A 57,671-nucleotide genomic window follows, 5' to 3' on the forward strand; every position below is an offset into this window, starting at 1 on the left:
TCAGTCATATTATCTGCCTTCAATCGCGTCTCTACATTGTTTAGCAGCTTCAACTGGATCGTCTGCGTTAGCAATACCGCCACCAACTACAACTAAATCTGGTCCTTCTGCTACAACTTCTTTAATTGTATCTGGCTTAATACCACCAATAACAGCTACTTTAGAATTAGTAATAACTGATTTAACTTTACGTAAACTTTCTAAAGGAGATTGACCTTCGGCCTGTAAGTCATAACCCGTATGAACGGCGATATAGTCTGCGCCTAAATCATCTAACTCTTTAGCGCGTTTTTCTAAATCTTGTACTGCAATCATATCTACTAATAATTCTTTGCCACTTTTATGTGCTTCTTCAACTGCTGCTTTAATAGATGCATCTTCTGCAACACCTAGAATTGTTATTACGTCTGCACCAAATTTAACTGCTTGGCTTACTTCGTAGTCAGCAGCGTCCATAATTTTTAAATCTGCAAGTACTTTTACGCCTTCTATATTATCATTTAAATGTTGAACCGCTGGTAAACCTTCATTAATAACGATTGGTGTCCCAATTTCTACGATATCTACATAATCTTTAACTTTATTCGCAAGTTTTGTCGCGTCCTCTTTATTCAATAAATCAATTGCTAGTTGTAATTCCATAAGTTATTACCTCCTAAGTATTGTATCGCTAGTATGATACAATGTCATAATTAATACAATACTGACATATTTGTCACTAAGGAGTAATCTATGCTAATAGAATATAATAATAAATTGTTTTACACTTCTAAAGATTTGGCTTTATCAGTAATTGGCGGCAGATGGAAAATTCCTATTATTTACCACTTATTACAATCAGAAGTACTTAGGTTAAATGAATTAGAAAAAAAATTACCTGATATTAATCAAAGAATGCTGATTAGACAGCTAAGAGAACTTGAAAAAGATATGATAATTACAAGATCTGTGTATCCAATAGTCCCTCCGAAAGTTGAATATCGTTTAACTGATATTGGCTTGTCTCTCGAGAACATAGTCTATGGTATTTGCGAATGGGGAGATGAATATTTGAGCTTACTTAAAAGTTAAAATATATTATAATAAATAACGTAGTGCTACAAACGACATGTTTCTTAATTTCTTTACCATATTCGTCTAATTTTTCTCAACTTAAAATGTAGCAAGAACTCCCTTGGTTTTTTGCTGTATATTATTTAAATACCTGATAACGTAAAATATATTATTTTATTAGAGATTAAGTATTATATATTAACCATTACGTTTAATCCTATTTCATTAAATTATTCTTCAATTCTTTTCTAATATATTCAAGAGAATAGGGATCATTATACCAGTAAGTTTCTGCTTTAACGTTAATCACATTATCATTTTTAACTGCTGGGATATTTTCCCACATATGACTTTTTTCAAATTCTGGTATAGACTTTCCTTCACTCATTGTAATAATATAATCACCTGAATATTGTGGTAATTTTTCCATTGACAATTCTTTATAGCCCTCTTTATCAACTGCCTTTTCTAAAGCTGACGGCATGTCTAAACCAAATGCTTGGTATACGACTTCTCCACCTCGCCCCCATGATTTACCAAATGCATAAATTGTCTTACTAAAATCATCAAAAATAGACACAGTGCTGTTTCCACCAATGTGTTGCTTGATTTCTTTTGAATCTTTTGCTGTTTGGGTTTTCCATTTTTCCACCCATGTTTCAGCTTCTTTTTTCTTACCTAGTATTTCTCCTAATGCTACCTGAGTCTCTAAATAATCTTTTTTACCGTATTCGATTGGTATTGTATCAGCAATTTTTTTGTACTTTTTAATATTTTTATCAGTTGTATCAACTATAATTAAATCTGGTTTAAGTTTCGCAACTTTTTCCACATCATTTTCGCTGAGTTTCGTAGTATCTTTAAATTTATCTTTTAATACGTTACTTTTTTCAATATCTTTAGTAACCCCAACAATGTTACCATCTAGATATTTTAAGCCACCTGCATATGTATTTGCCACTACTGCGATACGTTTAGGATGTTTAGGAATATCAATCTTCTTACCATCATCTAATGTATAACGCCTTGTGCTCTCGTTAACCTTCTTTTTTGAATCATTACTGCAGGCCCCTGCTAACAATACTATTAAAATAATAAAAATTATAATTTTTTTCATTCAAACTCTCCTTTGAAAATGATTATCATTATCATAATTTTATTACTTTTATTATTATTATTCAATTACTTTTAAAATTAATTTTAAACAATAATTTATGTGCAAGAGAGAAAAATGTTCCTACAAAGATCGAAAAACAAATAAAACAGTTTGAGTTACTAGAAATATAAAAATATAATTGATGATTATCAATGGATAAACTAAAAGACACTTCTTTTCAAAAGGAAGTGTCTTAATTACGATTAATTTATAGATATTAATAATGATACTTTTTTAACGAGATTTTAGTTCATCAGTTGTCATCCATTTATGATCTTTAACTATCTTATCGTTTTCTGTTGATTTATAATCCACCATATAAACTGTTGTTTTTTCTACATCATCAATTTGAGCTTCTGCACCTTTCATGCCAGGCATATGGGCAGCTTCTAATTTAACTGTAGCACCTTTCTTGAATCCATTTTTAGTGGCATCCGCAACTTCTTCATTAACAACCCATTTATGATTATTTACTTTCTTATCGCCATTTGTAGGTGTATAACTCACTACATAAGCATAGGTTTTATAAGCACCTTTAACTGTAGCTTCAGCATTTTTCATACCGGGCATATGTCCTGCTGTAATAGTAACTTCATCACCTTTTTTAAATTTACTATCGTCTGTATGCTTCATACCATCTGGATCCTTGCTTTCACTTTTGTGTTCCATTTGTTCTTCTTCTTTACTACCCGTTGAGCAAGCTGATAATACTAGTCCTGATGCCAATATAATAAAGACTAATTTTTTAATCATATTTGTAACCTCCTGTCTTTATTTAGTGTAAATGTATTAATTGCTACATAAATATTTAAATTAACTAAAAAGTTTAATCATCTGTTTAATATTTATAGAATCTATTTATCCTACGTATTAAGCAGCTGGAATCTATGTAAGTATCTTTAATTAAAATGACCATTTATTCTCTTAGTTTAATGAATTATAAATTTCTAAAATAAACCTGACAATATCATCAAAATGACTCAATGATATTGCCAGGTTTATTGTGTGCTAAGCATTTTAAAGTACAATCACTTATGATTGTTTCTTTTGCTCTGCGTCTCTTAATTCGATACGTCTAATTTTACCTGAGTTTGTCTTAGGTAAGTCTTCCACAAACTCGATAGCTCTTGGATATTTATACGGTGCAACGTCGTGTTTGACGTAGTTTTGTAATTCTTTGATTGTGTCTTCATTCCCAGTTACGTCATCTTGTAAAATAATAAATGCTTTTACAATGTTCCCTCTAATTTCATGTGGACTCGCAACAACAGCACATTCTTTTACGTAAGGATGTTTCGTAAGTGAATCTTCAACTTCGAACGGCCCTATTGTATAGCCAGAACTAATAATGATGTCATCTTTACGACCCTCAAACCAGAAATAGCCATCTTCGTCTAACTTAGCTAAATCTCCCGTTATAAAATAGTCACCTTTTTGCGGTTCTCTTGTGCGTTCTGGGTCTTTATAATAACCTTTAAACAATGCAGGTAAGTCTAACGGCACTGCGATATTACCAACTTCGCCTACTTCAGCAAGTTCGCCATCATCATTAATAACAGTTACATGACTACCAGGGATTGCTTTACCCATTGAACCAGGACGACTCTCTGTGTCTTTTAAGAATCCAATCAACAATGTACTTTCTGTTTGGCCATAACCATCTCTTACTGTGAGATTAAAGTTCTCTTGGAATTTTTCAACGACTTCTCTATTTAATGGTTCACCTGCAGACACTGCACTATGCAAATGTTCTAAATTATAATCCGTTAAATTAGAACATTTTGCCATCAAGCGATATTCAGTCGGTGTACAACAAAGCACGTTAATTTTATTATCTTGTAGTAACTGTAAATACTTTTCAGCATTAAATTTCCCATTATATACAAAGGCAGTTGCACCTGACCCCATAATTGATAAGAATGGGCTCCACACCCATTTTTGCCAACCTGGTGCAGCAGTTGCCCAAACAACATCGTATTCTTTAATACTTAACCAATGTTTCGGCGCCATCTGCATATGTGCATAGCCCCATCCATGTGAATGGACAACAGCTTTAGGATTACCAGTTGTACCAGACGTATAAGATAATAAAGCAATATCTTCACTAGAAGTTTCAACGATTTCTAATTGATTTGTTGAATTTTCTTTTTCATCTTCAACTGACATCCAGCCATCTTCTTGACCACCAACGATAAATTTAGTTAAAGTGTCGTATTCTTTGACTGCTTTAAACTCATCAAGAGCATCTGAAATAACTACAATTCCTTTTACTTCACCATGCGTGATTCTATATTGTAAATCTTTCGTACGTAACATTTCAGAACTAGGAATGATAATGATACCTAATTTTAAGGCAGCAAGATAAACCTCATATGTTTCAATGCAACGTGGCATCATGATGAGAACTTTGTCACCTTTTTTCAAACCATATTTTAAAAACATATTACCAACTTTATTCGCATTCTTGATAAGGTTAGTATATGTAATTTCTCTAGTTTTTCCTGCTTCATTTTCAAAAATTACAGCTTTTTTAGATTGATCTGCTGTAAATTTTTCGATTTCTCTCACAATATTATAACTTTCTGGAGCGATTAAATCTTGTTTATTCATTATTTATTCTCCTTTAATTCGAACATCTACAATCTGTACAATTGTACTTTAAATGTATAGATTACTGATTGCTTATCCAAATACTATCCAATAATTTAATGATAATTTTAAACGTATTACATGTAAATAGATATGATTATGCTTTCAATTGTTTATTATATCAAAAGTATTTATTAGATAGATACTGTTAAGGTTAAAATCACGCACTATTTTCAGGATATTTAAAATTCAAAATAAGACTTTAGTAAAAAGTGAATTTAACCGATCAAGCTGTATATACAAAAGTTGCTGAATTAAAAAATATTTCAATAATTTAGAACTATATTATTGAAATATTCATAAAACCTCGCATCAACCTTTTTACGGTTTTTAAATACGAGAACTTCCTATTATAATATATAGTTATAAAATTATTAGTGAAGGCTGTTATGAATTAGATTGTCGATTTCCAAATAATAAGCATTTAAACAACTTCTTGTAAGAACTTAAAATCTTTGCTAATTATCAAATTTCTACTGTTATATAACTTTTAACAGCACAATAACGAACAAACATCTTCCCTTGAAAATCGAAATAACCGTTTCGTTATAGAAGCATTTTTTTAGTCCAAAATACATTTTCTATTACAATCTATAGAAATATATCTTCATTTTAATATTATTTATTTCCTACGAATTTTCATATAACTAGAGTTTATTTTGACATCCCCTATAATAAAAGTGTATTATTTCATACGTAGCATTATAAATGTGTGAATTACTGCGAAAATTATACGTACCATTTCAAAAATAATAAAACTAATGGAGAAATGGTCCCTTTTTATCAATTATTAAATGTAATTTTTATTTTTAAGTCTCATCACTAGAGTGAAAATGATCTTAGTGTTAAAATATTTAGATGTGCAATTTTTATGAAAGAAGTGAATCTATTGACTGAAACAGGAACATTCCATGTAGAAAAAAGAATCCCCTTATTTATCGTATTACTATCAGGGGCCTTTATTACAATTTTAAACCAAACATTACTTGGTACAGCTTTACCCCCTATTATGAAAGACCTACAAGTATCTGAAAGTACGGTACAGTGGTTACAATCTATATTTATGTTAGTAAACGGTATTATGATACCTATTACAGCATTTTTAATTGAACGTTTTACATCAAGACAGTTATTCTTAACCGCCATGAGTATTTTTGCAGCAGGTACTTTACTCTGTGCAGTCGGACTAGATTTTTCAATGTTATTAATCGGACGTGTCTTACAAGCAGCAGGCGCAGGTATCATGATGCCACTTATGCAAACAATCTTATTCTTACTTTTCCCTAAAGAAAAACGTGGTACAGCAATGGGCTTATTCGGTTTAGTTATCGCATTCGCGCCAGCTATTGGACCTACGCTATCTGGTATTTTAGTTGAGCATCTCTCATGGAGAAGTGTCTTCTATGTCGTATTCCCAATCGCAATTGTTATCATCGTTGCTTCAATTTTCCTATTAAAAAACGTTACAGAAACATCAAATCCAAAACTAGATACCGCATCAGTCATTTTATCTACATTAGGGTTTGGTGGACTCTTATATAGTTTCAGTTCTGTTGGAGAAGCAGGATGGGCTAGTGTACAATTCATCTTACCACTTATCGTTGGTATCATTGCATTGGTTACATTCATTCGTCGCCAATTAAAACTCAAAGAACCTATGCTTGAATTTAGAGTGTTTAGTTACAGCGTTTACACTTTAGGCACAGCATTAAGTATGTTCGTATTTGGTGTATTAATCGCTTCAAATATTATCTTACCGTTGTATATGCAAAATATGCTTGGATTTTCTCCAATGGAATCTGGTTTAGTATTACTACCAGGTGCAATTGTGATGGGACTTATGAACCCAGTTACAGGTGTATTATTTGATAAATTTGGCGGTAAATGGCTCGCTCGTATTGGCTTACTCATCTTAGTCGCTTCATCGATACCATTTACAATGCTCACAGCGCATACAACCTTTACTTACCTTGCCATAGCCAACGCAGTGCGTATGGTGTCACTAGCAATGGTTATGATGCCTATGACGACGCTAGCGATTAACCAATTACCAAACAGTCTTATTGCACATGGTACTGCCATGAACAATACGTTTAGACAAATGGCCGGCGCAATTGGTACAGCATTATTTATTACATTAATGTCTGTTTCAGCCATCCCTAGTGAAGGTTTAGAAGGTACGATTCATGGTGTGAACGTGACATTTATGGTTGCTACTGGTATATCAGTTATCGCACTATTATTATCAGCAAAACTTACAGATGAAACAAAACCATCTCGTAGAACATTATAATCAGTCACCTAATGAAAAGTTCGTAAACATAAAAAAACACTTTCGTTACATTCATTTAAGTATGAATGTTTTCGAAAGTGTTTTTTTATGTTTTAAATTCACTTTGCTTAGTAAAATGAATTATTCTGGAGCTGAAAGTCTGTTAATCGCAATTTCACCTACTGCTTTTGCTGCAACTAATAGTGCATCTTCATTCACTTCAAACTTAGGATGGTGATTCATGTAGGGCGTTTCAATATGCTCTGGTTTGCAGCCGACGATGAAAAATGTTCCCGGTATTTCTTTTAAATAATACGCAAAATCTTCAGAACCTGAAACTGCTGGTATTTCTACAAGTTGTTCAAAATAATCACCCTTACTGGCTTTTAGAATATCTACAACTTGTTCTGTTTGTTCTGGATGATTGTAAAGCACCGGATAACCAAATTGGTAATCTAAATCATACGTAATATCAAAACCTACTGCTACGCTTTTGGCTACTTTCTCAATCTCTTCATACATAAATTGTTGTAAGTCATCATTAAGATAACGTGCCGTTCCCTTGATTGTCACTTTGTCTTGTATAACATTAGCTCCACCGGGTGCATCAAATGCACCAACAGTAATCACACCCATCTCTGAAGGATCGATACGTCTAGACACAATTGTTTGGAGTGTGTTTACAAAATTAGTTCCTGCAATCAAAGCATCGTGTGTTTTATGAGGACTTGCAGCATGTCCCCCTAATCCCTTAATTGTTAATGTGAACGTAGAACTTCCAGCAAAAGCATTACCTTTATTATATCCAATCATTTCTGGACCTGCTACAGGGACAACGTGGACACCATATATTTCATCTAAATCATTTAGCACACCAGATTGCATCACTTGTTGTGCGCCACCAGGAGGCATTTCTTCAGCATGTTGATGAATAATTTTAATCGTGCCTGGCAATTGATCTTTCATTTCGATTAATGCATCTGCCAATCCTAATATATATGCCGTATGCGCATCATGACCACATGCGTGCATTATCCCTTCATTTATTGATTTAAAAGGTACATCTGTCTCTTCTTGTATAGGTAAAGCATCGAAATCAGCTCGTAACCCTATAGTTTTACCAGGCTGTTGTCCTTTGATTTCTACAACAATTGCATTACTTTCGGCAATAGGCTGTGTAATTATTACGTCCTTATTTTTATAAAAATCTTTTATATATTGTGCTGTTCCATTCTCTTGAAAAGATAACTCTGGATGCTGATGTAAATAACGACGGTGCTTAACCATTTCAGATTCTTTACTTTCCAACTTTTCAAATAATGCTTCTTTTACATTCATGAACATTCACTTCTTCCAATTTAAATTTAAATCATTTAAAAAGTTTAAATCTTATATAAGATTAATTCAAAAATTAATTACTATTTTCGAAAAGTTTAAATATTCAAAAAAATAATACGCGATAAGAATTTCTTGAATATTGCTAATTTTCGAAGTCTATAATATGCTCAGTTGTTCAGATGTTTCATTTCGATAAACGATATACATCATGACGCTAGCAATCATCACCATAACAAAACCAAAATATGGTGTCATTGCAAGAGAAAAATGATTGAGCACATATCCTCCGATGACCGCTCCCAATGTGATGCCGATATTGAAAGCAGCAATATTTAAACTCGAAGCAAAGTTAGTCGTTGCCCTATTTTTACGTTCTGCAAAGAGTACAACGATTAATTGCAGTCCCGGAACATTCATAAATGCGAACAAACCCATAATAAGTATGGCTATCGTACCTAAGAAATAATGTGTCACAGTTACGCCTAGAAGTAATAAAGTAATTGCTTGTATTAAAAATATCCATATAAGTACTTTCGTTGGCTTTTTGTTTGTTAATTTACCACCAAGTGTATTGCCAATAGCAACCATTACACCATATATCACAAGCAGTATCACCACCGCTTCATCGCTATAATTCAAAATATCTGTAAGTATACTAGTCAGGTACGTATAAACTACAAAAGTGCCACCGTAACCGAGTGCTGTAATGATATAAACCATCATTAATGATTTGTTTTTAAAAACTTTTAATTGTTCCTTTATCGATGCCTGAGCATATTCTTTCAAATTACTTGGCACTGCAAATATATTAATGATTAAACTGATCAGTCCAATCACGGCAATCGTAATAAACGATGCTTCCCAACCAAAGTGCTGACCAATCCATGTCCCTAATGGTACGCCTGTAATCGTAGCAACGGTTAAACCTGTAAACATCATTGCAATCGCGCTTGCACGCTTATCAGGCGTTACCAAATCACTTGCGATTGCTGTAGCGATAGACATAAACACTCCGTGCATTAACGCCGATAGTACACGCATAGCTAACAACATACTAAACGTGGTCGCAAAGGCAGCAAGTGTATTCGCAACAATGAAAATAATCATAATCATTAATAGTAAATGCTTTCGTTTTATTTTATTTGTCAGTGGGGTTAATAAAGGGGCTCCTATTGTTACCCCCACAGCATACAAAGATACAGTTAATCCTGCTAATGATATCGTAGTATCAAACGCATCTTTAATAAGTGGTAATAGACCTACGCTGATAAATTCAGTCATTCCAATTGCAAAGGCAGACATTGCTAACGCTAATATAGCAAATTTATTTTTTCTCATAATGTATTTTGACTCCTTCTTGTTTTGTGTATATGTTAATATAAACTACACATATCAAAAGCGGAAGTACGCACTTTAAAGTACTATAGGTACCTTTGAGTACCTATCAGGAGGTAATTAAATGAGCAAAACTTATAATATTGGCGTCGAAGCAACCATTGATGTCATCGGTGGAAAATGGAAACCTGTCATCTTATGTCATTTACAAAATAACGGGTTGATGCGTACATCTGCGTTAAAACGTGCGATTCCAACGATTACTCAAAAGATGTTAACACAGCAATTACGTGAACTAGAAAAAGACGGTATCATCAACCGTATTGTATATGACCAAATCCCGCCTAAAGTTGAATACGAATTATCAAATTATGGTCAAACATTAGGAAAATTACTTTCTTCACTTTGTTATTGGGGAGAGTTCCATATTGAAAAAATGTATCAACAAGGTGAAACTGTCTCATTAGCCCAACAAGATTTTGTCGATATACCCAAACCGAGTTAATAACATACAACATTCCTGGTATTTTAGCTATCAGAGGGTGCAGAAGTATTCATGGACTGAAGAGGTGTTGTGATGAATAAATAAACTTTTAACATGACGTTAAAAAGGATAACTATGTGAAAATTAGATTTAATTACAGTTTTTATACTGCTCAAGAAATAATGACAATACTTTATAATCTCAGTTGTTAATAGGACAGCGTTTGGAACTGTTTATTTAAAAAAGCTTCAGTCTTTCCAACATCTGTGGTAACGAGTGTCCCATGCATAATAATCGAATCAAAGGAGAATACAACCATGAAACTAGATGAATTTCACATTGGCGAAGAATTTACGACTAAACCATATAAAATAAGCGAAGAAGCAATTACAGATTTTGCTAGTGAATTTGATCCACAATATATGCACCTAGATAAAGAAAAAGCGCAACAAGGTAGATTTAATGGTGTCATCGCTTCTGGCATCCAGACACTAGCCATTTCTTTCAAACTATGGATTGAAACAGGCAAATACGGAGAAGATGTCATTGCAGGTACACATATGAATAATATTAAGTTTATCAAACCAGTATTTCCGGACGACAAATTACATACTGTGATAAAAGTAATTGATAAAGTGGCTGGTAAAAGAGACCAAGGTTTACTTACGGTACTAATGACAACATTTAATCATGAAAAAATTAAAGTATTTGAAGGCGAACTCACAGCACTTATTAAACGTTAAAACTTCAGAATATTAAAGAGAGCAGGACAGAAATCAATATTTAAAATTTGATTTTTGTCTCGCTCTCTTTAATAAATTATTTTATTTCAGCTTACTTGATACACAGCTGCTTCGTTCTCCTTTTAATATAATTAGTATAATTTAATACTACCGCCATCTACCATAACTGTTTGTCCTGTGATATATTGCGCGTCTTCGCTTCCTAAAAATACTGCTACTGGACCAATATCTTTTTCAACATCTCCAAATTTTTGCAACGGAATGCCTTGGACTACTTTGTCATAATATTCAGGGTTTTCTTTTCGCCATTGATCTACGCCTTCAGAATAGGCGATTGGAGATATGATATTGGCATTAATGCCAAATGCTCCAAATTCATTAGCTATCACACGTGTAATACCACGAATCGCCTCTTTTGCTACAACATATGCGCCTTGGTTTTTATCCCCTTTTACAGCTGCGCCTGAACCAAAGTTTATAATATTACCTTGCGTTTCTTTTAAATAAGGTATAACCATTTGGCATAAATAAAATGTCGCATAAAATCCTGTATTAAGTGATAAGTTCAAATCTTCTTCTGTAATATCTAAAAAAGAATTCATGCGAGATGCGTGTGCATTATTAACTAATACGTCAATTTTTCCATAGTTTTCTATTGTAGTATCTACACAAGCATGCAATGAGCCTTTATCTGTTAAATCTGTCTTAATAAATAACGTTTCATAGCCTTGACTGTTTAGTGTTTCACTCAATAACCTCCCTTTTTCTTCAGCAATATCAGCAATAACCACTTTAGCATTTTCTTTAACATATGCCTTCACAATACCTAAGCCAATACCTCCTGCACCACCAGTCACAATTGCCACTTTTCCACCTAGTCTAGCCATTAAAATCACCTTTTCATTTTTTAGTACGTATAAAATATTATTTATTTAATTGTTTTACATGGCTATAAAGTTTCTTCTGGATGTTAAGTAGTTGTGTTACTTCATCATCATTTAACACTGAATAAATTTCATTCCTCATTTTTTGACCTTGTTTTTGAGCTGTTTCTAACAAATCCATTCCTTTTGCAGTAATAGTAATTAAAATGGAGCGTCTATCGTCTTCTTGATGCGCCCTTATTACGTAGCCTTCTTTAACAAGTCTGTTTGTTAAACCGGTAATAGCACCTGAAGTATAACCAAGGGATTGTGCGAGCATTGATGGCTTCTGTGCACCATGCTCTTTAAGTTTAGATAAGGTAATAATTTGGGAAATATTAATATTCATATTGAATTGTTTCATAAAAAGTGTCATTGTCGCATCATTAAATAACTCAGCATTATGAATGAGTTCGAAAAAATTATTCTTTTCCATGATATGCCTCCTTAAATACGTTTATATAATAATAGTATATACAAAATTAGTTTATCAGTAAAATACTTAGTACTAAATATTTAACTTTTAATGTGTTTACTGTTAAATTATATAATAATCGTTAATTGATAATGGGAGGAAGTTAATTATGAAAAGGTTAGACAATAAAGTTGTTATTATTACTGGTGCAGCACAAGGTATGGGAAAAATGCACGCTGAAAAGGTGTTGCATGAAGGTGCAAAAGTTGTTATTACTGACATCAATGAAACACTCGGTCAAGAAGTTGCCCAAGAATTTGGTCAAAATGCACTTTTTATTAAACATGATGTTTCTAATGAAGCAGATTGGAAAAATGTAGTAGATACAGTAATCAAAAAATGGGGCAAAATAGACGTCTTAGTAAATAATGCTGGCATTACTTATAACACGCCTTTAGAAGAGCTCAGTTTAGAAAGCTACATGAAAATTGTAAACATCAATCAAGTGTCTGTGTTTTTAGGTATGAAATCAGTTGCTTCAACTATGAAAGCTCAACAGTACGGTTCAATTATTAACATTTCTTCTATGAATGGACTTGTTGGTGGTGCAATTGGATACACAGATACGAAATTTGCAGTTCGCGGTATGACTAAAGCTGCTTCAAGTGACCTTTCACCATATAATATACGTGTGAATTCAGTACATCCCGGTGTAATTCACACGCCTATGATTGAACAAGAAGGTGTTAAAGAAGCAGTGGAACAATTCGCGAAGAGCATTCCAATGCGTCGTATCGCTCTGACTGAAGAAGTATCTAATATGGTCATCTTTCTAGCTTCAGATGATGCGAGTTACTCTACTGGTTCTGAATTCGTAATCGATGGTGGCCTCACTGCGTTATAAGCGACTTAAAAAAAACAAATATTTTAAACAGCAAAACCCCCTTCGCAATACCACATAAATGGTTGCGAAGGGGGTTTTATAATAATTCATGCGATCTATTATAATGAAATTAATAATTATATTTTTTTAGGTTCTACGTAAGCAACAAAATGTTCAGCATCTTCTTTATTTAAATCTGTTAAAGAAAATGTGCCAATGCTAAAGCGCATAGTTAATGAATTATCCTCTAATTCAATATTTTCAATTTCGTCATATCTAATGTTTCTATAGTAAAACTGTCCATCCATATCAACATTTAATATAAGACGTTCATTTGTTGCGACATAAGCCGCTTCGTATACTTTTATTTCTCCTTGAACAGGGTATTCCATATTTCCTAAGACGGAAGGGCCTTTTTTCTCAGTTGGAAATAAATCTTCTGGATTAATATTATCTAATATCATTCGATTACCTACCTTTTCAATTAGTCTGCAACTTCTAAGTCTACAGTGTTAATATCCATACCCATAGCATCTGCTACACCTTGACCGTATGCTGAATCAGCTTTATAACAATGTCTAATATGACGATGTTTAAGCGCATCAGTAACTGTGCTCATTTCATTAGCTGTATTATTAAATAATATTTGTTGCTCATCAGCTGACATTCGACGGAATAATTCACCTGGTTGTTCAAAATAATTATCATCATCTTCACGATAATCATATTCGAATGCTTGACCTTGAATATCTAAGCCTGGTTTTTTGTATTGTGGTTGGTCTTCAAGTGCACCGTTACTATTTGGATAGTAGTGTGTTTTCGAACCTTGGTTATCATCTAAAATACGCATTTGTCCATCTCTACTAAACGGACAGATATTTTCTACACCTACACCTTTAGGTTGGTTAACAGGAATCTGCCAATGGTTTACACCTAAACGATATCTTTGTGTATCCCCATATGAGAATAGACGGCCTTGTAACATTTTATCTGGTGAAAAGTCTAGTCCTGGAACGATATTTGTGGGCGCAAATGCAGCTTGCTCAACATCTTGGAAATAATTTTCAGGGTTTCTATTTAATTCAAACTCTCCTACTTCGATTAATGGATATTCGTCTTTATACCAAACTTTTGTTAAATCAAATGGATTATCTTTATGATTGCGTGCTTGCTCTTCAGTCATTACTTGGATGTACATTTTCCATTTAGGGAAATCACCTTCTTCAATGTTTCCAAATAAATCTCTTTGAGAAGACTCTCTATCATTCGCTATAACTTGTGCCGCTTCTTCAGGTGAATAGTTTTCTATACCTTGTTGTGTTCTGTGGTGGAATTTAACCCAAACACGCTCACCTTTATCATTGTACATAGAATATGTGTGCGAACCAAATCCGTGCATATTTCTAAAACCTTTAGGAATGCCACGATCTGACATCAATATCGTAATTTGATGTAACGCTTCTGGTAATAATGTCCAGAAATCCCAATTTGCTTGTGGATCTCTCATATTTGTTTTTGGATTGCGTTTAACAACATGGTTTAAACTTGCGAATAATTTAGGGTCTCTGAAGAAGAATACCGGTGTATTGTTACCAACTAGATCCCAGTTACCTTCGTCTGTATAAAATTTCAATGCAAATCCACGGATATCACGTTCTGCATCAGCTGCACCACGTTCACCTGCTACTGTTGAAAAACGAGCGAACATTTCTGTCTCTTTTCCAACTTCAGAAAAAATACTTGCACAAGTGTACTGTGTAATATCATTTGTTACTTTAAATGTACCAAATGCGCCAGAACCTTTTGCATGCATACGACGTTCTGGAATAACTTCTCTATCGAAGTGTGCCATTTGTTCTAAAAAGTATATATCTTGCATTAATAGCGGACCTCTAGGACCTGCTGTCATACTGTTTTCTCTATCTCCTACTGGTGCACCAAACAATCCTGTTAATTTTTTACTCATTATATTATCTCCTTTATGTTACCGCAGTTAAGTGATTTTTTTCTTGATAATTATTGATAACTGCATTTGCAATACTTTCAATAATCAGTTGATTTGAGCCAGACATTTCAGCTCTATAATAATTGCACCTTAAATCATCGCAAATTTCTTTACATTCATAAGCGTTATCATATAAGACTTCTAAGTGTTCACATGTAAAAGCTGAATGAACATATATGTTTCAAATCTATGTATGGTTCGTGTCCATGTCTGATATGTCATAAGATATTCATAATAACGCTATACGTTTCATGTTAAGTGTACCTTCACTATTCCACTCTTCTTTAAAATAATTATCTTTTTATAATTATTACAATCTATTATAACGTAAAAATCATTAAAGTCTATATTTAAATATTCAACGAATCATTTGAATTGATAATATATCCTCATAAGTGATAATTAATTATACATTTTCATTATTTTTTATTGCTATTAAATTGAAAAAACGTATTCATTTCTAGAAACAATCTATATTTTATATGTAGGTAGTAAAAATAGCAGCTGCCTGCCTCGCACCAAATCATTTAACACGAGTCGAATACAAACTGTGGCTGTGCCTTTGGCAATCGAGTATGAAATAGTATTTGATATAGCAAAAAGAGCTACCAAAATTTGGCAACTTTTTTAGTATATATTTAATTCACATCACGATGCTTACATTATACAAAATGATTTTTTGTATAATTATATATCTTTTCTGTTAAATCCGACCGTACCTATGACACACAATATAAGGAAAATAAGCATAAGGATCACAATCGGTCCACTTGTAAAATCATCTATAGGTAGACTTGGAATATGTTCAAATGGTGTGATATCTTTCATCCAATCTTTCACATTCAGTAAAGTACCTAAATAATTCACCAAAAAAGTATAAGCGAGATAAGCATAGACTAAAGTCGTTAACTTTATGCCCCACCCAATTACGACAGTTCCTATACCAACAAAACTAAGTATAGCTGGTATATAGACAATAGCCGATTGAATAACCATGTCAAAGTCGAGTGGCGTATCCATTGAATAGAGTTGGCCAACATACAAACCAAACCCAGCGACAAAAATCATCACTACCGCATTCACCACACTGATAATTAGAAAACTCAATAAGTACTTGATACGCGAAATCGGATTCGCTAATACAAGCATCGTGTATCCTTTATCTATCGCTTTCTTTATTTTAAATAAAGCTAACAGTGTAGGCACCGTACTGATTATTGCCATTACCAACATCAGTTGCGGTAAAAATTGTTTGACGTAATCTCCATTTGGATTTTCTAACATAGACAGTAATAGTGGATTATCTTTAAAAAAGTCGTCTAAATTTCCAAAAATAGAGCCATAAGACAATCCAAGTATAAATAATCCAATAGCAAAATATATAAAACTCATTTTTTGTAATCTGATTTGTAAACCTAGTGGAGACTTCATGTACCATGTCGCATGTTGTCTTCCTTTTTTCTGCGGTAATAATTTAGCCTCGATATCACGCAAACCATTCAACACAAAGGCAAATATAGCAATGATAACTGTAATGCCTAAAATGCACCACACCGGCCACCAATGATCTTCCGAAAAAGCATGAGTTCTAGACAACCAGCCCATTGGTGAAAACATAGATAGCATCTCATTGGCTACATCTCCAAACGCCCTAACCAGATACATGATGAGCAATAGCGCGATACTCACACCAGTCGTCTCACTACTTGATGATACAAATTGGGCAACTAACATAGTCAACGTAGCAAACATAATACCAAATACGCCTAAAGCCAAACTATATAAAGATGCGCCTGCTAAATCTAGACCATCAACATTTAATGACGCTAGACCTAAAGTGAGTAATATCATTAAAGTGACATTAAGTAATACAGTTTGAAGTAGATGTCCCATCAATGGTGCTTGTTCACCTATTGGCAATGCAGTTAAAATGATTGTTCTACCATCTTCTTCATCACCACGCGTGTCTCGAGATACAATTAAAATATTCATAATTGCTACCATTATTGCTGTGAATAAAGTCATTTCATGCGTAAAAAGTACGCCAATATTTACATGTTCAAAATCAGCTAATCCCAGCATCGCTTGCATCGCAGGATTTTTTGACATCTCGATAATAGGACTCATCTTAGCTTGACTCGGGTACATCGACTCAAAAGCAGGTGGAATCATTAACGTTAAAGCGGTTAATAAAACCACCCATAAAACCATTTTTTTGCTATTTCTTTTTACATAAAAATTAAATAACTTTAAGGTTTGGTAAAATGATTGTTTCATATCATTCACCTAATTCATCTGTGGCTTCATAATATCGTTTAAATATTGCTTCTAGTGTTGGTGGCATAGATTCCAATTTTTTAATTTCAAATCGGCTTAGATATTCAATTACAGCAGAAATTTTATCTGAATCTACTTCAAAATAATATGCATTGTCTTCTTGTCTCACATTATGCACACCCGTAACTTGTATTAATGCTCCTAATTGCTGTGCACTTTCTACCTTAAATTGCATACGTGTAAGATGGCGCATCTCGTCTAAAGTCCCAGAAGTGATCATTTTTCCTTTACGGATAATACCTACTCGATCACACAATTTTTCTACTTCACTTAAAATATGACTCGAGAGTAGTACACTTTTGTTATTATTTTTAATGTCTCTTATGCATTCTTGAAAAACCTCTTCCATTAAAGGATCAAGACCAGAAGTAGGTTCATCTAAGATATATAATTTTGCATCAATACTAAACGCAGTAATTAACGCTACTTTCTGACGGTTTCCCGTCGAATAAGTACTACATTTTTTAGTAGTATCTAATTCAAAGCGTTTAATTAATTCATTTTTTCTATCGTAATTTGCTTTAGGATGAAGACTAAGAAAAAAATCAATAATTTCTCCACCAGTCAAATTTAGCCAAAAATTAACATCACCAGGTACAAAAGCGAGATCTTTATGCACATCGACTGCATCTTTCAACGCATTTTTGCCAAAAATTTCAATGCTGCCTTTCGTTGGTTTCAACATACCTAATATCGCTTTAATTGTCGTCGATTTTCCAGCCCCATTTGGTCCAATAAAGCCATAAACTTCACCCCCATTAAGTTCTAAATCCACACCATCTAAGGCATAGAATTTACCAAAGCGTTTTGTTAAATTATGAATTTTAAGTAGGGTCATACGCGCCACCCTTTACATGTTTTATAACAGTCCTTTAACTCTAAAATCAGTAACGATTAAAATTATCTTGGCTTCTTTCATATCTGCATCACAAGTATCCGCATCACTAGAAGACACACCTAATATGCTAAGCTTTTCTTTTAATTCTTCAGCCTTCGAATCAAAATCTTCATCTATATCTACTTTATTATAATCAACTGCTGTAACTTTTAGATTTTCAGTAACCTCTACAGTTCGATCTTTATCATCTGATAGCACATATATATCTTGGCTACCAATACCTCGATCTTTTAAAGCCTTCACATCCGCTACTAAAGCCGAGTCATTTGTATAAGGTTTCACAACAGGTGCCATAAGAATCATCCCTTTCCAATACTCCTACTTATTAATATACTAATTTTTTGTCTTAATCATTAAACTGTCATATCTATTTTCAGTTATATAAAAATAAGTATCCTCTAACATTAAATCGAACAATTCATCTCTGACCATGTCATCTGTCATTTTGAATTGAGTTTCAACCTTTTCTTGTTCTTTATCTTCAACAAAAATAACTTGATCTTTTCTTACATCTACTGTCTTACGTTTATAAATGAGTTCGAGATGCGCACGTCCTTGATGTATCGCTTCTAAATTATCTATCTTATAGGCACTTTGTACAAAATCTTCAATTCGTCTTTCTCTCTGACGCTTATCTTTTGAAGCTTTAAAATCCTTTGTATACTTTAGCTTAACAAGTAAGTAAATGACTAATATGAAAAGTATTGTTACAAGAAATAATAACGTAGCCATACATACCCCCCCTTATTCGTGTTAATTTTCAATTAAAATTATCATTTTCCAATATTATAGTTAATTTTCCCTTTGAAAATGCTTTTAAACACCTTTAAAACTTAAAGTTAATTTTTATTGTTGTGAAATATTACTATTAATAAATTATACCTATTGACCAATAAAATTTGATAATATATAAAGTTTAACTTCTATAAAAAGGGTAAAATATGTAGTATGTAAGAATAATGAAGGGTGATATATAATGCGTTTACAAGAAGAAATTAATAACTTGGAACAATTCGATGGTAAATCACGAAATCAGAAAGTATTCTCAATTTATTTAGATACTAGTCCCGAACAAGGAACAAAGTGGAAAATTGAATTAAAAAATGCCCTGAAAGACTTATCCGACAAAACAAAAAACAGTGACAATCACGAAGAAAAAAACCAAGCAAAAGACATTATCAATAAAGTAGAAATTGAAATACAGGGCGCTGAACCAAATTTAAAAAGAGGTCTTATTTTATTTATAACTGCCGATGAGACATTAAGGTTCGAAAAACACGTTAATATTTCTATAAAAACTGAATTCAAATGGGACGCAAAACCCAAATTAGATCAGCTAAAATCATTACAACAACGCTACCCTTACACTGGTATTTTAGTTTTACAACAAGACAAAGCACGTGTGATTGAAACTGAAATTGGTACAATTGTAGACGAAGATTATTACACTCTAGATTTAGATACTGATGATTGGAGAGAACATTCCGGACCACAAGGCGATGATTTAACTCAAGGTGGCGCGCAAAGAGATGAATATAAAGAACGTGTGAAAGCTAATCAAGATCGTTGGTTCAAAAGTTTAGTAGCTAATATTGAGAAAAATGCTAAGAAAAAAGATTGGCAACAGCTTTATTTAGCTGGCGAAAAAGAAGAAGTAGAAAAATTAAAAACGATGTTCAATCGTAATATTGACCAAGTCACACCAAGTAATATATTAAATTTAAATGCGACAGAAATTATAAATAAAGTAATGGAAGTATAAATTTCAAGTCATGCTAGTCACAATATATAAAAACAGTTTAATATGTACTAACCTTTAAAAACTGTACTTTGCTTTAGCATATATTTTCAAAGGTTTGTTTCCTAATTTTCATAGGAGGCAAGCCTTTCAATTTTGTTTTGATTCATTCATTGTTATAAAAATGAATATATTAATATTATGCTATCGATTATTTTAATTCATTATGGTAGTACTTCAACATAAAAATGCCCCTAAAATTTTAGCTTTTTAAGTTCAAATTTGGGGGCATATCCATAACAATTTATTTTTTGTATATTTATTAAATAAAAAAACGTCAGTGATTTGAGCTGAATCCTGTGGAAAATCACTAGCCAAAGTCTACAGGTTGAGGCTACGTCCGCGAAAAGCATACACAAAAGAACTGTTAGCAACTATGTCCATTCTGATATGGTTTTTATACATAGATTTTAATGTCACCTATTGTTTTGAGTTGAAGTTGCATTACCCAATTTCAAAGCTTGAAGCATAGTCCCTATAATGAGTAAGCTACCTATTGTATCTGTAAAAAAGTGTGCGCGTAGATAAATCCTAGAAATGATAATCGAAATGACCAATAATGTGCATATGAGCGTGAACCATTTATTATTTTTCAACAATAATATGAGACTCACTAGTAAACAGACACTTAAAACGTGCATGCTTGGAAAACTATAGCCATCTATACTGATATCAGGTCTTGGTCGTTGAATAATATATTTAAAAAATGTCCCTATAAATAATACACTGAAACACCAAAATCCATACCACCAAAACTTAAATTGATTATAAAAAAATACGAATATTAAGATCATCAATATCATGAGTAAACAATGCAATGGCTTAAATATATTAGAAATGATTTCAAGATACACAACGACACAGTTAGAGTTAATCGTTCCATGTAACCATTCATAAATAAAATTATCTAAAGGCTCAGTTAAATCTATATGTATACATATCATGAGTATCAATAAGCACAAACTCATTAAAATTATTTTTAAATCGTCTCTCACTTAGTTTAATGTCCTTTCATTATTAATTCTTCTAGCTACCGCTAATAATGTTCCATAGGCGATGCTAATGCTCAATACAGATGATCCACCATAGCTTAATAGCGGCAACGTCACCCCCGTTAAAGGAATGATGCCAGAGACTCCTGCTAAATTAATGAATACTTGCATAAACAAATAACTCACGACACCGACGCAAATTAATTTATAAAATTGATTTGTAGTTTTATTTGCATAAATGAGTCCTTTAACTAAAATAAAGCCATAAATCAGTAATATAAATAATACACCCAGTAAACCTAATTCTTCTGAAATAACCGTAAAAATAAAATCAGTATGCGGTTCTGGTAAGTAACCTAGTTTAGAAATGCCATTACCTAGACCTTTTCCAGTAAATCCACCATTCCCAATTGCTGTTAAAGCACTCGTCAGTTGATATCCATCATCCCTTTCATATTTAAATGGATTGAGCATTACTTGAATACGTCTTAATCTATAAAGGTTTTTAGCATCAAAAATTAAAGTATAGATACTATAAAATACAATTGGAATCACTGCGATTGCCATGATTTGAATTTTCACCTTATTTTTTAAATCTGAATAAATCAGTATGCAAGCAATAATCGCTACTGTTAATAGCGTACCGCCCAAGTCCCCTTGCATTAAAACAAGTAATAAGCCCATCCCAATGATGCCTAGTGGTGGAATGAGATGTTTCAACTTATAATCCCTTCGGCTTGATACACGTTGGTTAATCACATAAGAAAGATAAAAAATTGAGGTTAGTTTTAAAAATTCTGAAGATTGAATACTAAATAATCCTAAATTAATCCAGTTTTTAGAACCGTTGATTTCCTTACCAATTAACACAGTAATCAGTAATAGCAACAATGTACCTAACACCATTATTTTCTGTACATTGTTCTCTTTAAAAGCATTAATATTAACAAAACTACCAATAAATATAATAATAACTATACCTAAAATCAAAAAGAGCAATTGTCTTTTCATAAAATAATTACTTTCGATAGGCACCCCGCCTGTTAATGCCCCTTTAGATGCAGATACCATGCTAGCACTGTAAACCATCATTACACCTATAATACCGAGTATGATAAAACAGAGAATCATACTAAAATCCAAATCTTCTAAACGCTTACGCGCTAGTGTTAAAAATCGCTTCATGACTTCACCTCATTATGACTGATAGACTCCAGTAAAACATATTTTTAACATATCCTCAATCATACTTTAGGCTCACCTAATTTTATTTAAATATATGTATTCTCATATTGTTAAATATACTGTCTTAAATACTATGCATTGTACTACTTTTCATCTTGTGATAAACTCTATTAAAGACTTAATATATCTATAATAGATGTTATAGAAACACGTACTTTTTTATAATAAATTTCACTCAACAAAGGAGTTTTCATTTGAATAAAGACCGTTTTGAGCAAATTGCCCAAAAGTACGATGGCCCTAGTAGAATACATCTTGCCGATACAATTGCACAAGAAGTGAATAAAATATTCGAAAACACTTCATATCAGTCACTATTAGATTATGGTGGCGGTACTGGTTTAGTTACATTAAGCATAGAGCGCCATTTTGATGAAATCACAATGATGGATGCTGCACCTCAAATGATTGAGGTGTTTGAGAATAAAATTTCTGAACTCGGCAAAACACATATTCACGCATATGTAGGTGACATTCTTTCAGATGATACACAGATCAACACTACCTATGATGTGATTTTCCTTTCATTAGTATTACTACACAGCGGTGACTACACAGCATTGCTAACAGCGTTACGTGCGAAATTAAATTCTGCTGGTCTGCTCGTTCTTGTTGATTTTGATAAGAATGAAAATGTATATCATCCAAAGGTCTATAATGGCTTTGAACAAACAGATATCCAACAACTATTTACTGAATTAGGCTTAACACATGTCCAATCATACACATTTTATGAAGGTAAAAATATATTTATGAATAAAGATGCAAGTTTATTTATTGCATCTGGCCGTTCATAATCTATTATACAAAAAAGAGAACTTCCAGCTATTGGAAGTTCTCTTTTTTATGATTGCATCACTGCTTTTAAATTTTCTTTTTCAATATCTGATAAAAAGGCATATTCAATCGCTCTTAAATTGATAAATTCAATCTGTTCGACAGAAATCAATTGATGTTTCATCAGTAACGTATACTCTTCATTTAGTGAAGTTTGTGTGACCGTACGATTGTCCGTGTTAATAATAAAAGGTATATCCTGTTCTAGCAAATAAGGTATGTTCAATTCGGTTAAATCCTCTATCGCTTTCGTTTGAACATTACTTTTCGGACACATTTCTAACATCACATCATTATGCTTTATTTCTTGTAACGCAGCTTCATTTTCATTAATGGCAACACCATGGCCCACACGTTTCGCGCCTAATTTAATAGACTCCATAACATTATGCATACAACCACATTCGCCAGCGTGTAAAGTGAGATTAAACCCTTTATCTAAACCGTATTGAATTGTAGTACGAATATCTTCTGGTGGAAATGCTGCTTCTGGACCCGCAAAATCAATCCCGCGCACCACATCACTATCTCTCTGCTCAAGATAATCGAAGAGCGCTTCATTCACTGTAGCTTCATGTTGTCTCATTGCGCAAACCAATAAATTAATTTTGATATCCAATGTTTCTGTTGCAAATTGGACGCCCGCTTCGACTGCTTCCAATACATCTGCTAACAACAAGTCTTGTTCCATATGCAATAACGGTGCAAAGCGAATTTCTATATACTTTATATTATCATGACTCGCTTGTTGCGCAACATCTACGACAGCTCTTTTGAGGCTATCTTTTGTTTGCAACACTTTTAATATTTCATCAAAACACTGCAAATATTCATTTAAGCTTTCACAATTTTCACTTACAAGCAAATGGGGCTCTTTTAAAACTATATTTTGTTCAGAAGCAAGTTGCTTTATTAACTCTATACTTGTAGAACCATCGAGATGACAATGAAGTTCTATTTTAGATATATCTTGTATGGATTTATTCATGTCTGAAACCTTCCTTACTTCCGATATGTCACTATGGTTACATTTTACTATAGACACAAAGAAAGATTTTATTAGAAATTAATTCATATACTATAACATGATTATTTTAACATGACCATAAAACCATCTACATTAAAGACAAATACTAATCAATTACAAGTCATTTAATTTATCATAGTTGTCCAAAATACCCCAAAATTGTTAATGTTATGCCTAAGCCTATAAAGCATGTGAACAATATAAGTACAATCACTTTTAACTCTAGCATAAAATAACTTCTATTCTGTCCCTTATTCACTATAAAAACACCACAAAACACTACTAAGATAAATATAATAAGCAAACTATAAGCAATTATATTTAATATTTCCATCTATATTCCCCTTTCGTGTTTTATCTTCATTAAATACTTTAATCAACGCACCACAAGATTTAACACATCTATTAAATATATTGATACAGTTTCAAATAGTTAACAATTTTGTTTACAGATTGCTCGATGCTATCTTTTTCTGTATCTATGACTATTTCTGGTTTTTCTGGCGTTTCATAAGGCGCACTAATACCAGTAAATCCAGCAATTTCACCACTTCTAGCTTTCTGATATAGTCCCTTAGGATCTCTCGCTTCACATTCCTCGAGGCTGCATAATGTATGCACTTCTATAAATTCATCCTCTTGTAATAAACTGCGTACCGTGTCACGATCCACTTGATAAGGTGAAATAAATGCAGAAACAGTGATTAATCCTGCATCTACCATTAACTTTCCTACTTCACCAATCCGTCTAATATTTTCTGTACGGTCTTCTGGACTAAACCCTAGATTATTGTTAAGTCCATGTCTGACATTATCTCCATCTAATCTATACGTATGTATCTGACGTTGAAATAATGCTTTTTCTAACGCAACAGAAACAGTCGATTTACCAGACCCTGATAATCCAGTAAACCAAATCAATACACTTTTATGGTCGTTACGGCGTTGTCTTTCTTCTTTTTTAACTTCTGATTCATGCCATGTAATATGTTGAGATGTGTTCATTCACTTCACTCCTTTAAACTATTGCTCTTGCAAGCCTTTAATCAATACTTCTGCTACTTCTGGTCTTGAAAATTCTTTAGGTAGTGATTCTCCATTTTTAAGCTTTTCACGAACTTTTGTACCACTCAAATGTAAATGTGATGAAACATCATGTGGACATGTTTTCGCAGTCGCCATATTTTCACAAGTTTTACAATAAAAGGCATGTTCGAATTTCAAAATTTGTATTCCTAACTCTGCTTCATAGTTAGAAATAAGCTCTTGGGCCTCATAAGTACCATAGTAGTTACCCACGCCGGCATGATCACGTCCAACAATAAAATGTGTGCAGCCATAATTTTTTCTTACTGTCGCATGTAATATCGCCTCTCGTGGACCCGCATAGCGCATTGCCGCAGGATAAATGACTAAGCGTGCTTTATTTTCCGGGTAATAATTATCAAGAATAACTTCATAACTCTTCATGCGTACAGCTGCTGGAATATCGTCAGATTTTGTCTCTCCAACTAACGGGTTCAACAATAGCCCATCAACAGATTCTAAAGCTGCTTTTTGTATGTACTCGTGTGCTCTATGTACTGGGTTTCTTGTTTGGAATCCTACAACAGTCTTCCAATTCAGGTCATTAAATAATTGTCTTGTTTCAGAGGGATCTAAATGATAATCTACAAAATCGTCATGCTTTGGTCGATCTAGTAAATATATTGGTCCAGCCAGATAGACATTCCCTTTTTCATATACTTTCTTCACGCCAGGGTGGTCAATGTCTGTAGTACCATATACACGTTGTGCTTCTTTCTCTTTATCGTATGTATATTTTTCCTCTAATTCAAGTACGCCATATAAATGGTCGTCTTCACCATATAATGCGACACGTGTTCCTATCTCTAGCTGCTTTGCTTCATCTTCAGTTACAGGTAAAGTGATGGGAATACTCCACACCAAGCCATTACTTAAATGTAAATCTTCTACTACATTTGTATAGTCCGCTTCATTCATAAATCCTGTTAACGGACTGAATCCACCAATACCAATAAGTTCTAAATCTGACAAACTCCATGGATTTAGTGTAATAGCAGATAACGATTTCGCCTCGGCTAATAATTCCTTTTTAAGTAAGTCACTCACTTCTCTGTTAATGAGTTCTCCGCCATGTGCTTCAATAGTGTTTGTGATCGTTTCTGTTGATAATGTCATGCTTATACACTCCCTTTATGATTTAATCTAGTTCATTCGTGTTTGCTTTGTTTTTAGAAATTGAAAATGATAATTTTTTATTTTGATATAACGCATAAGTAATTAAAATAATCCAAATAACAATAAGTGATACTTTAATTGTTATGGATACTACTGGTTTTGGGTCAAAAACGCTGATTAAGGAGCTACTATTGGTAAAGATAATTAAACCACTTACGCAAACTGCCAAAATATTCACTGGTAAAATTTTAACAAGCCAAGCTGCGAAAGGTGCTGCAATTAAACCGCCAATACTCAATGAAACCACTAAACCTAAATTAATCTGACTCCAGCCTAAAAAGATAATAAAGCTAATTGATGCTGAAAGTGCCACGAAAAATTCACTCGCAGACACAGTACCAATTGCATATCTTGGTTCTAACTTTTTCTGAGCTAGTAACAACGGTGTGTTGACTGGCCCCCAACCCCCGCCGCCAACTGAATCGAGGAAACCTGCAATTGCGCCTTGTGGAATCATAGCGTAACGACCTATTTTACTTGCATCTTTCTGTATTTGGTTGTCTTTTTTAAATAAAAACTGGTATAAAACGTAAAATCCCATAGTTAATAAAAACAAAGCAATAAATGGCTTAATTAAATTACTATGTATATGACTTAAAAACGCTGCTCCAATAAATGCTGCAATTGCGCCTGGAATCGCTAATTTAATCATTGTCGGCTTGTGTACATTTTCAAACTTCCAGTGTGCTGTGCCAGAAGCAGCAGTTGTTGCAACTTCAGCAAAATGAATCGTTGCAGATGCGATTGCTGGCGCTATACCAAAAGTTAATAATATTGAGGAAGAAGATGCACCGAATCCCATACCTAGGGAACCATCTATCAATTGTGCGAGAAATCCTGCAAGTGCGAAGATAAATAACTTATACATGTGTCATACTCCTTCCGAATTGTATTTAGTCCAGTGAATCGAGCCATTTAACCACATCTCTTTGTTTATCCTTTTCCAAATAACGATCTGCTAAAATTGATTTCAAAAATCTTTGCTTTTCTAATGAAGATAACGAACTTTTTTTAACGCGTTGTCTACATTCATATAAGAAATCAACATACACTTCATAACGGCTAGTAAACTTTTGTTGAAATTCAGCGAGAATTTGTGCCGTAAGCGCTGGGCTTGCACCGTTTGTAGAAACACTTAATGTCAGCTTGCCACGTCGTAATATGCTCGGAAATACCACATCACCTGAGGTCGCTGCTCCAGCCATATTTATCATTGCGTGACTCGGTTTATGTTGCAGTACCCATTGATTTGTAGATGCGCTATCTGTCGCAACAACAATGAAGTCTGCCTGATGGATATCGTTAATCTCAAATGATTTTTCACTCCATTTTATTACTGAGCATCGAACCAAGTCTTTCAATTTTTCAGTAATATTAGGACTAATAATATGAATGTCTTTGGCATAATTGACTAAAGTATTTACTCTTCGTTCTGCAACATTACCGCCGCCAATTACAAAAACCTTCTTCTTTGAAATATCAATCATGAGTGGAATCAAAGGCATTATGTCACTCCTTACTATCTTAAATAATTAAGACTGTTACTGGTTTACAGATTCAAATGTTTCTTCTACACGTTCTTTCAATGCAGTTTGCAAATGACTATGGTTTCCAAGTCGGGAACACAGTACAATGTCATTCTCAACGTGATAGCTATCTATAGTTGCGGCAATATGACGTTCTAAAATACCTGTAAACCATAAATAAGGAACTACAAATATTTGTGAATGACCTTTGTTGACTGTATCTTGAAGTGCCTCTTCAAATGAGGGCCCACATGCAGCCAAATAACACACGTCAATATCTAAATTGATATTTATATCTTGTAACTGTGCTTTGATTGTCGAAAAGTCTTTTTGTGTTTGAGTATTATAACTCCCCCTACCTATAATCAATACTTTTGCATCTATGTTTGGTGTCATATGTGTTTCTTCAATTCTTTGCTGTAGTATTCCAGTTAATCGGCGTTGTACCCCTAACGGTCTTCCATAAGATACTGTGACGTGTGGGTACTTTTGCTGATTCCGTTGAATTTCTTTCGGTATATCTTTGAAATAATGTCCTGCACTTAGTAAAAGTACTGGTATCACAGAAATTTCAGTTGCGCCTTTATTGACTAATCGTTGAAATCCTTGTGACAAATTAGGCTCTGTTAATTCTAAAAAGCATGTTTCTTGTAATGGCACATCGATTTGCTTTTCAACTAATTCAATAAAATTCACAGCTTCTGTCACAGCTTCATCTACTCTACTACCGTGGCTGACATATAAGACGCCTCGCATACAAAGACCTCCCTCTATTGATATGTTAAATTTGCAAGTGACGCTTGTGATTGTCCCGCTTCAAACCAACTGATACGTTCTCTTAATTTAACCACTTCTCCTACGACAATCATTGCTGGGTTTTCAATATCTTTTGCAACTTCAACAATATTCATCAAGTTACCAACCACTGTCTTTTGATTCTCAGATGTACCAAGCTGAACCAAAGCAACCGGCGTATCAATAGGACGTCCGTGTTTAATCAATAGTTCACTAATTTCTGGTAATTTTTTGACACCCATATAAATGCACAGCGTTTCTGGACCGAGTGCAAGATGTTTCCAATACGAATCTTTATCTATATTCTTATTTATTACACCTGTGACAAAGGCAACAGATGAACTATAATCACGATGTGTAACAGGGATACCTGCATATGCAGGTGCTGCAATACCTGATGTAATACCTGGAACAATTTCAAACGGAATTTGATGTGCTGCTAAAATTTCTGCTTCTTCTCCACCTCTTCCAAAAATAAAAGGGTCTCCACCTTTTAATCTTGTAATGGTTTGACCTTTTTTAGCTAAATTCACTAACAATTTATTCGTATCTTCTTGTGGTAAAGAATGACGATGGGGGTCTTTGCCACAATACATAAACTTTGCATTCGGCGATGCATGACTTAATAATTTTTTGTTTACTAGTCGATCATATAAAATGATGTCTGCTTGTTGAATCGCTTTTAATCCTTTTACTGTGATTAAATCAGGATCCCCTGGACCCGCTCCTACTAAAAATACTTTGCCCATCTTGCCACCACCTTCTCAATTTATTAGCTATGGAATGCTTGACCATCTTTAACTTCAGCTACGATGCCTGCACGTATGACGAAATCACCAAAATGTTCACCCTCGGTTCTTTCTTTGGCATATTGTATTAATATCGGTCTTAAGCTTTCTAAAATCTCAGCTTCTGCTATATTTTCTTTAAAAATTTTATTTAATCGATCGCCTGTAAAGCCGCCACCCAAGTACATATTATATTTTCCTGGTCCCTTACCTATAAATGCAATTTCTGCTAATGCAGGTCTGGCACATCCGTTAGGGCAACCTGTCATTCGAATCGTAATTTCTTCGTCATTTAAGCCTGCTTCATCTAATAATTCTTCAATTTTTCCAATAAGTGATGGCAAATAACGTTCGGACTCCGCCATCGCTAAACCACAAGTGGGAAAAGCAACACATGCCATAGAATTTCGTCTTAACCCTGTATAATGTTCGCCATCTGTCAGACCATATTCTGAGATGATTTTTTCTATTTTTGGCTTTTCACTGTCAGAAACATGCGCAATAACTAAATTTTGATTAGGCGTCAATCTAAAATCACCTTTATGAATTTGGGCAATTTCTCTTAACGAAGTCTTTAATTTATAATCATCCGTATCTTTGACACGTCCATTTTGTACAAATAGCGTGAAGTGCCATTTACCGCTGCCTTTTGTCCAACCATAGCGATCTCCATTATGGTCAAAATGATATGGTCGCTCATTTTCTAATTGCCATCCAAGACGTTCATTTAGTTCTTTTTTAACCCACTCTACGCCTTTACGATCTACTGTATATTTAAAGCGTGCATTCGTTCGGTCTTCACGATTACCGTAGTCTCGTTGAATCGTTAATATTGTTTCACAAACGTCTACAACTTCTGATTTGGGGAAATAGCCAATCAAGCGCCCTACTTGAGGATAGGTAGCTGTGTCGCCATGTTTCATTCCCATGCCCCCGCCAATCGTTACATTGAAACCGACGAGTTCGTCTTGCTCTATAATGGCAATCAAACCAACATCCTGTGAGTAAACATCAATATCATTTGAAGGTGGCACTGCGATACCAATCTTGAATTTACGCGGAAGGTACGTTTTTCCGTATATTGGCTCTGGTTCTGCGTCACTCGTATCTAATACTTTCTCACCATCTAACCAAATTTCGTGATAAGCCTGCGTCTTAGGCGACAAGTGTCGACTGATGTCATTCGCAATTTGGTTAATTTCACTATGTATATGAGATTGATAAGGGTTCGGATTACACATCACATTACGATTCACGTCACCACAAGCTGCTAAAGAGTCTAGTAATGCCTGATTTATACTTTGCATAGAATTTTTTAAATTTTTCTTTAAAATGCCATGAAATTGAAATGCTTGTCTTGTCGTAAGTTTGATTGTTCCATTGGCATAAGTATTCGCAATATCATCCATCGCAATCCACTGTTCAGCAGTTGAAGCACCACCAGGCGCACGTACTCTAATCATGAAACTGTATGCCGGTTCTAATTTTTGCTTACGACGTTCGTCTCTAATATCTCGGTCATCCTGCATATAACTACCATGAAACTTTAAAAGTTTTGTATCATCTTCAGTAATAGAACCAGTAATTCTATCTGCTAAACCTTCAACAATCGTGCCACGAAGATAATTGCTATCCGCTTTAATACGTTCTAATTCATCGAGTTTGTCAGAAAAACTTACATTCGTTTCAGCCATACATAACCCCTGCCTCTCTTTTAATAAACATCTCTTTGATAACGTTTTTCTTTTTTCATTTGTGTAAGATAAGCTTCGGCATCCGTTTCAGACATGCCACCTTCTTGTTCCAATACGTAGCGAATCGTTTCATGCACATCTTTAGCCATTTGTTTTTCATCACCGCATATATATAATGCAGCACCATTCATTATCCATTCATAAAATGTTGTACTTTGTTCCGCAATACGATGTTGCACATATACTTTTTCTTCTGTATCACGTGAAAATGCTACATCTAATTTGCTTAATACATTATCTTTTAACCAAGTTTGCCATTCCGTTTGATATAAAAAATCTGTAGTAAAGTACTGTTCTCCGAAAAACAACCATGTATTGCCCGTTAATCCTAGTTCTTCTCTTTCTTGAAGATATGACCTAAACGGTGCAACTCCGGTACCTGGACCGATCATTATGACGGGTATATCTTCGCTAAATGGAAATTTAAAATTAGGATTCTTTTTCAAATAAATAGGTATACTGTCTCCGGGTTGTAAGCGTTCGGCTAATTGTACGGAACAAACACCGTCACGCTCACGTTCGTGCGCCTCATATCTTACTGCACCGACAGTAATATGCACTTCATCTGGATTTGCTTGAAAACTACTTGCTATAGAATATTCGCGCGGTGGTAACTTTCTTAACAATTGAGGCAATGACTGTGAATCAAATTGACTCGGCGGAAAATCTCTTAATAAATCGATTAAGTCTCGACCTTCTATGTAACTTTGTATCCATAACGCATCTTCCACTTGCTTGGTTAATTTCGTATTTTCAAATAACGTTGAGGCTTTTAGCATTAAGTTCTTTGTTAGTTTAGTAATTTCGAAATATTCCTGTAAAGCCCGCTCTAGTGTTAACGTGTCATCATTTGAATTAATAGGAATTTCGTCTTGAGCATTCCACCCTAAAGTTTCAATAAGTACAGCCACGATATTTGGATTATTTTGTGGCACTACGACCAAACAATCACCCGGCTCATATTCCTCACCATAGTTATCCATTAAAAACTCGATATGTCTCACTTCTTTGTTAGAACCTCGGCCGTTCAAATTAATGTTTTCCAAGACTTCTGCTTCAAATGGATTTGACTTGGAGTAGCGCTTTTCTTTTGTAGCCTGTACTGTTTCTGCGAGTATCACTGATTCTTTATGATTGGATGATTGGTTGAGTTGCTGAATATTTTCATTCATCCAAGCTTCTGCTTGCTCATCAAAATCTAAATCACAGTCATGTCTTGCTACTAAACGTTCGCCGCCTAATTCTAAAAATCTAGCATCAAAGTCTTTCCCTGTTTGGCAAAAGAACTCATATGATTCATCTCCAAGCGCAAGCACTGAATAACGCACACCTTCTAATTTAGGCGCTTTTCTGCCATGTAAAAATTCGTGAAATGTAAGTGCATTATCAGGTGGGTCTCCTTCACCATGAGTTGCTGAAATCACAAATAAATCCTCTACTTTTTTCAAGTCTTTAGGCTTAAACTCGTCCATTGCGCTCAATTTCACAGTATAATTATGTTCGACCAATCGATCTGCAAAAATTTCTGCCAAACTTTGCGCATTACCAGTTTCTGAGCCATAAAGTATTGTAATATTTCTATCGACATTGTCTTCTGACTCACTATTTAATACATATTCTGCTACTTGCTGTGGGGCTTCAGCATCACTAACTGAAGTATTTTGATATGCTGATAGATAACCACTCAACCAAATTTTTTGCTCTGTAGTTAAAATGCTAACGACCTGATTGAGTTGGTCTGCTTGATGCTCATTAAATGGACTATTTGATACAGATAAATTCACCGCAAGTTCACCTCATTTTTTATTTTTAAACCATTTGTAAAAGTATTAATTAATCTTTTTAGTGCTATTCGTATGTCTTAAAACATCATATATTACAAATAATATATTCCTTGAATAAATAGTGTTTCTAATCTTTATATATCCGATGTGCATACTAAGGATTATTCGTAAAAAAAAGAATCTTAAGCTATATCATGGTTTTTCAGTCGTATGGAGACCACATTCTGTCTTGTTAGAATTACTCCATCTACCTTCCCTTGTGTCTCCAGAAGCTGAAACAGCTGATGTACAAGGTATGCAGCCAATACTCGGAAAATTAAAATCATGTAGTTCGTTATAATGTAAATCATGCTTTTTAATATAGTGCCATACATCATCCCACGTCCAATGAATAAGCGGGCACACTTTTACTGATTTAAACCTTTCATCTTTGTTTACATAATTTGTAAATTGACGACTTGGTGATTGTTCTCTACGTAATCCTGAAACCCAAGCTGTAGCACCTGCTAACACTTCTTCTAGCGGTTTAATTTTACGTATATAGCAACATTGATTAGGATCATTCTTCCAAAGTGCTGAATTGAATTGGTCTGACTGTTCATCTAGCGTTAATTTTGGCTTTTTAAGTTTGATATTCAATTCTGGATAACGAGATTTTACTCTATCGATTAAATCATAGGTTTGTTGAAAATGAAGATCCGTATCCAAAAATACGATTTCAGCATTTTTTCTAACACTATAAATCAAATCAATTAAAATCATGCCTTCCGCACCAAAGCTACATGCATAAACAATGGAATCACCATAGGTTTCATATGCCCATGCGATCACTTGACGTGCGCCTTTTGTTTCATCTGAAATATCTAATGCCTGAAATGCGTCGGTTTTAAAATGCTCATATGTTATTTTTTCCTCTGACATTAATGGGTTCATCCCCTTTTCTTTAATGTTCTATATTTAAAATTCATATAATTTTTAGTCTTTAGAATTATTAGAAAATAATTATGATACATACTTTACTCATTGTAAATTTTTATGTCAAGCGTACTTTTAAACTATAACTTCCTCTGAATACAGTATAATTTTACTAAATGTAAGCGCTTTATATAGCGTGTTTAAAATGTTTTCGATAATTATTTTTAAATAATAATTATAATAATGTAATTTCCGTTAACAACGTTGTAAAATGCGTTATATAAGCATTTCTTATTTTTTAAAAAAATATTTTCTTATTTTAATTATTATAAGATCGTAATTTATTTTTTAATCAAATGACAAAAGCGCCAATAACAATTAAATGTCATTGGCGCTACTTCATGAATAAATTCAATTTTCATTTAATAATTATGCTGAAAAGCTAAGTCTTGGAATAAATGTTTCGAAATGAATGTTATCCATTGGTATACCGATTGTTTGTAATTCAGAAATCATTGCTTTTAAGAATGAATTACCACCACAAATATAAATTTCTGTTTCATTATCCACATATTGTTGTAGTTGTGCTACTTCAATAAAGCCGTCTTCATCACGGAAATGTGTGTCAAAACGTGCAAGTGAAGACTGATTAGAAATATCGTTTAATTTGTTTTCAAAAGCGACATTTTGCGCATTAGATGTTGATTGTAAGAAAGTTGATTGTAAACCTGCATCAACTGCTTCTTTATACATAGAAACAAGTGGTGTAACGCCGACACCTGAACCTAAGAACAATTGCTTGTTTTCTTTATTCGCTAAAGCAAAACCACCTACTGGCGCAGATAAGCTTAATGTATCTCCAACTGACACTGCATCGTGTAGTATTGTTGATACTTCACCTTCATGCTCTTCAGTAACGTCTTTTCTAACTCCAAATGTTAAGAAGTCTTTACCACCATCAACGATAGAGTAATGTCTCTTAGCTTGGTAAGGTAGTTTTTCACTCGTAATATCTACAGTAATATATTGACCAGGAACAAATTGGCTTAAATCAATATCCTCTGATTTAATTGTAAATGCTTTAATAATCTCAGTTTCTTCAGTGATCTCTGTAACTTCAAATGATTTGAAGCCATCCCAAGCCATATTGCTGTATACTTCTTTTTCTAAACCGATAAACGCATCAGCAATTTCTCCATAAGCTTTAATCCATGTTTGGATAATTGGATCTTCATCTTCAAGACCAGTCACTTCTTCAATCGCCCATATTAAATTTTCACCAACAATTGGGTAATGTTCGGGTTTGACTTGTAATGCACAATGTTTATAGACAACAGGCATAATCGCTGGAACAATCGGTGACAAATCTTGGATATTTTCAGCTGCTGCTAATACAGCCATTGCAAGTGCTGAAGATTGTAATCCTCGTTTTTGGTTAGTTTGATTAAATACATTTTTTAATTCTGGATGTTGTTCAAAGAGTCTCTTATAAAAAATTGAGGTAATTGTTTGTCCTTTATCTTTTAGTAATGGCACTGTTTCTTTAACTGTTTTTATCTCTTCTTGAGTTAACATATCGTACCTCCTAATTTATTGTATATCCACATTATCATATGAACTTCTCTTACTTACAATGAATTCAAACTTATTTCACAGAACATTCACATTCTACATTCATAAACTTGTAACTATTTTTCGTTTTTTAAAAATAAAAAATGTATATAACATGAATTCAAGAGTTATCATACTTAAAAACTTATATTTCAAACTAATAAATTCTCTCTAAAAAATATGTTATCAATTGAAATTACTTTTCTTCAAGAATAGTATGTGTAAGGGATACAAAAGACACGTAGGAGGCTTTACTTTGAAAATTTCAAAAATAGTAAATGCAATGATTTTGGACATGGAAGATAACAAACCATTTTTAGGGACGCTAATATTAAATGACGGTGTCATCTCTGACATTGTGCCACAAGTAGATATTGTAGAAGATGACAATGCACTAGACTTGGAACAACACTGGATTACACCTGGATTTATAGATACGCACAGTCACCCAACAGGTTATGGATCAACAAAATTAATGGTAGATTGTGCTGATTCTGACATTCTAAACATCACGGACTTAATTAATAAATTTAATGACAATAAGCGTAGCTTAACTCACAATGGTTGGTTGATAGGTTACGGTTATAATGAAAAAGCTTTAACCGAACAACGTCATCCAAATCGCTTTGATTTAGACCAAATTTCTCAGGATACTGCGATTGTTATTATGCATTACTCTGGTCATATGGCTACTGTAAATACCAAAGCACTTGAAGTTATGGGGATTGAGTTAACAGACGATAATCCAGAAGGTGGTTATTACGAACGAGATTCTGAGGGCAATGTCAACGGTGTGCTTATTGAATTGCCAGCTATGGTTAAATTAAGAGCAGCACTACCTAAAGCTACAGCAGATAGTTTCACTTATAGTATGAATCTAGCAATTGATGATTATGTAAAAAATGGTATAACGAACACCTCTGATTTACTCATCGGCGGTAATGGATACACAGACTACGAAGGCATACTAACATTCTTAAACGCACCTCAACGTATCCGTACACGATGGATGATTACACATGAATTATTGGAAAAACATCCTGAATTTAAAAACGTTCATGCTGAAACACTTGATCATACTTTTCAACAACATAGTGACGGTATGAGTCATTTAGGTGGCGTAAAATTCTTTAATGATGGATCTATTCAGTTACAAACTGCTTCTATAAGAGGGCGTTACTTAGATGGGGCAACACCACCTAAACCTTTAATGTCACTAGAAGTGATGACAGAAAAATTCAAACATTTTCAGCAATTAGGTTTTAATATTATTACGCATGCAAATGGTGATGATGCAGCTCAATCTGTAATTGAAGCTTATAAAGGTACAGCAGATTATAAAACAAACCCTTTACGCAATAGAGTCGAACATTTACAAACAGTAACGCGTTCAGATATTAAAGCAATGGCAGAGCATCATATTGGAGGCTCTTTCTTTATTAATCATATTTATTATTTTGGTGACTTACACCGTGACGTCTTTTTAGGCAATGACAAAGCGCAAAATTTAGATCCGGTTAAATGGGCAGAAGATGAAAACATGGTGTTTACTTTGCATACTGATGCGCCAGTGACACCAATTTCTCCTTTAGAATCTATTCAAATTGCTGTTGATAGAAAAACTAAAAACGGTGAGATACTTGGTGCCCACCAGCGTTTATCTCGCAGCTCTGCATACAAAAAGATGACTGCAGATGCAGCGCGTTTAAATCATACAGAAGACTATGAGGGCACAATTAAAGTTGGTCATGTTGCGGATTTTGTCATACTGAATCGTAATCCTCTCGAGGAAGATGTAACACTCGATAACAACTTAATTGAAGCAACGATTTGTGACGGTAAATTAGTCTATAAAAAATAATAGGATCATATGGATTATGTATATTGTTTGAAAGACTTCTATGGGAAACATGCACTACAATACGAAATATTGATAGAAAAAGGACAGGTTGAATTCAAAATTCAACCTGTCCTTTTTTAGTGTTTTAATTCCTTACATATGAAGTAAGTTATTCATTATTATATTTTTCATTTAATTGATGAATTAACCTTTTAAATTCAGCTTCTGATTTAAACTCAAAAGTGATGTTTCCTTTTTTATTATGCGCAGAAATAGAAACACTTGAACCATATTGTTCTTTAAGTTGTCTTTCTTGTTGTTGAATAAACTTAGGTTTTGTAGCTACTTGCTGTGTTTTAGTCTTTGTACTTTTTTTATTATAATTTTCATTTAAGTATTGCTCTAAATAACGCACGCTCCAAGACTCCCCGGAGACTTTCTTAGCGATTTGACGCATTTTTTGTATATCTTTTACAATTAATAAGGTACGCCCATGGGCACCAGATAATGTACCTTCTCTTATCATATTCGATACATCTTTAGGTAATTGTAGTAAGCGTAGCATGTTCGCAATATAAGGTCTAGATTTACTTAAACGTTGCGCAACTTCTTGTTGTGTTAGCTTTAAATCATCCATTAATTGACGATAGCTTTCTGCTTCTTCAATGACATTGAGATCTTCTCGTTGCAAGTTCTCAATAATGGCAAGTTCCATCATATCTTCATCAGTTAATGCTTTAACAATTGCGGGAACTTCTGTTAACCCTGCTATTTTTGCCGCTCGGTAACGTCGTTCACCTACAACAATGTGATAACCAGTAATAGCCTTTCTTAATACGATAGGTTGTAAAATGCCGTGAAGTTTAATCGATTTTGCTAAGTCATTTAAACGCTCTTCATCAAACGTTTTACGCGGTTGATAAGGATTGGCTTTAATAGTCGTGAGTTTAACTTGTTGAATTTGAGCATCTTCTTCTAATTGCAATCTATGATCTTTTGAATTTTCGATTGTCATACACCTACTTTCATCATCCAATATCTCTTTATGCATTTAATATATTCACAGTATATCATCACTCTCATGACAGTAAATATACGTAGAAAATAATTTGTTTAATCTAAATTTTCAGATAAGTTGTTGACAAAAAGTATTTTGGTGTGTAATCTAAGGTATATCAAATACGAATTGCACATACGAAACACAGTAATAGGGAAAGTAAAACTTACACTGCTGACACAGAGAGTCTTTGTTCGCTGAAAGAAGACACGGAAAGAAAGTTTGAAAATGGCCTTTGAGTGTTGATACCAATATGAGGTGTCAACGGGATCGCCCGTTATAGCGATACAGTATTAACATTTTGTTAAATGGCGTACTGGATTAAATCCACGCGTCGTATATTTCGTTAATACTCATTTTATTCATATAAGATGAGTTTTTTAATTTCAACGAAGATACGATGTCACTATTCAGTCTATGTTGCCTATTCAACAACTTGGCGTACTGGTTAAGGTTACTTTAGTGATAAAGTAACAAACAGAGGTGGTACCGCGAGCTAAGCTTTCGTCCTTTACATCCGATTATTCGGGTTTAAAGGACGGAAGCTTTTTTTATTTTTAAAAGGAGGTTATCTATTATGAAAAATACTGAACTAGCACAAATTGCTTTGTCACAAGATCATACAGGCGCAGTTGCAAACCCAATCTATTTATCAACAGCATACCAACATCCTCACTTAGGTGAATCAACTGGTTACGACTATACAAGAACAAAAAACCCAACCCGCTCAGCATTTGAGGAAGCCTTTGCAAAGCTAGAACGAGGTACTGCTTCATTTGCAACTTCAAGTGGTATGTCAGCAATTCAACTTATTTGTAACTTATTTAAAACTGGTGATGAAATATTGGTATCTTTTGATTTATATGGTGGCACATTTAGACTTTTTGATTTTTACGAGCAACAGTATGGTATTCATTTCAAATATGTAGATTTCCTTAATTATGAAGAAGTAGAACAAAGTATTACCGAAAATACAAAAGCACTATTTATAGAACCGATTTCTAACCCACAAATGATAGAAGTAGATATCGATCCTTACTATATCTTAAGTAAAAAATTCAATTTATTAACAATTATAGATAATACATTTTTAACACCTTATCTTTCAACACCACTCGAAGATGGTGCAGACATCGTCTTACATTCTGCTACAAAATATATAGGCGGTCATAACGATGTACTTGCTGGTGTTGTCACAGTGAATAATGATGCGCTAGCAGAACATTTAGCACAGTTACACAATATGATTGGTGCTACATTATCACCTTTCGATAGTTATTTGCTACAGCGTGGCTTAAAAACACTGCACATCAGAATGGATCGTTCAGAATATAACGCTAAACTACTCGCAGAACGATGTAGTAACTTAGATGCAGTTGATAAAGTACTTTATAGCGGACGTACTGGTATGTTGAGCTTACGTTTAAACAAAGCCTATAAAGCTGATAAATTCTTAGAACATTTAGAAGTTTGTTTATTCGCCGAAAGTCTCGGTGGTACTGAAACATTCATAACATTCCCATATACACAAACACATATAGATATGCCAGATGAAGAAAAAGACAAACGCGGCATTGACGAACATTTACTTAGACTATCTATTGGAATTGAAAATTATGAAGATATTGAAAAAGACATCGTACAAGCATTACAAAAATCTAACCAAGGAGTGATTTCATGAGTTTATCAAAAGAAACAGAAGTAATATTCGATGCACATAGAGGTACAGATTATGATTCGGCGAACCCTCCGTTATATGATTCTTCTACATTTCATCAAAAAGTGTTAGGTGGCAATGCAAAATACGACTACGCACGAAGTGGTAATCCTAACAGAGCATTATTAGAAGAAAAATTAGCCAAACTTGAAGGCGGTAGTCACGCATTTGCTTATGCTTCAGGTATCGCCGCAATTTCAGCAGTATTACTTACGTTAAATGCTGGCGATCACGTTATCCTACCTGATGATGTTTATGGTGGCACATTCAGACTAACTGAGCAGATATTAACACGTTTTAACATTCAATTTTCAACAGTAGATACGACAAACTTAAATGAGATAGAAGATGCGATACAAGACAATACGAAATTGATTTACGTGGAAACACCATCTAATCCATTATTCAAAATTACAGATATTAAAGGTACAGCTAACATCGCCAAACAATATCAACTCTTACTTGCAGTCGATAACACATTTATGACACCACTTGGTCAATCGCCATTAGCACTTGGTGCAGATATCGTTGTTCATAGTGCAACGAAGTTCTTAAGTGGTCATAGCGACATTATTGCCGGTGTAGCAATTACTAATAATCAAAGCGTAGCTGACGCACTATATTTACTACAAAATGGCACAGGCACAGCATTATCTGCCCACGATAGCTGGACTTTAGCCAAACATTTAAAAACATTGCCAGTGAGATTCAATCAATCTGTGGAAAACGCTCAACAACTTTATGAATTCTTAGCTCAACGCGATGAAATTGCTGAAGTATATTACCCGGGAAATGATGCCTTACATTTATCACAAGCACGTCATGGCGGTGCAGTACTAGGCTTTAGATTAAAAGACGAAACTAAAGCACAAGCATTTGTAGACGCATTATCATTACCACTTGTATCTGTAAGTTTAGGTGGCGTAGAAACAATCCTTTCGCACCCAGCTACAATGTCACACGCAGCAGTACCTAAAGAAGTACGTGAAGAACGTAACATTACATTTGGATTATTTAGATTAAGTGTTGGTTTAGAATCTGCAGATGAATTAATTTCAGATTTAAATTACGCAATTAAGGAGGCTTTCAATGAGTCAACTCATCGACAAACTGAAGAACAACATATTAGTAGCTGACGGCGCTATTGGAACCATTCTTTACTCTGAAGGTCTTGACACTTGTCCCGAAGCATACAATTTAACATATCCTGAGAAAGTAGCGCATATTCATCGTTCTTATATTGAAGCTGGCGCAGATATTATACAGACTAATACGTATGGCGCAAATTTTGAAAAATTAAAAGACTTTGGCTTAGAACATAAAGTGAAAGAAATTCATCAATCTGCTGTAAAAATCGCCAAGGAAGCTGCAAAAGATGACACATTCATATTAGGTACTGTAGGTGGCTTTAGAGGCGTTAAACAAGAAGATTTAGGGTTATCTGCAATTCAATATCATACAGAACTTCAAGTGGATACTTTAGTAGAATCTGGCGTAGATGGTTTACTCTTTGAAACTTATTACGACTTAGAAGAGCTTACAAATATTATAAAAGCGACAAAACGTAAACACGATATACCGATTATTGCGCAACTCACTGCTCTGAATACAAATTATTTAAGAGATGGTACAGAAATTAATACCGCATTACAACAAGTCTCGGCAAGCGGCGCGGATATTGTGGGATTAAATTGTCATCATGGCCCCCACCATATGCAACAGTCATTCTCACATATTGAATTACCCGAAGGCGCATACTTGTCATGCTATCCCAATGCAAGTTTGCTTGATATAGAAAACAGCCAATTCAAATATAGCGACAACGCCGAGTATTTTGGCAATGTAGCACAGAAACTTATTAATGAAGGTGTTCGTCTCATTGGTGGTTGTTGTGGTACAACACCTGAACACATTCAATTCATTAAATCATCCATAACTGATTTGAAACCTGTAGCAAATAAAAATGTAATACCGATTACAAAATATACGAGTACTTCATCTAAATCAACACAATCTCAGAGCCTAACATCGAAAGTAAAGCAACGTCCGACGATTATAGTTGAATTAGATACACCGAAGCACTTAGACACAGATACATTTTTCAGAAATATCAAAAAACTTGATGATGCCAATATAGATGCCGTCACATTAGCAGACAATTCTTTAGCAACCGTAAGGATTAGCAATGTTGCTGCCGCAAGCATTATTAAACGACAATACGATATCGAACCGTTAGTGCATATCACTTGTCGCGACCGTAACCTTATCGGATTGCAATCACACTTATTAGGATTATCACTACTAGACATCAATGAAATATTAACTATTACAGGTGACCCTTCTAAGATAGGCAACTTACCCGGTGCGACGAACGTATACGATGTAAATTCCAAAGGTTTAACCGAAATTGCGTTACGTTTCAACCAAGGAATCAACACAGATGGTGATGCGCTGAAGACGAAGACAAACTTCAACATCGCAGGTGCCTTTGATCCAAATGTAAGAAAGTTAGACGGTGCAGTAAAACGCTTAGAGAAAAAATTAGAAAGCGGTATGCACTACTTTATTACACAACCGGTTTATAGCACTGAAAAAATTAAAGAAGTCTATGAAACAACCAAACATTTAGATGTCCCCTTCTTTATCGGTATTATGCCAGTAACAAGTTATAATAACGCAATATTTTTACATAACGAAGTACCTGGCATTAAATTATCAGAAGAAGTGTTAGAACAATTTGAAGCTGTTAAAGATGATAAAACCAAAACAAAAGAACTGAGTTTGAAACTATCCAAAGAACTGATTGACACAGTACATGAATATTTTAATGGTTTGTATTTAATTACACCATTCCAAAAAGTAGATTACACATTAGAACTTGCAGCTTATTCAAAATCAATTACTTCAACTAAACAGGAGGCAATATTATGACTATTAAAACATCAAACTTAGGTTTTCCAAGATTAGGTAGAAAAAGAGAGTGGAAAAAAGCAATCGAAGGTTACTGGTCTAAAAAAATAGATTTAGATACATTACATCAGCAATTAACAGATTTGCATAAAGAAAATTTATTACTACAAAAAAACTACAATCTATCAAGTATTCCTGTCGGTGATTTTTCACTTTATGATCATATTCTTGATACATCTTTACTCTTTAATATTATTCCGGAACGTTTCCAAGGTAGAGACATAGATGATGATTTATTATTCGATATTGCTAGAGGTAATAAAGAACATGTTGCAAGTGCCCTAATTAAATGGTTCAACACAAACTATCACTATATCGTTCCAGAATGGGATCATGCTGAACCGAGACTTAATCACAATGTTTTATTAGAACGCTTTAACTATGCTAAATCATTAAATGTAAACGCACATCCTGTCATTGTAGGTCCAATTACATTTGTTAAATTATCTAAAGGCGGCGACCAATCTTTCGAAGAAAAAGTAAACACACTGTTACCTTTATATAAAGAAGTTCTACAATCATTAAAAGATGCTGGTGCTGAATATATTCAAATCGACGAACCTGCTTTAGTGACAGATGACAGCGCAGATTATGAAAGTATTACACAAGCAGCATATGAGTATTTCGCTGATGCTGGTTTAGACAAACATATTGTGATACAAACTTATTTCGAACGCGTTAATTTACAATTTTTAAACAGCTTGCCTGTTAAAGGGCTTGGGTTAGATTTCATTCATGACCATAACTTTAACCTTGAACAAATTAAAGCTGGCGATTTTGATAAAAACAAAACACTTTATGCAGGTATTATCGATGGCCGTAACGTTTGGGCTGCTGACATTGAGGCTAAAAAAGAACTCATCGACACCTTACAAAATTATACAAATGACCTTGTTATTCAACCATCGTCATCATTATTGCACGTTCCTGTATCATTAGATGATGAAACACTTGAAGATTCAATTGCCGAAGGTTTAAGCTTCGCTACTGAAAAATTAGAAGAATTAGATGCCTTGAGACGCCTATTTAATGACAATGATGCTGAAAAATATAATGAATTAAAAGCACGCTATGAACGTTTCCAAAATCAATCATTTAAAAACCTTGAATATGATTTTGAGAGCGTACGTACTTCAAGACAATCTGCTTTTAAAGTGCGTAAACAAGCACAAGACAAACGTCTTAATTTACCAGATTTACCAACGACAACAATTGGGTCTTTCCCACAATCCCAAGAAGTACGTAAATACCGTGCTGATTGGAAAAATGATCGCATCTCAGATGAAAATTATCAATCATTCTTAAAAAATGAAATTGCACGTTGGATTAAAATTCAAGAAGATATTGGTCTAGACGTCTTAGTCCATGGTGAATTTGAACGTAATGATATGGTCGAATTCTTTGGTGAAAAACTACAAGGTTTCTTAGTAACTAAATTCGGCTGGGTGCAGTCATACGGTTCTCGTGCGGTGAAACCACCTATCATTTATGGCGATGTGAAATGGGCTGAACCACTTACAGTGAAAGAGACGCTTTATGCACAAAGTTTAACAGACAAGCCTGTAAAAGGTATGCTCACTGGACCTGTCACAATTCAGAACTGGTCATTTGAACGTGTAGACTTACCGCGTGAAGAAGTACAAGATCAAATTGCACTCGCTATTAATGAAGAAGTATTGGCACTTGAAAATGAAGGTATTCAAATTATTCAAGTAGACGAACCCGCTTTAAGAGAAGGTTTACCGCTTCGCTCAGAATATCACGAAGACTACTTAAATAAATCTGTGCAATCGTTTAAACTTGCAACATCTTCAGTGGCTGATGAAACGCAAATTCACACGCATATGTGCTATTCGCAATTTGGACAAATCATACATGCAATCTACGACTTAGATGCAGACGTGATTTCTATTGAAACATCTCGTAGTCACGGTGACTTGATTAAAGACTTCGAAGATATTACTTACGATTTAGGTATTGGTTTAGGGGTATATGATATTCATAGTCCACGTATTCCGACTGAATCAGAAGTTACAGAAGCAATTCATCGTGCCTTACAAGAAATTGACCGTTCGCTATTCTGGGTCAATCCAGATTGCGGATTGAAGACACGTAAAGAAGATGAAGTAAAAGAAGCATTAAGTGTCTTAGTGAATGCCGTTGATAAGTTACGTAAATCAACAAACACAGCAACAGTGTAACGATTAAAAATGGTGGTGATACACATGAGTTATCCGTTATGGGAGCAATTAGAACAATTAAAATCATCAAAGTGGGTCGATTTGACCCACACATTTGATGAAACTATTCCATGTTTCAGTGAATTTGAACGTGCTAAAGTTTCTACCCTATATAACGTAGCAGACGATGGCTTTTATGTTCAAAATTGGAATATAGTAAGCCAGTATGGCACACATATTGATGCACCTATTCATTTTGTAGAAAACACACGCTATTTACATGAATTAGATTTAAAAGAACTTGCCCTACCACTTGTTGTTTTAAATTTTTCAGAAGAAGTAGCAGATAATGCAGATTTTATTTTAACTCGCACAAATATCGAACAATGGGAAGCAACCCATGGCATAATTGAACCTGGTACGTTTGTCGCCTTACGCAGTGATTGGTCCAAACGTTGGCAAGACATCGAACAATTCGAGAATAAAGACAGCAATGGCAACCTTCATTTACCCGGTTGGGGCCTCGATGCTTTAAAATACTTACTCGAAGAACGACAAGTGAAAGCCATTGGCCACGAAACATTTGATACCGATGCTTCAATAGATGTAGCTAAAAATGGCGATATCATTGGTGAACGTTTCGTCCTAGGTCAAGATACATTCCAAGTTGAATTGTTGACGAACTTAGACCAACTACCCACGCGAGGCGCTATTATTTACACGATTAGTCCTAAACCTAAAGACGCGCCAGGATTTCCGGTACGCGTATTCGCTATTACGCCATAATGGCTATTATTCGATATACACGAGTATCTTCAAACTTAAAAGCCTAGCTATTATAATATGAAAAGATATTAAGAAATTGAGCCCTTCTCATATCTCAACATCTCCTTTTTAAAATATATAAATTACGCCCCAAATCATTTCCTACCAAGAATGATTTGGGGTGTTTATATGTGCATTTTTAGTGTTCACATACCGCCTCTCAATTTTTAAAAAGACAGCGATTCACTTTAGTGTCATGTTGATAGTCATGTTTCCTTTAACCATATTAGCAGGTTGGTTTCCACTCCGTATCTCGATCATTATCGTATTCATCATTATATATACAATCACTTATTTTATTATTTGGTTTATTGAAAGTAGAAGCGCACAAAGAGATGTAAATGAAATAAACAAAATCATTTCAGAGAATCAAAAACATTAATTCTATTTCAATTAATTAATAAAGTAATTCAATGATGTTATGATTTAAGGACATGATGTTTACGCAAACCTCATACAATAAAAAAACGAGGTGAATGATTTGCAATTAAATGAAACCAATATCCCTTTCAACCAAGAACAAGATAATAGAACAACAACCGAACCTTTAGAAGTGCATATTCTATTCGGTACTGAAACAGGAAATGCTGAAGAAGTAGCCGATCAATTTGAAGCAAAATTAAAGGAACATAATTTAAACGTTCATTTATCGGAGATGGATGATTTCCCTCTAGATGAACTGACAAATGTAGATTACCTTTTTGTCATATGCTCTACACAGGGCGTGGGTGAACCTCCAATTAGTGCCATAGATTTTCATGAGTTTATGCACAGTGATAAAGCTCCACAATTAGACGCTTTAAACTTCTCAGTGCTCGCACTTGGAGATCAAAATTACCCAGATTTTTGTCAGGCAGGTAAAGATTTTGATGAAATCTTTGGTAAACTTGGTGGTCATCGATTAGCTGAGAGAGTAGATTGTGATTTTGATTTTGAAGAAACTTCAGAACAATGGATCGCAGATATGCTAGAGCTATTGACCAATATTTCCCCAAACACTGATTCAAATGATGTGATAGACGATGAAGTCACAATTGAAGAACCTCATGGCCAGTATTCTAAATCAAACCCATTTCAAGCTGAAGTGATAAAAAATAATGTACTGACAGAAGCCAATGCATCACGTGAAGTCAGACATCTTGAATTATCTCTTGAAGGTTATAACGAAACATACGAGCCCGGTGATAGTTTAGTAGTGATTCCTGAAAATGACCCTGCTCTTGTTGAACGCTTTATCGATAGTTTAGGCTGGGATGCTGAAACGCTTGTTCATGTTAATAAAGATGAACAACAATTAACATTAAAAGATGCATTGACACATTACTATGAAATTTCAAAAATAACACCTGCATTAATGAACAGTGCCGCTGAATTATTCAGCAATCCAATGTTGAACGCAAATGTTCAAAAAAGTGATTGGATTCAAGATTATATTTATGGTCGAGATGTCATCGATTTAATTAAAGACTTTTCACCTGTATCACTTCAACCAAAAATGTTACCGCAATTATTAAGAAAGTTACCACCAAGAGAGTACTCAATCGCAAGCAGTAACAACGTTAATCCAAACCGTGTACAAATCACAGTTCGTGTCGTGAAATATGAAGCGCATCGCCGTGAACGTCTAGGCGTTTGTTCCGTTCAACTTGCTGAACGTACACAACCTGGTGATTATATACCTGTTTATCTTAAAAAGAATCCAAACTTCAAATTTCCTTATGAAGAAACAACACCGGTTATTATGATTGGTGCTGGAACAGGAATTGCACCATACAGAGCCTATCTACAAGAACGTTCACACTTAGATCTTAAAGGCTCACAATGGCTTATTTTTGGCAACCAAAATTATCATACAGATTTCCTTTATCAGAGTGATTTAGAGGGTTGGCTGAGTGACGGAGTACTCAGTAAATTAGATTTAGCTTTTTCAAGAGATACTGAAACTAAAATTTATGTTCAACATCGTATTGAAGATAATAGTGCTGAATTTTATAAATGGATGATAGGGGGCGCTACGATTTATCTATGTGGAAATAAAGATGAAATGGCTTCAGGCGTCCATCAAGCATTAGTGAATGTATTGATTAAACATGGTGATTACAGTCAAGATACTGCAGAAGACTATTTAAGAGATTTAATTAAAAATCAACGTTATCAACGAGATGTTTATTAGTATGTATAAAGTATAACTAAGCACAGAACAATTATTTAACTCATATCAAAACCCCTTAAACATTTATATTATGCTTAAGGGGTTATTTATTACATATTAACTACTTTTATCTGACATATTCAAAGATGCCAGCAGCACCCATGCCAACGCCAATACACATCGTAACCATGCCATATTTCGTATCTGGCTGTTTCTTCATTTCAGAAAGTAATCTTCCTACTAACATCGCGCCTGTTGCTCCAAGCGGATGTCCTAGCGAAATTGCACCACCGTTAACATTGGTTTTCTCAATATCTAAACCGGTTTCTCTAATAGAGGCTAATGTTTGAGATGCAAATGCTTCGTTTAACTCAACTAAATCAATATCTTTGATATCCAAGTTTGCTAATTTCAACGCTTCTGGAATCGCATATGCTGGACCAATTCCCATTAATTTAGGGTCTACGCCCACCGCTTTAAAACCAACAAAGCGTGCGATTGGTTTCACGCCTAATTCTTTCACTTTTTCACCAGACATAACTACCACAAACCCTGAACCATCTGTTAAGGGGGCCGAGGATCCTGCGGTCACTGTACCGTCAGCCTTAAACACTGTAGGTAATTTAGCTAAAGCTTTCTTATTTGTATCTGGTCTGATTAATTCATCGTCTTTAAATACTTCTTTCGAAACGACTGGGCCATTTTGATCATAAGAGACTTTATTCACTTCAATCGGTATAATTTCGTCCTCAAATTTACCTTCTTGTTGTGCTTTTGTAGCACGTTGATGACTCTGTACTGCATATGCATCTTGGTCTTCTCTTGATACATTGTAAGTTTCTGCTACCATCTCTGCAGTCAGTCCCATTGGATAAGAAACGCCTGAATCTTCATCTTGTAGAATTGGGTTGTTGGTTGGTTCATTACCACCCATTGGTACTGCACTCATTAATTCAACACCCCCAGCTACAAGGATGTCTGCTTGATTCGCGTTAATCTGGTTTGCTGCATGCGCAATCGTTTGAAGACCTGATGAACAATAACGGTTGACCGTTTGTCCTGGTACTTCGTTTGGCATGCCTGCAAGTAATGCAATCGTTCTTGCAATATTCTGTCCTTGCAAGCCTTCTGGAAATGAATTGCCGACGATAACGTCTTCTACCATGCTAGGATCAAATGAACCTCCAACTCTTTCTAATACGCCTTTTAATACTTTTGCTGCCACTTCATCTGGTCTTTCGTGAGCCATTGCCCCATTCTTTGCCTTACCAGCTGCTGAACGTCCATAAGCTACAATATATGCATCTCGCATTTAAGTTCACCCTTTCTTTTTACTCTCAATTATTAATTGCGTAGTGGTTTTCCTTTTGCTAACATGTGTGAAATTCTGTCATACGTTTTTTTATTTTGTAAAAGCTCTAAAAATCTTTCTTTTTCAAGTGTCTGTATATATCTTTGATTCACGTATGTGTTACGTGGAATGTCACCGCCCGCTAATACTTCTGCCACTTTTAACGTAATTTCATAATCGTAGTCACTGATAAAGTTACCCATACGTTGTGCATCTAACTGACCTTCAGCTAATGCCTTAAAGTCTTTGCCTAAAGCAATGTATTGTGATTTTGGTGTAGGCACGTAATTTGTTTCTGATTCATAACGTGCTCTATTTAATGCAACTTCAACACGTCTTTCAGTATTCAAGATCACAGTATCTGTTTCTCTCAAATAACCATATTTCACTGCTTCATATGCATTTGTTGAAACTTTTGCGAAACCAACTTGCATTAATATTCTAGTAATTGAATCTTGTTTATCATTCTTTTTATGATTTGTACGCAATACTCTATCCGTTAATTCTGCGAGTCCACCACCAGCTGGTAGTATGCCTACGCCTGTCTCGACAAGCCCGATATAAGTTTCACTTGCAGCTACCGCAAACGGGGAATGAAGTACAAGTTCACAGCCACCACCTAACGCCCTGCCTTGAACTGCAGTAACAACTGGTTTCAATGCATGTTTCAGTCTAGTGAAAATATAATGTAGCTTTTCGACCATGACACCTACTTCGGATACAACGCGATTTTCTTCGTGTGCTTTTTTCATTTGATACAAATTCGCACCGACACTAAAGTTTTTTCCGCCTGCATAAATGACCATGCTACTATAATCTTCATCTTCTAATTTGTTAATAGATTCTAATAAATCATCAAGAAATCCATCAGTAATCACGTTGTTTTTACTTTGTAATTTTAAAAGCAATTGATCTTTATTTGCTACCGATAAGTTAGAATCTGCTCTTTCCCAAATCTCTTGGTCAATATACTCTGCTACTGGTGTAACACGTTCAATAGATTCACCTTCACTGTAGAATGGTTCATTGCGTTGTTCTATCCAATCTGGAAGTAAGCCTAATTCTTCTTTCATGCGTGACTTCACACGCTCAAAGCCCATTAAGTCCCACAATTGGAATGGTCCTTGCTTCCAGTTAAAGCCCCATACTATGGCACGATCAATATCTTTAAAATCTATTGCTGCTTTAGGCACATTAATTGCTGAATAATAGAAATTATTTCTCAATGTTTCCCATAAAAAGATCCCAGCATCATCTTGTGCATTAAAGATAACATCTAAGTTCGAAGCCAAGTCTTTACTAAATTTACCCAAAATCTCTAATTGTGGTGTTTGTGGTGGCACATAGTCATTTTGTTCTGAATCAAAAACAAAACGTTTTTTATCTACTTTTTTATAAAATCCTTGTTTCGTTTTATTACCTAACGCACCTTTTGCCGCTAATTTTTCCGATAGTGTTACATCGTGGAAAAATGGTTGTTCATCTGGCACGTTTTGCATGCCTTTAATTACTGTCATAGCAATATCAAGACCAACTAAATCTGATAAACCATATGTTCCCATTTTTGGTCGTCCAATACTAAGACCAGTTAAAGCATCCACCTCTGTAATAGAAAATGCCTGGTTTTCTGCTCTGTACATAATGTCATTCATCGTTTGTGTACCGACACGGTTAGCCACAAAGCCTGGCACATCATTTGCGACGATGACACCTTTACCTAATACGTCTTCTGCAAATGTTTGCACACGTGCCACTACTGTTTTAGACGTTTTTTCATTTGGAATTACTTCGACTAACTTCATAATGCGTGGTGGATTAAAGAAATGCATTCCGAAAAATCGGGCTTTATCTTTTGGTTCAAATACATCTGCAATCGATTCTATTGGAATACCTGATGTGTTCGTCGCAAATATAGCATCTTCTTTTGCTACACCTTTCACTTTATCCCAAACTTGATGTTTAATATCCACTTCTTCTTTTACTGCTTCAATATAAATGTCAGCGTCATCTTGCTCCACCAAATCTTCATTAAAATTGCCATAAGTTAAATTTGAGGCAAAGGCTAAATCAAATAGTTGTGGACGCTTTGGATTTGTTATGATTTCATATGCTTTTTTGGAAATTTTATTAGGTTCATTCTCATCAATCACAATATCTAATAATTTTACTTTTAAACCTGCGTTGACAAGGAGCGCAGCGATTTGACTACCCATCGTACCTGCACCTAACACAGTTGCTTTTCTTATCGTCATACTAAAACCTCCAACTTTTTTTCTATATCTTCAATTGTTCATGCTTTATATTAAATAAATGCTGAATCTCCTGTGATTGCTCTGCCAATTACGAGTGCATTGATTTCATGTGTACCTTCATATGTGTAAATCGCTTCGGCGTCCGCAAAGAATCTTGCAATGTCATACTCTCCAGCTAAAATACCGTTCCCACCATGCACGCCACGGCCCATTGATACAGTTTCTCTTAATCTCAAAGCGTTCATCATTTTAGCTGTTGATGTTGCAACTTCATCATATTCACCTTTGGATTGCATACGTGCAAGTTGTGCACATGTTGCCATAGCCTGCGCTAAGTTACCTTGCATCATGGCTAGTTTTTCTTGAATCAATTGGAATTTACTAATTTCTTTACCAAACTGTTTACGTTGCGTTACGTAGTCTGTCGTAGCTTTTAATGCGCCTGCCATCGCTCCTGTTGCCATGTATGCAACACCAGCACGAGTAGAATATAATACTTTCGCAATATCCTTAAAGCTGTTAATATTTTGCAGTCTTTGTTCTTCTTTGACTACAACATTTTTCAAACGAATTTTTGCGTTAGGAACGATACGGAGTGCAATTTTATTTTCAATAAGTTCGATTTCTACGCCTTCTTGGCTAGGTTCGATAATGAAGCCTTTAGGTTTACCAGTGTCTACATCTACTGCATATACTGGAATCACATCGGCTACATTTGCACCACCGATCCATTTTTTCTCCCCATTAATAACCCATTGATCACCTTCACGTTTTGCAGTAGTTTCTAATCCACCTGCGACATCAGAGCCATGTTCTGGTTCTGTTAATGCAAAGCACGTACGTAATTCATGTGATTGTAATTTTGGTAAATAATAAGCTTGTTGTTCTTTACTACCACCAAACCAAAACGAATTATGACCTAAGCCTTGATGCACACCTAGTAAAGTCGCTAAAGATACATCAAATTTAGCTATTGTGTAAGACATAAAGAATTGGAATAATTGGCTGGGTGTTTTTTCACCTTCACGACCTTCAAATAGTAACGGATTTTGGAAATAGTTTAGTTTGCCCAATTCTTCAAAATAGTCTTCTGGTTCAGTGGCATTTAACCAATGCTCATTAACTGAATCTCTATATTTTTCTTCTAACATATCATTAAGCTGTTTTAATAATTTAACTTCTCCTTCAGTTAAATCTTTCGCAATACTTAAAATATCCTCTGGATATAGTGCTTTGATTACTTCTTCTTTTGTTGGCATAATTAAAACCTCCACTTTAATGTTAACGTTTACAAAATTTGTCAAAAAATTTATAAAACATAAGTTATTTAAACTAATTCATCACCTTGTTGACGCGCTTTGTCAGCTTTACTATTCATCTTCTTCTGTAACTCTAACTTATCTGGTTTTGAAGTTGAGTTCAGTGGAATATTTGTTAATTTTAAATACATTCTCGGAATCTTATATCCAGCTATGTGTTCTCTCATGTGCTCGTCTAATTTTTGTTCAAAGTCTGGATCATCTTCAGCCAATACTACTGCTGCTGAAACAGATTCTCCATATTTTGGACTTTCATAGCTCACTACTACACCTTGCGCGACTAATGGATGTGTTGCTAAGACCGCTTCTACTTCAGAAGGCAGTACATTTTCACCACCAGTGATAATCATTTCTTTACGTCGATCAACGATATAAATATCGCCATCTTCGTCTATTTTTGCTAAATCTCCTGTTAAGAAATAGTCATCCATAAAATTTTTAGCTGTTTCTTCAGGTTTTTTCCAATAACCGGGTGTAACATTATTACCCCTTATAGCTAATTCACCAATTTCTCCAGTTTGTACATCTTCAAATTCGTCATTTAAAATGCGGTAGTCCACGAACATGACGGGCTGTCCAATACTCCCAGGCTTTGTAGTACCATTTTCTGGTGTATTAACCATCGTGAGTGGTGCTTCCGTTAAACCGTAACCATTAATGATAGATAAACCCATGCTGTTAAATTTCTTTTGCACAGCTGGTAGTGGCGCAGATCCACCTTGAAGTAAGAATTCAATATTATTGAAATTTTTAACATCAAAATTTTCAGCAACTAACATTGCATAATACATCGTTGGGATCTGTATTAAATAATCGGGTTTGTAATGTGCCATGAGATCATTCAGTGCTTCACCATTGAAATAACGTTGTATAATCAGCGTGCCACCTGCCATTAACAATGGTAACGTCAAATCATTAAAGCCTAATATATGAAACATTGGTGTCGAAACAATTGTTTTATACGTAGAATTTATTTTATAAGTGAGCGCCGTGTTTATTGGATTACTGACGAAAGTTTCATACGTAAACATAACGCCTTTAGGTAATCCTGTTGTACCACTCGTGTACATTAACGCTGCTAAATCATCTTTTTCTACATTTACCGTTTTGAACGGACGGTGATTGTTGGGATCCACTATATCATCATATTGCTCGGAATCAACATCCATATGAATAAGTTCGTCTGCAATGCCTTCTAAACTTGATAAATGTTTTGCTGAATAGAAGATCAATTTTACATCGGAATCTTTAATCACACTTTCAATTTCCTGTGTTTTTAAGCGCCAATTCATTGGTAAATATACTGCACCTATTTTGAATGTAGCGAATAGTAAATCTAGTATAGCGACATCGTTTGGTGAGAAAATACCAACGACATCCCCACGTTCTATGCCTTGATCTTGTAAATGATTTGCTAAATTTTCTGCACGTTTATTTAAATCTTGATATGTCCATTCAGTACCTTTAAATGGATCGATAATTGCTGGCTTTTCTTCATCAAATACTGCTCTCGTTTTAATCCAGTCGTAATTCATATTTTTCTCCCCCTTAATTTAAATACGATCTTCCGACTTAATTACCTGAGACAGACCTCCCCATGTGTTTTGATAGATATCACTCTGTGTTATGTTGACCTCTTCAGAAATGATTGGTTGAAACTCCATATTTGCTAAAATATCTCGTTCTAAATCTAAACCAGGTGCAATTTCAATTAATTTAATACCTTTGTCCGTCAGTTCAAATACTGCGCGTTCAGTAACAAAATAAACTTCCTGTGCTAATTTTTGTGCATTTTCAACATTAAAATCTATGTTGCCAACTTGTTTTACAAATTTAGGTGACTTACCTTGTGTTTCCACTTGGGCTTCACCATTCGCGAAATTTAGTTGACCCCCAACAACCATTGAAGCTGAAAAAACAATTCTTTTAACTGATTGGCTAATATCAATAAAACCACCACAGCCATTCATTTTGTCTCCAAATTTAGATACATTAACATTGCCATATTGATCTACTTCAGCAAAGCTTAGAAATGCAACATCTATGCCATCGTTATAAATAAAATCCCATGTTAGCTCATGTCTCATACGTGCACTTAGATTGTAGTTCATACCAAAGTAATTACCGCTACTAATCAATCCACCAAAAATGCCTGTATCTATATTCGTTTGAACTAAATGGTTGGCTTGCTCCTCTTCTAAAACATTCGACAATTCATTATTAATGCCAAAACCAATACTGATTACGTCTCCCTCAAGTAAAAATTGAGCTGCACGTCTCAAAATCACTTTACGGGTGCCTAATGCTATATATGGCTCTCGCATCTCAGTAATCTGATAATGTCCTGAAAGTGCTGGGTCATATTGTGTTTGGACAACCTGTCTATGATATTTCGGATTACTATTAACTACAACATAATCTACAAGTTTACCTGGAATAAATACATCGCTCGGATTGAAACGCCCACTTTGGATTACTGCTTTCACTTGCACAATCACTTTACCTTTATTCTTATGTGTAGCTGCTGCAACACTGTACCCCTCTCCAAGGTGCGCTTCATGAGTCATATAAATATTACCTTCTGTATCGGCATATGTACCTCGTAACAATGCGACATCAATTTCTGGAAAATCATAATTTAAATATGTTTCTCCCTTGATCTCAATTAAAGATACTAAGTCCTCTGTCGTACGTGTATTTACTTTGCCACCAGAATATCTAGGATCGATATTTGTATTAAGTCCAATCTTAGTAATTGTTCCTGGTGAAGCATATGTTTTACTACGATAATGCGTTGTAATAACACCTTGAGGTACGTAATAGGCTTCAATACCATTATTGCGCATTGCATTGATTGTCTTAGGTGAACCAGTAATAATACTTGTAATTAATCGTTTGATCATACCTCTTGAGACAAAAGAATCTAAATCATAACTGTCACCACGATAATCACTAATATCGTTTGCCAACATAAAAGTGAAGGCTTTAGGTGTTTGATACTCATCATACTGATCGACTAATGTTTTAAGAATTTCAGCTGGTAAGTTAGCCGTTGATAATGCTGCTAGGGCTATCACATCATCTTCATTAATGATGTCTTTCAAATCTGAAAACGGAATAATTTTCATACTTGCGACTCCTATCCTTATTTAATAAGACTATTTTATCTATCATTTCCCCTTTGAAAAATCTCTCCTTTTCAATACATGTAAGCCCTTACATGTAATATACCATCATTCTTGAAAATTATGCAAAAATTTATTATTTTTCATAAAATTTAATTAATAAACAGGTTAATGGTAGCCTCATATTAGGACATTAAAAAATCCCTTCAAGCACCACATTTTTTCAGCGCGTACTTTGAAGGGAGAGTGGGGAGAGTATACCTTTATGAAATTATAGTTATTGTTAGGTCAGTATATATTAAAAAATTAGGACATGATACTTAGTGTAATAGGGTTTCCATGCTCTTTATTCTTATTTAACAATTAATACTGGAACCGCACTCCTTTTAGCAACCTTATGCGTCACATCTCCTAAAACGTGTTTAATATTTAAACTCACTCTATGATTACTCATAATTACTAAGTCGTATTCACCTTGATTTATATCTCCAGAAGTAATTTTTTCTAAGATTGTATCTTTAACAGGTCCAAAATCTATCTCTACTTTATATTGAATCTTTTTTTCATCTAATTCGTGTAAAAATGGAGCAAGATCTTTTTCTTTTTCTCTAATAATATCACTCTTATGTTCAATGTAATTTTCTAAATTAGTTGCAAAATTTGCTTCTTCAACAACATGATAAACTGTAACAATTGAATCTGTATCAACCATTTTTGCTAAATGATCAGGAATAGCACTAAAATTATTTTCGAAATCATAAGGTAATAATATATTGTTAAACATATACACTAACCTCCTATTGATAAGTATTTAGATACCTATTATTAATATAATACCCTTAAATATATATTTTAAATTAGCAACAAAAGATGCCAGTTAGTTAGAGAGAAAAATGCAAAATAGTCGAAGTAAAAAGAATGAAAATAAAAAGTAGAGCTAAAATTAATTAATATTTTAAATAATTACCACTAAGATGATCCTTATTGATGAACTGAGGCCCCAATTAAGGGGGTGTGAAATGAATTTATTCGGAGATTTTTCTTATAAAACTTAGGAT

General features: G+C 34.4%; 50 protein-coding genes and 1 other annotated feature. Of the genes, 15 read left to right on the forward strand and 35 right to left on the reverse strand.

Annotation, left to right across the window (positions count from 1 at the left end):
- Positions 1 to 9 precede the first annotated feature (9 nt).
- Positions 10 to 642: a 3-hexulose-6-phosphate synthase gene (gene hxlA, locus ACA31_RS00415; RefSeq protein ID WP_057511420.1), complete on the reverse strand. Its 633-nt coding sequence runs from the start codon at positions 640 to 642 to the stop codon at positions 10 to 12.
- A 90-nt stretch (positions 643 to 732) separates the two neighbouring features.
- On the opposite strand from hxlA, the gene ACA31_RS00420 reads away from it, so the two are divergent.
- Positions 733 to 1,071 (forward strand): winged helix-turn-helix transcriptional regulator, encoded by a 339-nt coding sequence (locus ACA31_RS00420; protein WP_057511421.1) that lies wholly within the window; start codon positions 733 to 735, stop codon positions 1,069 to 1,071.
- A 199-nt stretch (positions 1,072 to 1,270) separates the two neighbouring features.
- Here the strand turns inward: ACA31_RS00420 and ACA31_RS00425 are convergent, their stop codons facing one another.
- From ACA31_RS00425 to mbcS, 3 genes are all read right to left on the reverse strand, one after another.
- The gene (locus tag ACA31_RS00425; RefSeq protein ID WP_057511422.1) at positions 1,271 to 2,170 is read right to left on the reverse strand and encodes an ABC transporter substrate-binding protein; all 900 of its coding nucleotides are present in this window, start codon (positions 2,168 to 2,170) and stop codon (positions 1,271 to 1,273) included.
- Positions 2,171 to 2,443: 273 nt separating this feature from the next.
- On the reverse strand, positions 2,444 to 2,962 hold the full coding sequence (locus ACA31_RS00430) for a DUF1541 domain-containing protein (protein ID WP_057511423.1): 519 nt from the start codon (positions 2,960 to 2,962) through the stop codon (positions 2,444 to 2,446).
- A gap of 279 nt (positions 2,963 to 3,241) precedes the next feature.
- Positions 3,242 to 4,819, reverse strand: a complete 1,578-nt coding sequence (gene mbcS, locus ACA31_RS00435) for an acyl-CoA synthetase MbcS (protein WP_057511424.1) — start codon at positions 4,817 to 4,819, stop codon at positions 3,242 to 3,244.
- Between the two features lie 910 nt (positions 4,820 to 5,729).
- Here mbcS and ACA31_RS00440 point away from each other — a divergent pair.
- Entirely contained in the window at positions 5,730 to 7,151 is a 1,422-nt protein-coding gene (locus ACA31_RS00440; protein ID WP_253721341.1) for an MDR family MFS transporter, read from the forward strand.
- Between the two features lie 120 nt (positions 7,152 to 7,271).
- Here the strand turns inward: ACA31_RS00440 and ACA31_RS00445 are convergent, their stop codons facing one another.
- Positions 7,272 to 8,468: an amidohydrolase gene (locus ACA31_RS00445; protein ID WP_057511562.1), complete on the reverse strand. Its 1,197-nt coding sequence runs from the start codon at positions 8,466 to 8,468 to the stop codon at positions 7,272 to 7,274.
- Between the two features lie 156 nt (positions 8,469 to 8,624).
- The gene (locus ACA31_RS00450) at positions 8,625 to 9,806 is read right to left on the reverse strand and encodes an MFS transporter (protein WP_057511425.1); all 1,182 of its coding nucleotides are present in this window, start codon (positions 9,804 to 9,806) and stop codon (positions 8,625 to 8,627) included.
- Between the two features lie 121 nt (positions 9,807 to 9,927).
- On the opposite strand from ACA31_RS00450, the gene ACA31_RS00455 reads away from it, so the two are divergent.
- Together ACA31_RS00455 and ACA31_RS00460 are read left to right on the forward strand one after the other, a co-directional pair.
- Positions 9,928 to 10,308, forward strand: a complete 381-nt coding sequence (locus ACA31_RS00455) for a winged helix-turn-helix transcriptional regulator (RefSeq protein WP_057511426.1) — start codon at positions 9,928 to 9,930, stop codon at positions 10,306 to 10,308.
- 296 nt (positions 10,309 to 10,604) lie between these two features.
- The gene (locus ACA31_RS00460) at positions 10,605 to 11,030 is read left to right on the forward strand and encodes a MaoC family dehydratase (RefSeq protein ID WP_057511427.1); all 426 of its coding nucleotides are present in this window, start codon (positions 10,605 to 10,607) and stop codon (positions 11,028 to 11,030) included.
- 131 nt (positions 11,031 to 11,161) lie between these two features.
- Here ACA31_RS00460 and ACA31_RS00465 read toward each other — a convergent pair whose 3' ends face one another.
- Both ACA31_RS00465 and ACA31_RS00470 read right to left on the reverse strand, forming a co-directional pair.
- Positions 11,162 to 11,917 carry an SDR family NAD(P)-dependent oxidoreductase gene (locus tag ACA31_RS00465; RefSeq protein WP_057511428.1) on the reverse strand — a complete coding sequence of 252 codons (756 nt, stop codon included), beginning with the start codon at positions 11,915 to 11,917 and terminating at the stop codon, positions 11,162 to 11,164.
- A gap of 37 nt (positions 11,918 to 11,954) precedes the next feature.
- A complete protein-coding gene (locus ACA31_RS00470) occupies positions 11,955 to 12,389 on the reverse strand; it encodes a MarR family winged helix-turn-helix transcriptional regulator (RefSeq protein ID WP_057511429.1) in 435 nt (144 codons plus the stop codon).
- A 148-nt stretch (positions 12,390 to 12,537) separates the two neighbouring features.
- On the opposite strand from ACA31_RS00470, the gene ACA31_RS00475 reads away from it, so the two are divergent.
- On the forward strand, positions 12,538 to 13,272 hold the full coding sequence (locus tag ACA31_RS00475; protein ID WP_057511430.1) for a glucose 1-dehydrogenase: 735 nt from the start codon (positions 12,538 to 12,540) through the stop codon (positions 13,270 to 13,272).
- Positions 13,273 to 13,388: 116 nt separating this feature from the next.
- Here ACA31_RS00475 and ACA31_RS00480 read toward each other — a convergent pair whose 3' ends face one another.
- The 7 genes from ACA31_RS00480 to ACA31_RS00505 form a co-directional block, all read right to left on the reverse strand.
- Positions 13,389 to 13,715: a PH domain-containing protein gene (locus ACA31_RS00480; protein WP_057511431.1), complete on the reverse strand. Its 327-nt coding sequence runs from the start codon at positions 13,713 to 13,715 to the stop codon at positions 13,389 to 13,391.
- A 20-nt stretch (positions 13,716 to 13,735) separates the two neighbouring features.
- The gene (locus tag ACA31_RS00485; RefSeq protein WP_057511432.1) at positions 13,736 to 15,217 is read right to left on the reverse strand and encodes a catalase; all 1,482 of its coding nucleotides are present in this window, start codon (positions 15,215 to 15,217) and stop codon (positions 13,736 to 13,738) included.
- 13 nt (positions 15,218 to 15,230) lie between these two features.
- Positions 15,231 to 15,434: a ferrochelatase gene (locus ACA31_RS13540; RefSeq protein ID WP_301335863.1), complete on the reverse strand. Its 204-nt coding sequence runs from the start codon at positions 15,432 to 15,434 to the stop codon at positions 15,231 to 15,233.
- A gap of 509 nt (positions 15,435 to 15,943) precedes the next feature.
- Positions 15,944 to 17,467, reverse strand: coding sequence for an ABC transporter permease (locus tag ACA31_RS00490; protein WP_253721342.1), 1,524 nt, complete (start codon positions 17,465 to 17,467; stop codon positions 15,944 to 15,946).
- A 67-nt stretch (positions 17,468 to 17,534) separates the two neighbouring features.
- A complete protein-coding gene (locus ACA31_RS00495) occupies positions 17,535 to 18,431 on the reverse strand; it encodes an ABC transporter ATP-binding protein (protein WP_057511434.1) in 897 nt (298 codons plus the stop codon).
- Between the two features lie 21 nt (positions 18,432 to 18,452).
- The gene (locus ACA31_RS00500; protein WP_057511563.1) at positions 18,453 to 18,785 is read right to left on the reverse strand and encodes a general stress protein; all 333 of its coding nucleotides are present in this window, start codon (positions 18,783 to 18,785) and stop codon (positions 18,453 to 18,455) included.
- A gap of 39 nt (positions 18,786 to 18,824) precedes the next feature.
- Positions 18,825 to 19,223 (reverse strand): hypothetical protein, encoded by a 399-nt coding sequence (locus tag ACA31_RS00505; protein WP_057511435.1) that lies wholly within the window; start codon positions 19,221 to 19,223, stop codon positions 18,825 to 18,827.
- A 244-nt stretch (positions 19,224 to 19,467) separates the two neighbouring features.
- Between ACA31_RS00505 and ACA31_RS00510 the strand changes: the two genes are divergently transcribed.
- Positions 19,468 to 20,253 (forward strand): VLRF1 family aeRF1-type release factor, encoded by a 786-nt coding sequence (locus ACA31_RS00510; RefSeq protein ID WP_057511436.1) that lies wholly within the window; start codon positions 19,468 to 19,470, stop codon positions 20,251 to 20,253.
- A gap of 452 nt (positions 20,254 to 20,705) precedes the next feature.
- On the opposite strand, the gene ACA31_RS12970 is transcribed toward ACA31_RS00510, so the two are convergent.
- Entirely contained in the window at positions 20,706 to 21,257 is a 552-nt protein-coding gene (locus tag ACA31_RS12970) for a phosphatase PAP2 family protein (protein ID WP_082587027.1), read from the reverse strand.
- Between the two features lie 27 nt (positions 21,258 to 21,284).
- Positions 21,285 to 22,466, reverse strand: a complete 1,182-nt coding sequence (locus ACA31_RS00515; protein ID WP_057511437.1) for an FtsW/RodA/SpoVE family cell cycle protein — start codon at positions 22,464 to 22,466, stop codon at positions 21,285 to 21,287.
- Positions 22,467 to 22,720: 254 nt separating this feature from the next.
- On the opposite strand from ACA31_RS00515, the gene ACA31_RS00520 reads away from it, so the two are divergent.
- The gene (locus ACA31_RS00520; RefSeq protein WP_057511438.1) at positions 22,721 to 23,323 is read left to right on the forward strand and encodes a class I SAM-dependent DNA methyltransferase; all 603 of its coding nucleotides are present in this window, start codon (positions 22,721 to 22,723) and stop codon (positions 23,321 to 23,323) included.
- Between the two features lie 47 nt (positions 23,324 to 23,370).
- Here the strand turns inward: ACA31_RS00520 and add are convergent, their stop codons facing one another.
- The 11 genes from add to ACA31_RS00580 form a co-directional block, all read right to left on the reverse strand.
- Complete coding sequence (add, locus tag ACA31_RS00525) at positions 23,371 to 24,351, reverse strand: adenosine deaminase (protein WP_057511439.1); 981 nt, start codon at positions 24,349 to 24,351, stop codon at positions 23,371 to 23,373.
- A gap of 444 nt (positions 24,352 to 24,795) precedes the next feature.
- Positions 24,796 to 25,395: an adenylyl-sulfate kinase gene (gene cysC, locus ACA31_RS00535; RefSeq protein ID WP_057511441.1), complete on the reverse strand. Its 600-nt coding sequence runs from the start codon at positions 25,393 to 25,395 to the stop codon at positions 24,796 to 24,798.
- 18 nt (positions 25,396 to 25,413) lie between these two features.
- A complete protein-coding gene (gene sat, locus ACA31_RS00540) occupies positions 25,414 to 26,592 on the reverse strand; it encodes a sulfate adenylyltransferase (RefSeq protein WP_057511442.1) in 1,179 nt (392 codons plus the stop codon).
- Positions 26,593 to 26,614: 22 nt separating this feature from the next.
- Positions 26,615 to 27,520 carry a sulfite exporter TauE/SafE family protein gene (locus ACA31_RS00545; RefSeq protein ID WP_057511443.1) on the reverse strand — a complete coding sequence of 302 codons (906 nt, stop codon included), beginning with the start codon at positions 27,518 to 27,520 and terminating at the stop codon, positions 26,615 to 26,617.
- Between the two features lie 25 nt (positions 27,521 to 27,545).
- Positions 27,546 to 28,157, reverse strand: a complete 612-nt coding sequence (locus ACA31_RS00550; RefSeq protein ID WP_057511444.1) for an NAD(P)-binding protein — start codon at positions 28,155 to 28,157, stop codon at positions 27,546 to 27,548.
- Between the two features lie 36 nt (positions 28,158 to 28,193).
- Entirely contained in the window at positions 28,194 to 28,934 is a 741-nt protein-coding gene (locus ACA31_RS00555) for a sirohydrochlorin chelatase (RefSeq protein WP_057511445.1), read from the reverse strand.
- Between the two features lie 14 nt (positions 28,935 to 28,948).
- Positions 28,949 to 29,722 carry a uroporphyrinogen-III C-methyltransferase gene (gene cobA, locus ACA31_RS00560; RefSeq protein WP_057511446.1) on the reverse strand — a complete coding sequence of 258 codons (774 nt, stop codon included), beginning with the start codon at positions 29,720 to 29,722 and terminating at the stop codon, positions 28,949 to 28,951.
- 23 nt (positions 29,723 to 29,745) lie between these two features.
- Positions 29,746 to 31,455, reverse strand: a complete 1,710-nt coding sequence (gene cysI, locus ACA31_RS00565) for an assimilatory sulfite reductase (NADPH) hemoprotein subunit (RefSeq protein WP_057511447.1) — start codon at positions 31,453 to 31,455, stop codon at positions 29,746 to 29,748.
- Between the two features lie 20 nt (positions 31,456 to 31,475).
- A complete protein-coding gene (locus ACA31_RS00570; protein WP_057511448.1) occupies positions 31,476 to 33,299 on the reverse strand; it encodes an assimilatory sulfite reductase (NADPH) flavoprotein subunit in 1,824 nt (607 codons plus the stop codon).
- A gap of 192 nt (positions 33,300 to 33,491) precedes the next feature.
- Entirely contained in the window at positions 33,492 to 34,220 is a 729-nt protein-coding gene (locus ACA31_RS00575) for a phosphoadenylyl-sulfate reductase (protein ID WP_057511449.1), read from the reverse strand.
- A 423-nt stretch (positions 34,221 to 34,643) separates the two neighbouring features.
- The gene (locus tag ACA31_RS00580) at positions 34,644 to 35,789 is read right to left on the reverse strand and encodes a globin domain-containing protein (protein ID WP_057511450.1); all 1,146 of its coding nucleotides are present in this window, start codon (positions 35,787 to 35,789) and stop codon (positions 34,644 to 34,646) included.
- A 292-nt stretch (positions 35,790 to 36,081) separates the two neighbouring features.
- Between ACA31_RS00580 and ACA31_RS00585 the strand changes: the two genes are divergently transcribed.
- On the forward strand, positions 36,082 to 37,686 hold the full coding sequence (locus ACA31_RS00585) for an amidohydrolase (protein WP_057511451.1): 1,605 nt from the start codon (positions 36,082 to 36,084) through the stop codon (positions 37,684 to 37,686).
- 148 nt (positions 37,687 to 37,834) lie between these two features.
- Here ACA31_RS00585 and ACA31_RS00590 read toward each other — a convergent pair whose 3' ends face one another.
- Positions 37,835 to 38,680: a ParB/RepB/Spo0J family partition protein gene (locus ACA31_RS00590; protein ID WP_057511452.1), complete on the reverse strand. Its 846-nt coding sequence runs from the start codon at positions 38,678 to 38,680 to the stop codon at positions 37,835 to 37,837.
- Positions 38,681 to 38,860: 180 nt separating this feature from the next.
- Positions 38,861 to 39,237, forward strand: a binding site (T-box leader).
- Between the two features lie 62 nt (positions 39,238 to 39,299).
- On the opposite strand from ACA31_RS00590, the gene ACA31_RS00595 reads away from it, so the two are divergent.
- The 7 genes from ACA31_RS00595 (at position 39,300) to ACA31_RS00620 (ending at position 48,587) form a co-directional block, all read left to right on the forward strand.
- The gene (locus ACA31_RS00595) at positions 39,300 to 40,403 is read left to right on the forward strand and encodes a PLP-dependent transferase (RefSeq protein WP_057511453.1); all 1,104 of its coding nucleotides are present in this window, start codon (positions 39,300 to 39,302) and stop codon (positions 40,401 to 40,403) included.
- Positions 40,400 to 41,575 (forward strand): cystathionine beta-lyase MetC, encoded by a 1,176-nt coding sequence (metC, locus tag ACA31_RS00600; RefSeq protein WP_057511454.1) that lies wholly within the window; start codon positions 40,400 to 40,402, stop codon positions 41,573 to 41,575. Before ACA31_RS00595 ends, metC begins: the two co-directional genes overlap by 4 nt.
- Positions 41,529 to 43,370, forward strand: a complete 1,842-nt coding sequence (locus tag ACA31_RS00605) for a bifunctional homocysteine S-methyltransferase/methylenetetrahydrofolate reductase (protein ID WP_057511455.1) — start codon at positions 41,529 to 41,531, stop codon at positions 43,368 to 43,370. The genes metC and ACA31_RS00605 overlap by 47 nt, the downstream gene beginning before the upstream one ends.
- The gene (gene metE / locus ACA31_RS00610; RefSeq protein ID WP_156393376.1) at positions 43,364 to 45,610 is read left to right on the forward strand and encodes a 5-methyltetrahydropteroyltriglutamate--homocysteine S-methyltransferase; all 2,247 of its coding nucleotides are present in this window, start codon (positions 43,364 to 43,366) and stop codon (positions 45,608 to 45,610) included. Before ACA31_RS00605 ends, metE begins: the two co-directional genes overlap by 7 nt.
- Before the next feature lie 24 nt (positions 45,611 to 45,634).
- The gene (locus ACA31_RS00615) at positions 45,635 to 46,375 is read left to right on the forward strand and encodes a cyclase family protein (protein ID WP_057511457.1); all 741 of its coding nucleotides are present in this window, start codon (positions 45,635 to 45,637) and stop codon (positions 46,373 to 46,375) included.
- A gap of 160 nt (positions 46,376 to 46,535) precedes the next feature.
- On the forward strand, positions 46,536 to 46,796 hold the full coding sequence (locus ACA31_RS12980) for a DUF3021 family protein (protein WP_301335842.1): 261 nt from the start codon (positions 46,536 to 46,538) through the stop codon (positions 46,794 to 46,796).
- Positions 46,797 to 46,886: 90 nt separating this feature from the next.
- Positions 46,887 to 48,587, forward strand: a complete 1,701-nt coding sequence (locus ACA31_RS00620) for a diflavin oxidoreductase (RefSeq protein ID WP_253721344.1) — start codon at positions 46,887 to 46,889, stop codon at positions 48,585 to 48,587.
- 106 nt (positions 48,588 to 48,693) lie between these two features.
- Here the strand turns inward: ACA31_RS00620 and ACA31_RS00625 are convergent, their stop codons facing one another.
- From ACA31_RS00625 to ACA31_RS00650, 6 genes are all read right to left on the reverse strand, one after another.
- On the reverse strand, positions 48,694 to 49,878 hold the full coding sequence (locus ACA31_RS00625; RefSeq protein WP_057511458.1) for a thiolase family protein: 1,185 nt from the start codon (positions 49,876 to 49,878) through the stop codon (positions 48,694 to 48,696).
- Positions 49,879 to 49,910: 32 nt separating this feature from the next.
- Positions 49,911 to 52,169, reverse strand: coding sequence for a 3-hydroxyacyl-CoA dehydrogenase/crotonase FadB (gene fadB / locus ACA31_RS00630; RefSeq protein ID WP_057511459.1), 2,259 nt, complete (start codon positions 52,167 to 52,169; stop codon positions 49,911 to 49,913).
- Between the two features lie 50 nt (positions 52,170 to 52,219).
- On the reverse strand, positions 52,220 to 53,428 hold the full coding sequence (fadE, locus tag ACA31_RS00635) for an acyl-CoA dehydrogenase FadE (protein WP_057511460.1): 1,209 nt from the start codon (positions 53,426 to 53,428) through the stop codon (positions 52,220 to 52,222).
- A gap of 68 nt (positions 53,429 to 53,496) precedes the next feature.
- On the reverse strand, positions 53,497 to 55,023 hold the full coding sequence (fadD, locus tag ACA31_RS00640) for a long-chain-fatty-acid--CoA ligase FadD (protein WP_057511461.1): 1,527 nt from the start codon (positions 55,021 to 55,023) through the stop codon (positions 53,497 to 53,499).
- An 18-nt stretch (positions 55,024 to 55,041) separates the two neighbouring features.
- Entirely contained in the window at positions 55,042 to 56,616 is a 1,575-nt protein-coding gene (gene fadX / locus ACA31_RS00645) for a fatty acid degradation protein FadX (protein WP_057511462.1), read from the reverse strand.
- 349 nt (positions 56,617 to 56,965) lie between these two features.
- A complete protein-coding gene (locus tag ACA31_RS00650) occupies positions 56,966 to 57,397 on the reverse strand; it encodes a universal stress protein (RefSeq protein WP_057511463.1) in 432 nt (143 codons plus the stop codon).
- Positions 57,398 to 57,671: the final 274 nt, after the last annotated feature.

Origin of the sequence: Staphylococcus sp. NAM3COL9, assembly GCF_001431205.1 — a bacterium.
GTDB lineage: Bacteria > Bacillota > Bacilli > Staphylococcales > Staphylococcaceae > Staphylococcus.

Excerpts from the sequence above, each read along its gene's own strand:
- add (WP_057511439.1), bottom strand. The coding sequence starts at position 24,351 with ATGAATAAATCCATACAAGATATATCTAAAATAGAACTTCATTGTCAT.
- ACA31_RS00555 (WP_057511445.1), bottom strand. The coding sequence starts at position 28,934 with ATGCGAGGCGTCTTATATGTCAGCCACGGTAGTAGAGTAGATGAAGCT.
- fadB (WP_057511459.1), bottom strand. The coding sequence starts at position 52,169 with ATGACGATAAGAAAAGCAACTGTGTTAGGTGCAGGTACGATGGGTAGT.
- fadE (WP_057511460.1), bottom strand. The coding sequence starts at position 53,428 with ATGCCAACAAAAGAAGAAGTAATCAAAGCACTATATCCAGAGGATATT.
- ACA31_RS00450 (WP_057511425.1), bottom strand. The coding sequence starts at position 9,806 with ATGAGAAAAAATAAATTTGCTATATTAGCGTTAGCAATGTCTGCCTTT.
- sat (WP_057511442.1), bottom strand. The coding sequence starts at position 26,592 with ATGACATTATCAACAGAAACGATCACAAACACTATTGAAGCACATGGC.
- ACA31_RS00465 (WP_057511428.1), bottom strand. The coding sequence starts at position 11,917 with ATGGCTAGACTAGGTGGAAAAGTGGCAATTGTGACTGGTGGTGCAGGA.
- ACA31_RS00440 (WP_253721341.1), top strand. The coding sequence starts at position 5,730 with ATGAAAGAAGTGAATCTATTGACTGAAACAGGAACATTCCATGTAGAA.
- cysI (WP_057511447.1), bottom strand. The coding sequence starts at position 31,455 with ATGGCTGAAACGAATGTAAGTTTTTCTGACAAACTCGATGAATTAGAA.
- ACA31_RS00575 (WP_057511449.1), bottom strand. The coding sequence starts at position 34,220 with ATGTCAGAGGAAAAAATAACATATGAGCATTTTAAAACCGACGCATTT.
- ACA31_RS00495 (WP_057511434.1), bottom strand. The coding sequence starts at position 18,431 with ATGACCCTACTTAAAATTCATAATTTAACAAAACGCTTTGGTAAATTC.
- ACA31_RS00455 (WP_057511426.1), top strand. The coding sequence starts at position 9,928 with ATGAGCAAAACTTATAATATTGGCGTCGAAGCAACCATTGATGTCATC.
- ACA31_RS00510 (WP_057511436.1), top strand. The coding sequence starts at position 19,468 with ATGCGTTTACAAGAAGAAATTAATAACTTGGAACAATTCGATGGTAAA.
- ACA31_RS00420 (WP_057511421.1), top strand. The coding sequence starts at position 733 with ATGCTAATAGAATATAATAATAAATTGTTTTACACTTCTAAAGATTTG.
- cysC (WP_057511441.1), bottom strand. The coding sequence starts at position 25,395 with ATGAACACATCTCAACATATTACATGGCATGAATCAGAAGTTAAAAAA.
- ACA31_RS00425 (WP_057511422.1), bottom strand. The coding sequence starts at position 2,170 with ATGAAAAAAATTATAATTTTTATTATTTTAATAGTATTGTTAGCAGGG.
- ACA31_RS00605 (WP_057511455.1), top strand. The coding sequence starts at position 41,529 with ATGAGTCAACTCATCGACAAACTGAAGAACAACATATTAGTAGCTGAC.
- ACA31_RS00550 (WP_057511444.1), bottom strand. The coding sequence starts at position 28,157 with ATGCCTTTGATTCCACTCATGATTGATATTTCAAAGAAGAAGGTTTTT.
- ACA31_RS00460 (WP_057511427.1), top strand. The coding sequence starts at position 10,605 with ATGAAACTAGATGAATTTCACATTGGCGAAGAATTTACGACTAAACCA.
- ACA31_RS00590 (WP_057511452.1), bottom strand. The coding sequence starts at position 38,680 with ATGACAATCGAAAATTCAAAAGATCATAGATTGCAATTAGAAGAAGAT.
- ACA31_RS00515 (WP_057511437.1), bottom strand. The coding sequence starts at position 22,466 with ATGAAGCGATTTTTAACACTAGCGCGTAAGCGTTTAGAAGATTTGGAT.
- ACA31_RS00490 (WP_253721342.1), bottom strand. The coding sequence starts at position 17,467 with ATGGTTTTATGGGTGGTTTTATTAACCGCTTTAACGTTAATGATTCCA.
- ACA31_RS00475 (WP_057511430.1), top strand. The coding sequence starts at position 12,538 with ATGAAAAGGTTAGACAATAAAGTTGTTATTATTACTGGTGCAGCACAA.
- ACA31_RS00430 (WP_057511423.1), bottom strand. The coding sequence starts at position 2,962 with ATGATTAAAAAATTAGTCTTTATTATATTGGCATCAGGACTAGTATTA.
- cobA (WP_057511446.1), bottom strand. The coding sequence starts at position 29,722 with ATGGGCAAAGTATTTTTAGTAGGAGCGGGTCCAGGGGATCCTGATTTA.
- ACA31_RS00500 (WP_057511563.1), bottom strand. The coding sequence starts at position 18,785 with ATGGCACCTGTTGTGAAACCTTATACAAATGACTCGGCTTTAGTAGCG.
- mbcS (WP_057511424.1), bottom strand. The coding sequence starts at position 4,819 with ATGAATAAACAAGATTTAATCGCTCCAGAAAGTTATAATATTGTGAGA.
- fadD (WP_057511461.1), bottom strand. The coding sequence starts at position 55,023 with ATGAATTACGACTGGATTAAAACGAGAGCAGTATTTGATGAAGAAAAG.
- ACA31_RS12970 (WP_082587027.1), bottom strand. The coding sequence starts at position 21,257 with ATGAGTTTGTGCTTATTGATACTCATGATATGTATACATATAGATTTA.
- ACA31_RS00595 (WP_057511453.1), top strand. The coding sequence starts at position 39,300 with ATGAAAAATACTGAACTAGCACAAATTGCTTTGTCACAAGATCATACA.
- ACA31_RS00580 (WP_057511450.1), bottom strand. The coding sequence starts at position 35,789 with ATGTTAACTCAAGAAGAGATAAAAACAGTTAAAGAAACAGTGCCATTA.
- ACA31_RS00545 (WP_057511443.1), bottom strand. The coding sequence starts at position 27,520 with ATGTATAAGTTATTTATCTTCGCACTTGCAGGATTTCTCGCACAATTG.
- ACA31_RS00485 (WP_057511432.1), bottom strand. The coding sequence starts at position 15,217 with ATGAGTAAAAAATTAACAGGATTGTTTGGTGCACCAGTAGGAGATAGA.
- fadX (WP_057511462.1), bottom strand. The coding sequence starts at position 56,616 with ATGAAAATTATTCCGTTTTCAGATTTGAAAGACATCATTAATGAAGAT.
- ACA31_RS00470 (WP_057511429.1), bottom strand. The coding sequence starts at position 12,389 with ATGGAAAAGAATAATTTTTTCGAACTCATTCATAATGCTGAGTTATTT.
- hxlA (WP_057511420.1), bottom strand. The coding sequence starts at position 642 with ATGGAATTACAACTAGCAATTGATTTATTGAATAAAGAGGACGCGACA.
- ACA31_RS00505 (WP_057511435.1), bottom strand. The coding sequence starts at position 19,223 with ATGGCTACGTTATTATTTCTTGTAACAATACTTTTCATATTAGTCATT.
- metC (WP_057511454.1), top strand. The coding sequence starts at position 40,400 with ATGAGTTTATCAAAAGAAACAGAAGTAATATTCGATGCACATAGAGGT.
- ACA31_RS00480 (WP_057511431.1), bottom strand. The coding sequence starts at position 13,715 with ATGATATTAGATAATATTAATCCAGAAGATTTATTTCCAACTGAGAAA.
- ACA31_RS00615 (WP_057511457.1), top strand. The coding sequence starts at position 45,635 with ATGAGTTATCCGTTATGGGAGCAATTAGAACAATTAAAATCATCAAAG.
- ACA31_RS00445 (WP_057511562.1), bottom strand. The coding sequence starts at position 8,468 with ATGAATGTAAAAGAAGCATTATTTGAAAAGTTGGAAAGTAAAGAATCT.
- ACA31_RS00650 (WP_057511463.1), bottom strand. The coding sequence starts at position 57,397 with ATGTTTAACAATATATTATTACCTTATGATTTCGAAAATAATTTTAGT.
- ACA31_RS00625 (WP_057511458.1), bottom strand. The coding sequence starts at position 49,878 with ATGCGAGATGCATATATTGTAGCTTATGGACGTTCAGCAGCTGGTAAG.